Source organism: Bacillus cereus group sp. BceL291 (assembly GCF_051776705.1).
Taxonomy (GTDB): domain Bacteria; phylum Bacillota; class Bacilli; order Bacillales; family Bacillaceae_G; genus Bacillus_A; species Bacillus_A cereus.
The window spans coordinates 57,672-105,748 of sequence record NZ_JBPWAP010000011.1 but is presented as its reverse complement, the minus strand read 5'-3'; the positions used below and the strand labels follow the sequence as shown (position 1 = coordinate 105,748).

Genomic DNA, 48,077 nt, shown 5'->3' with positions numbered 1-48,077 from the left:
ATACTTTATGAAGACGTTTAGCCACTTCCTATCGAATCCAGTGGATTTATTTTCAAAATCCTCTAGCAATATTTTTTGAAAATGTCCCCTTGACTTTTCATAGTTGGTCTTTTATATGTACTTCTATATTTTGCCCCATTATTTCTACAAATTTATGAATGTTAATTCCCCCTAAGCTTGAAATAATTTTTGAAAAGCAAAAACGATACACCAAACACCTATACCGAGTAGGACAGATGTAATAAGTGTAAATGAATTTTTTAAACCAATATAGACAATAAATAATAGTAGTGCTGATGCGGGGAATCCATATAATACCCCTAAAGCAAATTGACTCAATTCTTGTTTATTCCCGCCTTCAAATGAAATCCAAAATAGACTAAGTAAACTTACGAGAGGAAGAGCAGCAATAAAGCCACCTATCGTACTATAATGTTTGGCGACTTCAGTGATAACGCCGATAATAAGTGCCGAAACGATTACTTTAACGAGGAAATGCATATTTTGCCTCCTTCGCTAATAACGAAAATGCTTTTTCAATTAATTGTAGTTCTTCTTTTGATAACTGTGATTCTAATATTTTTATCTTTTCTTTATCTAGTAAAGTATGTTTTTCTAATACTTCAATTCCTTCAATTGTTAATGTAAGGTTTACCACTCTTTCATCTTTTTTATTTCTCTCTTTAACGATGAAACCCTTTTGAATAAGGCGCTTTATATGTTCAGATGCTGTGTTATGAGAAAGGCTAAGCTCAGTAGCGACTTTTCCAATTGTTATATCTTTCTCACGAGAAACGATTTGTAAAATACGAATTGCTTGGTGGGAAAGATTGTCCTCGTATTCGTATCGTAAGTGATAATAAATGCTCTCCCAATGTTGATTAATGTTGTTCATAATAATAAATCCCCTTTTTATATCGTATAGTAAGATATATTCGTTGTTTTAGAAATAAAATCCTTTTATTTGGATAAAAAATGTTGAAAAAGTTTATTTTTATTGAAATATAAGGTAATCTATGTGTAAAGGTATACATTTAGCAAGAGAGAGGATGATAGTTGTGAATACATTCAAATGGATGAGTCATGAACAGATGTATGTAGATGAAATACATGTTGAAAAATGTGGTCCTCTTTCAGTCGGCGTATATGGGGGAAATCAAGAAAGTGATGCATATGAACGAGGAGATGCGGTACTTGCTTGGTGGGACCCTGAATTACAATTTGAATTTGTTATGATTTTTGATACACACCACAAAACAAAAAATATTGATTATATAATAGAAGCGATTTCAGAAAGAAAAGAGAAATTAAAAGAGTTATTTTCCTATCCAATACATTTAGCTTTTCATCATACACATATGTACTTATTAGCGTTATTTACAGATGAGTTATTTATTAAAAAGTGTGATCAAGATGATGAGGAACTCGCTTGCTTAATTTGTTTACGAAAAGGCGAATTTTTATATTGGTTATCAGTTGGTGATTGTTTCGCGTATTTATTCCATTCTGAGAAAACGAAAAATGGAAAAGGACGATTAAATAAACGGAAAAATTACGAATATATTGGCAGGAAAAATATTTTTGCAGCAAATACACCTTGCTTTACGTCAGGTGTAAGAGGATTAGAAAAAGGAATGAATCACATTGTAATGGCAACGGACGGTATTTTAGAGTGTGACAAACGAAGGTTTGATGATGATCAATCTTTAGTAGAAATATTACACGACGGAAATAGCTTGCAGATTGAGCCCGTATTAACAAATGTACTGCAGTGGAAAGGTAGAGACTGTGCCACGATTATTGGATGGTCTATTGATACTGATAATAAACAATGTGCTAATTAATATAAAAGGAGTTCAAGGTTTTTATCCTTGAACTCCTTTTTGTTAAGCAATATGGATGTGATATGTTTTCAACCATTCATTTACTTGTAGCATATACTCCATGGCACTTCTTGCTTCAAAATTGTTAATCACTTTATTACTTTGATCAGCAATTGAAAGTAAGATGGAATGGTTAATAAGTGAGAAAATAGGATTGTTTTTATTGTTACACATATCAAGTGTTAAATTACGGATTGTTTGTAAGTAGTGTGGATCTTGTGAAGTTGGATAAGCGCTTTTTCTTCTATTGCGTACATCGTCAGGTAAAGCTGGTTGTAGTGCTCTACGTAAAATGCCTTTTTCAATATTATCAATACTTTTTATGTTGAAAGGAACATTCCATAAATATTCAACTAATCTATAATCGCAAAACGGTACACGAACTTCAAATCCAACAGCCATACTCATACGATCTTTACGGTCAAGTAAGAAAGGAAGGAATCTTGTTAAAAATAAATAAAACATTTGACGTTGTTTCGCGGATTTTTTACTTTCGCCTTCAAGAGTAGGTACTTCAAGTATCGCTTCTTGGAATCGTGTATCAATATAGTCTTCTAGATTACATTGGTTACTTACTTCATTTAGTAGAAGAGGAGATGTATTTTTCCAATTTGTTAGCCAAGGAAACTTATCTACATATAGTAGTTCTTCTTGATGAAACCAAGGATATCCACCGAATACTTCATCAGCCGATTCGCCGGATAAAGCTACGGTCGCATCTTTTTTCATTTCGCAAAATAGTAAATATAGTGAAGTTTCCATTTCACCAGCACTCGGTAAATCTTTTGCATGAAGGGGAACGAATAAGTGATTTGCTAATTCTTCAGCATTCACAATAATATCATGATGCGCTGTCCCGACATGTTCAGAAACGCGTTTTACCCAAGGAGCGTCTAAACCAGTGCGAGCAAATGTCAGTTCGAAATCTTTTGCGCTATTTACAAAGTCAACAGAATACGTATGAAGTGTTTTATTTTCAGCAGCAAATTCTTTACCCGCAAGTGCAGTAATACCGCTAGAGTCTAATCCGCCTGATAACATACAAACGAGAGGAACATCGGCAATTAATTGTCTTTTTACTGTATCTTGTAAAATAGATAAAATATGCGAAGATGTATCTTCTATAGAGTCTGTATGGAACTTACTTTCTAAATTCCAATACTTAGTAACTACTTTTTTATGACGTGTAAATGTTATAGAATGTCCAGCACGTACTTCTTGAATATGTTTAAAGACGCCACATCCTGGAGTGCGAAATAAGCCTAATCCAAATATTTCATTTATTCCATTCGCATCAATTTCAGCAGGGACAGATGGATGCGCTAATAATGCTTTAATTTCAGAGCCGAAAATAATACTGCCATTTCTTTCTGTAAAAAAGAGTGGTTTTACACCTAAATGATCTCGTGCTAAAAACAATTGTTGCTTCTGATCATCCCATAAGGCAAAAGCGAAAATTCCGTTTAAATGTCGTACGCAGTCTTCTTTCCATTCTAAATAAGCATGTAGTAATACTTCTGTATCTGAATGGGTTTCAAATGCATGCCCACATTTTTGAAGCTGCTCTCTCAGTTCACGGAAATTATAAATTTCTCCATTATAAGTAAGAGCATACGTATAATCACCAGCACGAAATGTCTTAGGCTGTGTCCCGCCTTCTGGATCAATTACAATTAAACGCCGGTGTGCAAAGGCCGCATGAGGTGAAAACCAAAATCCTTCAGCATCCGGACCACGATGCTCAATACTATTTGCCATCTTTTTTAAAATAACATGTTGATTTGAAAGGTCTTCCTTCCAATCTACCCAACCTGTAATTCCACACATACACATCTCATCTCCTAATTTTTAAAATAGATTAATGAAATAAAATGTACACTAAATTAAAGAGTGACTATATAAATAGTGTACTACATGAATTAAATTACAGACTTGAGAAAGTTTTCTTTGAATGCATAGTTATGTGAGAAAATGGCTAAGGGAAAGTATTCCATTACATACAAAAAATAAAAAAGATGAGAGAAAAAATTTTCTCAGACGTTATATAGGGTGTAAAAGCTTTTACAAAACAATAAGGGGAATCGCTACATGAAATCAAATGAGAAAAATTTTATAAAAAGATTACAGCGGCAAAAAGAAGACGCGTTAGAATTCGTTGTCGATACATACTTACCACTCATAAAGGGGATCACGCATAAAGTTCTACTTCCCATTCAAAATGATGGACTCATAGAGGAATGTATAAACGATATATTTCTTTCCATTTGGAATAACGCAAATAAATTCCATGGAGAGCCGAGTGATTTTAAAAAGTGGATTGCAGCGATTGCGAAGTTTAAAGCAATTGATTATTACCGGAAATCGACTAAAACAGTAGAAATCATTTCAGATGAGTTTCATATCAGTACAGAAAAATCAGCAGAAGACGAATTAATCGTTATGGAAGATAGGGAAGAATTATTGAAGCTCATTAATCAATTAGAACCGCTAGATCAAAAGGTGTTCATTATGAAATATTTACTTGGTATGAAGACAGAGGAAATAGGTGACAAGTTAGGATTAACTCGGGCAGCAATTGATAATCGAGTGTACCGGGGGAAAAAGAAACTACAACAAAATGCTACGAATATTAGTTTTGGAGGTAGTGCAATATGAAAGACATTTATGAACTATTAAATGATATTGATATAGATGAAAAAGAACTAGAAGAAATTGAGGCTTCTGAAATTGAAAAGGAAAAAGTAAAACGAAATGTAAAACAATCGATACGTACGAAGAAAAAGATGAAAAGTTGGAAAAAAGGTGTCGCTGCTGCATCAATTTTAGTAGGGTTATCGGTTGCAACTCTTGGTATCGGTTTTCCTACATATGCCGGGGGATTGCCAATTGTAGGTGACATATTCCGATTTTTAGATAATGGTAGAACGGGGTTATATGAAAATTATAAAGAGTTTTCGACTGAATTGAATATGACGAGAGAGAGTAATGGGGTTAAGGTTACAATTAATGATGTAATTTCTGATGGCAGAACATTATCTATAACGTATTCACTGGAAAGTGAGCAGGACTTAGGGGAGGATCCTATCATATTAGGTGGATTGGATATAATGGACGCTCATGGTAGTTCAGGCAGTGGTAAAATGACTAAAGTTACTGAAAAAAAGTATGTAGGTATGGTAACAACGACGCATCATGATAGCAATAAAAAGGACAAAGTAAACTTTAGATGGAATATAGAGAGAATAGAGATGCCAGATAGGAAAAAATCAATACAAGGTAATTGGAATTTCGCGTTAACTGTAAAATCAGTGGATAGTAAAGAGAGAACAATTGGTGGGAGTTCGGAAAAAGAAGGTATAAAAGCAAATATGGAAAAGGTCGCAATATCGCCAGTTTCATTTATTCTTTATTACAATCAAGAGGTTTCTAAGGGCGCGAGGAAAGAATGGGATAGTGTAGATGTTGAATTGACGGTTAAGGATGATTTAGGGAATATTTATTCGGGTGAAGGAAATGGGGGAAGTGGCAACGATCCTTACAATATCCATTGGAGTGCCACCTTCCAAAAACTAAACGAAAATGCAACAAAGCTTATCGTTACACCTCGCGTGCACTTGCGAGTACATACACCTGAAAATCATGGTGGAGTAGAGTATGTGAATGGGAAAGAGAAGAAAATAGAAGTGCCGAAAAAAGAAGCGAAGAGCAAAGATATTGTGTTAGATGATATTGTCATTGATTTAAAGAAATAAAAGAGAGACTGCCTAAAATCATTTAGGCAGTCTTTTTTCGTTAAGAACTAGTGACGAATAGTGCATGCGGATGCTGCGTTTTATACTCATCTTTCCACGGAATGTTTAGTTGTTCCCACGATTCGCCGCTATCATTGGATTGAAAGACGCCATTGTTATTTAACGTGTAAAACGTATGTGGTTCGGCTTCGTTTGTAGCAAACATCGAAATGACTGTACCGATTGCAGATGGTAGTCCTTGTTGTACTTGCTGGAAAGGAGTATCTTTCATTTTTCGATAAATATAAGACTCATAAGGGATACGATGATGAGCGAGATCAGCACTTGGCGCGGCAGAAACGAGAATCGTATCACAATCAGCTGGATCAATAGCCATGCTGTATAAATAATGATGTTCAAGTCCTGCACTACATGAGATCCAGCTGTTTCCATTGTTATAACTCTCAAGATAAGCACGATCAGGTCCGCCCATAAATCCGTCACCACATGATGCATAAAGGCGATTTGGTGCTTCAGGGTGCATAAGTAATTGATGAGCATCGATAGGAGCACCGAATTTTTTATCAATCCATGTATGCCCTTTATCATTACTTTGAATAACAGCACCAGCTTCGATTGAAACGTGTATTGTATTAGGGTTGTTTGGATCAACTGTAATCCAGCGTACGTGATGGGTAAAAGGTCTAGGCGGGAAAGCCCATGTATAAGAAGATAATAATGATTTCATATTTTTAAGTTCAGTCCACGTTTCACCACCATTTTCAGAGCGAAATAAAGCGCTCGGTTCTGTGCCGACATAAACGACCCCATATCCGTTAACTTGTTCATTTGAGCTTATTGTTATGGAAGTGATAGAGGAGTGCAAAATACCATCTTCTTTAGGGAAATCAAAGTAACGATAAGAATCTCCAATTGGTCGCCATGAATCCCCACTATCGTCACTTAACCATAGACCTCGTCCAAATGTTCCGCAATATACACGATTCTTTTGAAATGGATCAACAGCGATACAGGTAGGTTGCATATTTTGTAAGTGATAAGTCGTTTCATAGTTATCATTGTGTTCTTTCACTACAACAAGTTCACGTTCCATACAGAGAAATAAACGTTTCATTTAAGTAACCTCCTTAAAAATTCTTTCATTAGTAAACAATATGAAAATAAAAAAGAAGTAGTCTTGTTTTATTTGAGAAAAAGGGATTGTTTAAAAAATAGCGAAGTGTGTATACAGAGGAAGCGGGCGTTTACAATCAGTCAATTCGGGATAAACACGGGGAGTTTGTTTCATACTAACATACAGATATTGTACTTAAAGGAGTATAAGTATGGGACATTCGCATGGTCATGGTCATTCGAAAAATAAAAAGGCGTTACTAATTGCCTTCCTACTAACAACAAGTTTTATGATTGCAGAAGTTGTTGGTGGATTTGTAACAAATAGCTTAGCACTACTATCTGACGCGGGGCATATGCTAAGTGATGCAGTATCTTTAGCTTTAAGTTTACTTGCGTTTAAACTCGGAGAAAAAACAGCAACAACTGCGAAAACATACGGGTATAAGCGAGTCGAAATGTTAGCAGCATTATGTAACGGTGTCGTTCTTATTGTCATTTCGGTATACATTTTTATTGAAGCAATCCGTCGTTTTAAAGAACCAGTTGAGATTGCTAGTAATGGGATGCTCATTATTGCAGTCCTTGGTCTGCTTATTAATATTTTATCAGCCTGGATATTAATGAGGGGCGGAGATGTGAAAGGTAATTTGAATTTAAGAAGTGCTTTCCTGCACGTACTAGGCGATCTATTGGGTTCCGTCGGAGCGATTATTGCTGCGTTACTTATTAAATTTTTCGGATGGACTGCTACAGATGCGATTGCTAGTATTCTTGTGTCTATTTTAGTCATTATTAGTGGATGGCGTGTAACACGTGATACGGTTCATATATTAATGGAAGGTGCACCACAGCACATAAATGTTGAAGAGATAAAAAGTACGTTATTAAATATTCCGATTGTCAAAGAAGTTCATGATTTGCACATATGGTCTGTCACATCGGATTTTCAAGTATTAACTTGCCACTTGATTATTAAAGGTAATGAAACGCAAAGTGTTTTAAAAGAGGCTACGGATGTATTAAAGGAGAAGTTTCATGTAGAACATGTCACCATTCAAGTAGAAATAGATGGTGAATTTCACCATGATGAGACAACTTGCAAAGTATGAAAGAAAAAGGATAAGAAAAAGTGTCATAACATTTTTCGCACGGCATACATATATATAATGTGGCCACAAATACTTTGCAAGGTAAATATTTCATGAAATTACTTTACTTATAAAGAGTCATCTTTTATAATCAAAAGTGGTAATTGATAGAGAGTATCATTTTCAATGATCGTAGAAAGGAGTTTTTTAAAAGATGAGTAGTCAACTCCGTTTTGCTGTTGAAAATCGTAAGAGGCATTTAATTGATGAGTTAATTGGAGCAGGTGTGTTTAAGATTCGCGACCGACAATTATACGAGCTGTCTTTAGAGGAATTGGAAAAAGAGTACGAAGATATGGAAGATTATGCGAATATTCAGGCGTAGCTATATAGATTAGTAAAAGGAGAGCTGGTTACGATTTTGTGTAACCAGCTCTCTTTTTATTTCGTAGAAATTATTTTTTGTATTTCTTTCATGGGACGGAGCCAGTTTTGGGTCATTATTTGTTCCATTTGTTTTTCGTCCTGCTTCTGTAATGCTTGAATGATAGAGTGATGTTCTTCAATAGATTGACTTGCTGGAACAAAGTTTTGGAAAAACAAATATTCAAGACGTAAAACGTGAAGTTGCATATTTTCTAGAAAGGGTTCAATATATTGGTTTTTAGCAATAGAAGAAATTGTATTGTGGAATTGTATATCTAATTCTAAAGCTTGTTTTGCGTTTTTTTTCTCTATAGATTGCTGAAAATGCTCATTTATTTCAGAAAGTAGTTGAATATCAGCGTTTGTAATGTTTTGAAGAGCTTGCTTTCCTATAATAGAGTGAAGACCAGCCATCGTTTCATAAATGATAGATACGTCGTCTAACTTAATAGGAGCAATTTTCGTTTTTTGCCCTGGTACCATTTCCACTAATCCAGAAAGCTCTAATATTTGAAGTGCTTCTCTTACAGGTGTTCTGCTTACTCCTAGTGCCTCAGCCAATTCCCCATCATTAATTTTTTCATTGGGCTTCAGTACACCTTCAATAATCCAATTTTGTAGTTGATTTAAAACGAGTGATTTTGCTGAAACTCTTCCTGGTTTTTTATAATTTTGAGGGACAGGCATAGTGAATTCAATCCTTTCATTGTATATTTTCCTTTTTTGCATGAACAAGCTTTAATTTTTGTTTCCCTTCATCCGGCTTTTGGCTTAAGATGAGCACCATTACAATGACACAAAAAGCGCCTAATAACTGAAAAGATTGAAATGGCACTTGCAATATAAGTACAGAAGAAATAATAGCTGCGAGTGGTTCTGTGCAACCAAATAATGTTGTTTCTTTCGGAGTCAGGTATCGTATGCTGTCTAAGTATAAATAAAAGGCAATAAGTGTCCCGAAAATGACGACAAATGTGATGAGCGGTAGGGTACTTAGTTTTACATATTTCATAGTTGATAATAAAATGAATTCGTTTGTAGAAATAAAGTGTACAATCGTTACACCAATACCCCCAATAATCATGCCCCATCCAACGATAACGGAGGAAGACCATTTTTCTAACAATTCCTTTGAATATAAACTATAAAAAGCGAGAGATAATCCAGATAAAATCCCCCAAATAATAGCTGGTGTAGAAACAGCCAAGTTATGAACAGACCCGTTTGTTAGTAAGAGAAAAGTGCCTACTAATGAAAGGGTAATTGAAATGAAATCAATTTTTGATGGACGAACGTTCCATTTGAAAAGTAAGTATACAGTGATGAATATAGGAGCTAAATATTGCAATAATGTTGCCACGGCAGCATTTCCTTCTTTAATTGAAGCGAAATACGTATACTGTACAGCAAGCATACCGAATAGACCAAACAAAATCATTTTAATAGCATCAGATTTTTGTTTCCAAATGCTAAATATCTCTTTTTTTCTCGTTCCGAATGAGGAAATAATGAGCAAAATAATTCCAGATATAAGTAAACGGATCGTAACTAACCATTCGGTTGAAACATTGTCATATTGAAAAAGTTGTTGTGCAGCTGTACCAGACAAGCCCCATAAACAAGCACCGATTATGACCATTATAATTCCTTTTAATCGATTTGAATCCATATGATCTAACATTCTCCTTTCTAAAAATACAAATTGAATACAATATGCAATATATCACAGAATGACGTGTTAATAAACTGAAATTTCTAATTTTATTTTTTATGTATAGTAAAATATTGTAGAGGAGGGGGAGTATATGTTAGCTGGATTTTTAGTTTGTTTATTTGTAGGGTTACTTATCATTTTTTTAGGGTATCAAATACATGTGAAAAAGAGGTTGTTTTTGTTAGCAGGATATCAAGAAGAAACGTTTGTTGGAGATAAAAATAAATTAGCGAAGCTTTCAGGAGCATTTTCTTATATAGTTGGAGTTGCTACTATAATATTACCGCTTGGCTTAGAAAAAATAGGTAATGTAGTTGGTATCGTATATGCTATATTAATTGTTTTAGGTACAATTGTATTCATAATTAAAGCAAACTTATTAAATAAGAGTACTATAAAGTAAAAAAGGCTTCATTCTACTGAAGCCTTTTATTAATTGTTATGAAGTATAAGTAAAAGCTGGAATAGGATCAACAAATATATCCCAATCTTGTTTCATTTCTTTCTCTGTTAATAGACAACTATCTAATGATTGTTCAATTAAAGAACGGTTCATATCAATTCCGATAAATACGAGTTCGGTTATTCGATCTCCATATTGTTTATCCCAGTTTTTCAATACTTCTGGTTCTTCTGTAATCATTTGATTTCTTTCAGTTTCAGATAATGCCGCTATCCACTCACCGGCTCCTTGAATTGTAATAGAGGAACCTGCTTGAGATAGAAGCCCTATCATATTATTACGAGATGCCAGCCAGAAGAATCCTTTCGCTCTTACAACATCTAAAGGCCATCTTTCTAGCCAATTCATAAGGCGCTCGGGATGGAAAGGATATTTGCGGCGGTAAACAAAGGAATTGATACCGTATTCTTCCGTTTCCGGTGTATGATGGTCACTATTTAATTCTTGTATCCAGCCGGCCGATTGACTGGCTTCTTCATAATTAAATAGATTTGTGTTTAAAATTTCTTGTAATGGTACTTTGCTAAACGAAGATTCAAGAACTTTTGCATTAGGATTTAATTTTTTTAGTAAATGATGAAGCTCTATCACATCTTCTTTTTCTAGCAAATCTATCTTATTAAGAATAATTACGTTTGCAAATTCAATTTGATCTATTAATAAATCAATAACTTCTCGGGTATCATTCTCATCGATTGCTTGTTTTCGGTCTAATAAACTTTCTCCATCTGCAAAATCATCCCAAAATCTATTTGCATCTACAACTGTAACCATCGTATCGAGGCGACAATTTTTCGTTAAATCAATGTTAAGGACTTCGTCTGTATAAGTAAACGTTTGAGCAACTGGAATAGGCTCACTTATACCAGAAGATTCAATAATAATATAGTCAATATCACCATTTTCCACAAGACGATTCACTTCTATCATTAAATCTTCTCGTAGTGTACAACAAATACAGCCATTTTGAATCTCTACTAGTTTTTCCTCCGTACGTGAAAAACCACCCTTTTTTATAAGAGATGCATCAATGTTTACTTCGCTCATATCATTAACGATAACAGCTACTTTTAAGTTATTCTTATTAGTCAAAATGTGATGTAGTAAGGTAGTTTTTCCAGATCCTAAAAAACCACTTAATACAGTGATAGGTACTTTTTTCATGAAATGATCTCTCCTTTAAATCGTAATGATTACGTTTTATATTAAACGATAGGAAAAGAAAAATCAATAATAAATCATAATGATTACGATTTAAGAATAGAAATAGACTATAAAATTTGTGCTGTAGTATGAAGCATTTGGACAAGCACATGTTTACATGTAAATAAAATGGAGGCGAGAAGCTTGGTCTTTAATAGAGTTTCAAAAGAATTAGTAGGCATAGCTCTTATCGCTATGTTTCTCTTTTTATTATTTTTTGTAGATTTTACAAGTCTAGTAAATTTGCACACAAATATACCGCAGGAATGGCTGAATGTGAATACGGTATTTTTAAGTATCATTTTTGAAGCAATACCTTTTATTTTATTAGGGGTAATTGTTTCTTCATGTATTCAAGTGTTTGTGACGGAAGATATGATTCAAAAAGTAATGCCGAAATCTCCAATTGTTGCAATGATTCCAGCAGTATTTGTGGGAGTTCTTTTTCCAATGTGTGAATGTGTCATTATACCAATTGTAAGAAGGCTCATTCAAAAAGGGCTACCACTTCATGTAGGCATTGTTATTTTATTGAGTGCACCCATTATGAATCCAGTTGTTCTTTTATCTACTGTATATGCGTTTCCAAAAAATGATTACGTTGTATATGCACGCTTTGGGATAACAATTTTAGTTGCTCTATTCATAGGTCTAATTGTGTATTATTGCTATCGCGAAAGAAATGTTTTAAAAGACGTAGAGGTTTCAGTTCAAATAAGCAAAAAAAAGAGTTGGAAAGATGTTATGAATCACACTGTAGATGAGTTTTTTGATACTGGTAAGTATTTATTGATTGGTGCTTTTTTAGCAAGTGTATTTCAAACGTTTTTTGATCGGAATGTACTGGATGCAGTAGCACATAACGAAGTAATTGCTCCCATTATTATGATGGGGTTTGGTTATGTTTTATCAATTTGCTCTGCGGCCGATGCTTTTATAGCTGCGTCTTTTGGACATGTTTTCTCGATAAAGGCACTTCTCGCATTTCTTGTGTTTGGGCCTATGCTTGATATGAAAAATACGTTAATGCTATTTGCGTATTTTCAAAAGAAATTTGTATTCTTTTTGATGGGAATTGTCATTGTATCTGTGTATACCATCGTGCAAATCATAATGTTATAGGAGGTGAGAAAGAATGGAGAAAGAGGAGCAGAAGGCATATCATCACTATATTCGTGGCATTATTTTAATTGGTTTAGCAATGCTCTTATTTAAACTACTTGTAACAGGGAATATTTATAATTTTATCGCTCCAAAAATGATCAAATTTACGTATATAGCTTTTGTAGTAATTTTAATTTTTGGTATTGTACAAGTTTGGGGAGATGGAAGAGAAAAACAGCATGATTATAATTGTTGTAAACATCATACAACATCAAAATCAGGGATAAAAAGTTTCTTTGTATATGTTTTATTTGTTGTTCCGATAGTTAGTGCTTTTCTCTTTGGAAGTGTAACAATTGATGGAAGTTTAGCAGGAAAAAGGGGTATGAATCAAAGTGTACAGGCGAGAAGTCTGGAAAGAAACGAAAAAGAGGGGAAACAGGTTAAGTTTGATGAGCGAGAAGTATTAGTTGATTCAGAAGAAACATCAAATTTAGCAACGACTTATAAAACGGAAGAGCAAGTAGTAAAAAGTATGTTAGGACAGCGTAAACTACAAGTAAAGGATAAGGATTATGTTCAAACAATGAATGTAATTGGTCAAAATGTTAATAGGTTTAAAGGGAAAGAAATTACATTCTTAGGGTTTATATATAAGGATAAAGATGTGACGGGTAATAAAGCAGTAGTGGCTCGATATGGTATAACTTGTTGTATTGCGGATGCATCAGTCTGGGGGATGATTGTTACCGGGCAAAATGTTGAAAAAATTCCAGAAGAAACATGGGTGAAAATAACAGGATTATTAGATGAAACGACATATAAAGGAACAGTCTTTCCACTTGTAAAAGTAAACAAAATCGAAAAAATTAATAAGCCAACTGACCCATATGTATATGATGCTTTACCTCAATAGAAAAGAATAAATTCTTCATATTTTCATGAAATAGAATCATAATCAAGGCGATAAAAAAATAAAGATAAGAGTAATTTGGTTTGTTAAAAATATGTGCAGAAGGAGTTATGCGATGAACTGGGTTACTCATAAACCATCATTTGAATTTGAAACATTTAGTCCTATTATTCGGTCACAATCTGCGTGGAGTGGACATTTAGATTTTGCATATGACTTAGTACGATTTGAAAAACCAGAAACTTTAGTTGAGTTAGGTACACATTTAGGAGCTTCCTTTTTTAGTTTTTGTCAGGGAGTAAAAGATGGAGGGTTATCGACTAAATGCTTTGCAGTAGATACTTGGGCTGGAGATGGGCATACAGGTCCATATGGAGAAGGGGTTTTTCAAATAGTAGAAAAAGTAGTGAGCGATAACTACCTTAATATAGGAAATTTAATTCGATCTACTTTTGATGATGCTGTAGACCGGTTTCAAGATGAAACGATAAATCTTTTGCATATTGATGGCTATCATACGTATGAAGCTGTTTCTCACGATTATAATACATGGCTACCGAAAGTCGCGAAAAACGGTATTGTATTATTTCATGATATTGAAGTTAGAAGTAGTGATTTCGGCGTATATAAGTTTTGGGATGAGGTAAAAGCGAAGTACCCTCATTTTCAATTTGCGCATTCATATGGACTGGGAGTGTTATTTCCGAAGGGTTGTAGTGATAAGTTTGAGGAAATACTTAAAAATAAAGAAGAAATACAAAATATGTATAAATAAAGATAGGGCATACATCATTTTTATGATGTGTGCCCTATTTTTGTGTGGGAAATTATGGTGTGAATTAAAAAGTTAAGATAGTTGTAAAAAGTTTTGTTGCAGCAAATATTAAAAAAGTTAGTATGGGATTTTTCTTTGTAAATAAAGTGAAGCTTTAATACGTTCATATCAATTCGGAATTTTACAGTAGTTAATTTCTTACCTAAGTGCTTTGCACTTACTGAATTTTGAGACGGGGGTCTTATTGGCCGAAAATATCGGGATAAATAAAAATACAACATTTTTTATATTTTTCATTGCGAAAAACGTAATCTACTTTTACAATAGAAAGGGTTGTGAATATATTATACTGGAAAAATAAATCGAAATAATATGAAAATTTTGTTTTGTCTTCGCTAATTGTATATTACATACATGTAAGACGACATACGTCATGTTATCGACTTGTAAGGAGAGAAAAAAATGAAAAGTGTAAGATTACCATCGATGCTAGAAATCATAGTTCTTTTATTACTATTTCTTGCTGTTGTCTTTTCCTTCCAAACGATTTTTGATCTCCCAATTCAATTAGCGCTATTTATTTCATGGTTTTTAGTAATTGCGCTTGGATTAAGATTAGGATTTCGTTATCAAGAATTGCAAGATGCAATTACGAAAGGGATTTCTAACGGATTAGAAGCGATACTGATTTTAGTTGCAGTAGGTGCTTTAATTGGAACATGGATTGCTGGTGGGGTAGTACCAACATTAATCTATTATGGATTAGAATTTATTCACCCTAGCATATTCCTATTAGCAACATTAATTATTTGTTCTATAACTTCTATCGCAACAGGAACGTCTTGGGGAACAGTGGGAACAGCAGGTATTGCTATGATGGCGATTGGTGAAGGACTTGGTTTACCACTTCCGCTTGTTGCTGGTGCAGTTCTTTCAGGAGCTTATTTCGGCGACAAATTATCACCACTTTCTGATAGCACAGTTCTTGCAGCTTCTATGGCGAAAGTAGATGTTATTGCTCACGTTCGAGCTATGCTCGTATTAGATGTTCCAGCTTATATTATTACTAGTATTATGTTTACTGTAGCTGGTTGGATGTATGGCGGCGATAATGTAGATTTGAATCGAGTAGAATTTTTAAAAGAAGCTTTATTAAAGCAATTTGATATTAAAATATGGATGCTTGTTCCGGCGGTCATTGTTATCGTTCTATTAGCGATGAAGAAACCGTCTATGCCAACAATTGCAATGGGAGCTTTAATTGGTGCAATTTGGGCAACTCTTTTCCAAGGGATGAACTTTGGAGAGGCGATTGGAACAGCTTATAACGGATTCTCAATTCAATCTGGTGTTGAGTTTGTTGACAAGTTATTAAACCGTGGTGGAATTAACGGCATGCTTGGCTCAGTAGCCGTTATTATTTTCGGTTTAGGATTTGGTGGATTACTTGAAAAACTAGGTGTTTTAAAAGTAATCGTATCAAAATTTGAGAAGAAATTAAATTCTGCAGGTAATGTAACATTGTCTACATTAATCGTGGCATTCTTAGCTAATATATTTGGTTGTGCGATGTATGTATCACTAATTTTAACACCAAAAATTATGGAAGATAGCTATGATAAATTAAAAATAGACCGTCGTGTATTAGCGCGTAACTCAGAAGTAGGTGGAACGTTAACTTCAGGTATGGTTCCATGGTCTGATAATGGTATTTTTATGGCTGGTATTTTAGGTGTAGCAACGTTCTCATACGTTCCGTTTATGTGGTTAAGCTTCGTATCGTTAATTTTAGCAGTTATTTACGGATATACAGGCAAATTCATCTGGTATGTAGATGATGCAGATAAAGGAAAGCAAGCATCATAAAATAAAAATCACCTTCTACAATATGTAGAAGGTGATTTTTTTATTTTTTAATAGCATTTGCTGAAGTTATTTCATTCTCATATTTAGCAATTTTTTTGTTGTATCTTTTTTAAGTTTTTTTCAGTGTCTTGAATGAGCTGTAAGACATTGGTCTCCTGTTGTTTCATTAATTCTAACCTTTGAAGGATGGTAGATTCTCCTTCCATAGACCAGTCGATAAATTGTTTTATTTTTTGAATTGGCATACCAGTGTTTTTTAAACACAAAATCATCTCTAAATATTTCAGTGCTTCTTCATCAAAAACTCGATCTCCTTTTTCGTTTCTTTGCAGAAAAGGAAACAGTCCTTGTTTATCGTAATAACGTATTTGAGAAATAGTTAAGTGTTGCATTTTGGCGACTTGCCCAATTGTATAATACATATCATTCATCCTTTTATTACCAAGGTATAATGCCATCTTTGTTAAGTATTTTACCATTATAGTTTGTTTCACTTAATGCATATTTAATAATAATTTTAGCACTTTCAGTGGTTGTATGGCCACCGGGGGAATTTCCATTAAGATCCGTAGTTGTAAAACCAGGAGTTACCCCAAATACTTCTGGACCGTTAGTGGCAAATTCTTTACTAAAAGCTAATGTTAAAGCATTAATAGCTGTTTTTGAAGAATTATATCCTAGTGTATTAATTGGATGTGTTTCACCATTAGCAAACATTGTTAGTGAGGCCATGTCAGTTGTTACATTTATTATTTTACTGTTGCTTGAATTCTTTAATAATGGTAAAAAGGCTTGCATCATTTGGAAAGTTCCAAAAAAATTAACTTCAAATCCTTGGCGTAAAGTTTCAATATTTAATTCACTAGGTAGCATATTGAAGTCTAGCGCTATGCCTGCATTATTAATTAATAAATGTAAGTGATCAGTCGTTTCGTAAATTTTCTTTGTTGCTTCTTGAATGGATTGTGAATTTGAAATATCTACTTGAATATAGGAAACGTTTGAAACATTTAAAAATTCTACGGCTTGTTGTCCAAGTTGTTCATTACGAGCACCTAAAAATACGTGATAATCTTTTTCTGCTAATTGACGAACAAGTTCATATCCAATTCCTTTATTCGCACCTGTTATAAAAGCATATTTTTTCATATTGAATTCCTCCAGTAATGTTATAGTAGGTTACAATGGAAAGGATACAGCCTAAACTTAAGTTTAGGTCAAGAGGAATTTTTTAAAATAAATATAGAATATCTATATATAAGAGTGAGAATTCTTATCATTTAAGAGAAAATCTGTTATTATAAGAGATGTAGGTATTATATTTTCAAGGGGATGAAAACATGGAGTACAGAATTGAAAGAGATACATTAGGAGAAATAAAAGTTCCAGCTGATAAATTATGGGCAGCACAAACACAACGTAGTAAAGAAAACTTTCCAATTGGAACAGAGCAAATGCCGCTTGAAATTGTAAAAGCATTTGCAATTTTAAAGAAGAGTGCAGCGCTTAGCAATCAAAAATTAGGAAAGCTATCAGAAGAAAAAGCAGAAGCAATTGTAGAAGCTGCGGATGAAGTGATTGCAGGGAAATGGAATGAACATTTTCCGCTTGTCGTATGGCAAACAGGTAGTGGTACACAGTCAAACATGAATGTGAATGAAGTAATTGCAAATCGTGGGAATCAAATTTTGAAAGAGAAGGGATCTGACGTACATATTCATCCGAATGATGATGTGAACATGTCACAAAGTTCAAATGATACATTTCCAACGGCGCTTCATGTAGCTTGTGTAATCGCAGTAGAAAATCACGTATTACCAGCAATTACGAAATTAAAAGAAACTTTAGCAGAAAAAGTAACTGCATTTGAACATATTATAAAAATTGGTCGTACACATTTACAAGATGCAACGCCGTTAACTTTAGGGCAAGAAATTAGCGGATGGCACCGTATGCTTGAAAAAACAGAGCGTATGATTGCAGAGAGCAATACATATATGAAAGAGTTAGCAATTGGTGGAACTGCGGTTGGAACAGGTATTAATGCTCATCCTAAATTTGGTGAGATGGTATCAGAGGAAATTAGTCAATTTACAGGTAAACAATTTGTTTCTGCACCAAATAAGTTCCATGCATTAACGAGCCATGATGAAGTTGTATATACTCACGGTGCATTAAAAGCATTAGCTGCGGATCTAATGAAGATCGCTAACGATGTACGTTGGCTTGCAAGTGGTCCACGTAGTGGTCTTGGAGAAATTATTATTCCAGCAAATGAACCGGGAAGCTCTATTATGCCAGGTAAAGTAAATCCAACGCAAAGTGAAGCGTTAACGATGGTTGTAGCGCAAGTAATGGGGAATGATGCAACAATCGGATTTGCTGCGAGCCAAGGTAACTTTGAGTTAAATGTATTTAAACCTGTTATTGCTTATAACTTCTTACAATCAGCTCACTTATTAGCGGATGCAATTGTTTCGTTTAATGACAATTGTGCAGTTGGTATTGAAGCAGATGAAGAAGTAATTAATGAAAATGTGAATCGCTCACTAATGCTTGTAACAGCGCTAAACCCACATATCGGATATGAAAATGCAGCGAAAATTGCGAAGCATGCTCATAAAGAAGGATTAACTTTAAAAGAAGCAGCATTGCAATCTGGGCTACTAACAGAAGAGCAATTTGATGAAATTGTAGATCCAAAGAAAATGATTGCTCCAAAAGAGTAATAGAAAAAGCCAGGGTTCTGAGTATAGAATCTTGGCTTTTTGATGTTCATTTTTAAGTTTCATCTACTTGCAATAATGCAAGCTTCAAAATATATTATTTGTTAGCAGGCGTATTCATTACTTTCATCTGTGGGCAGTTCTCTTTTAAGAGTGAAATGAATTTTTCTTCTTCTTGTGGTACGAAAGAGGTCACTGAGTCAAATAAATTATAATTAATTTCTAATTGTTGCCTAGTCCATTTTTTTGAACGAAGTTTTTTGCCAGAGTGCTTAATATGGCGAATGTCTTTAAATGGGATTTCAGTACGAAGTATGAAACCGTGTTTTACAACAAGAGATGATTCCGTTACGTTGTAGTGAGAGAAATAGAATGAAGAAAGATTCACGATATTTAGCAGCATCATGAGAGTGAAAAAAATAGAATTTTCATTTTGAAAGAATAACGAAACGAAAAAAATAATTATAAATAATGTAATGAAAATGACGTGGAATGGATTTTTTTTCGCTTTAAATTTCAAGTTAGTCACCTCGGTATACTTGTTCTTTAACTAAATTAAATCATAACATTGTAATAAAACGTGTGAATATGCAGAATTGCATATTCACACGTTTTATTATTCATGTAAAATTTCTTGATGGGATAAATTCAAAAGAAGTTTTGTAATAGTGGAGTGGCATAAAGTGACTTACAAGAATAGAAAGATAGCGTTAGTCATAATTAGTTGTATGATGATTATGAGTAGTTGTGCTAATAAATTTGTTGAAGATAGAAATCGAAAGCATACATTTGTACAAGCAAGTAAGGTTTTAGTAGAGACTGTAAATAGAATATATAAAAAGTAAAGGATGTTTTCTTATACGAAAACATCTTTTTTGTAGTTAAAATTGAATACTGAAGTTTTGTAATGAGTGAATACCAGTTCCATATTCACTAATCGCATATGCGTTCTGTGCAATTTACTTAACGGTAAACCAAGGGTCTTGAAGAATATTCATGTTCTATTTTACATCCTATAAAATGAATTTGTATAAACATATTCGCTTTTCGTTGTATTAAATCCTTTCGATAGATGTTTTTATAAAAGTTTATAAAATGGGCAAACGAAATGTTGAAATGTTTGTTTGTGTTGTGATAAGATGATGAAGTAATAATAAACGATATAGCGATTTGTTTGGTTTTTAAATAAACATTTTGAAGGAGTGTTTAGTATGAGCGATATTTCAGAGAAGTTTTGGGATGCGTCAATAGAGGAATTAAAGAAAGGGTATGTGTTTGATGAAGAAAAAGAGGGGTACATTTGCTTAGCTTGTGGTGAAACATTTATTAAAGGTGTTATTTATCAAGATAATCAAGTTTTGTATGAAGCAGAGAAGTTCGTCCAATTGCATATTCAAAATGAGCATACGTCTATGTTTGATTATTTGCTAAATATGGATAAGAAATTTACTGGATTAACGGATTTACAAAAGAAAATGGTTCAGTTTTTCTATATGGGACTGAATGATAAAGAAATTGTAAAAGAGATGGATGGCGGAAGTACATCAACAATTCGTAATCATCGATTTACACTGCGAGAGAAAATGAAACAAGCAAAAGTATTTTTAGCGCTAATGGAATTATCAGAAGAAAAATCAAAAGTACAAACGAAATTTGTGCCAATTCATAGAACAGCAACGATGGTAGATGATCGATACAATATTACGGAAGAAGAAAATGATGAAGTATTAAAAGCTCATTTTACAGAAGGGTTAGATGGACCTCTCTCTAAATTTCCGAAGAAACAAAAGCGTAAATTAATTATATTGCGTCATTTAGTGAAGAAGTTTGATAGTAATAAAAAGTATACTGAAAAAGAAGTAAATACAGTGATAGAAAATGTATACCCTGATTTCGTAACGTTAAGAAGATATTTAATCGAATATGGATTTTTAGATCGAACAGCCGATGGAAGTCAATATTGGGTGAAGTTATAATCATATGAAAAGAAAATGAATAGAAGCACAGTATTATAACAACTATACAAAGAGATAGATATTGAAAATAGATTTTTAAGAAAAGGAGAAATGAAATTTGAAACCACCTGCAGATAACAATAAAGAAGGTGCGGAGTCACATGAGTTGGAAAGTGAGAGTAAACCAATTTGGAAATCGATGTCGATGTTTTTAGTACCGTTATTATTAAGTAATGTACTACAATCAGTTGGACAATTATTTGGTATGGTAGTAGTAGGAAGATGGCTTGGAGTTAATGATTTAGCGGCCATATCAGCATTCTTCCCATTATTTTTCTTGCTCGTTTCATTTGTAATTGGTATCGGTTCAGGGAGCTCTATTTTAATTGGTCAGGCGTTTGGTGCTAAAAACGAAGCTCGTTTAAAAGCTATCGTTGGTACGACGCTGACATTTACCTTTATTATTGGAGTTGTGTTGGCGATAATAGGAAGTATTTTTGCGATGGATATTATGCGTCTAATGGGAACGCCAGAAAATATTATTGAAATAAGTGTACATTATGCACGGATTTTATTTATATCGATGCCAGTATTATTTTTATATTTCGCATATACAACATTTATGAGAGGTACAGGAGATTCTAAAACGCCATTTTACTTTTTAATTGTAAGTACAGCACTAAATATGATTTTATTACCAGTTCTTATTTTTGGATGGTTAGGAGCTCCGAAATTAGATGTGTATGGAGCAGCCTATGCATCTGTTATATCTACAGTTATTACGTTTATTGTCATGCTTGTGTATTTAAAGAAGAAAAATCACCCATTACAACTAGATGGAACGGTTAGAAAATACCTTCGAATGGATGGGGAGTTATTAAAGCTATTGCTAAGGCTCGGTATACCGGCAAGTATAAATATGATATTAGTTTCATTATCTGAGATTGCCGTAATCGCATTTGTAAATCGTTACGGTTCGGATGCAACAGCTGCTTACGGCGTTGTGAATCAAGTTGCAAGTTATGTACAAATGCCAGCAGTTAGCCTTGGTATTACAGTTTCTATTTTTGCAGCACAATCAATTGGGGCGAATCAATTTGATCGATTGCAGAAAGTTGTGAAGGCCGGAATTATTATGAACTACGTCATCGGTGGTGCGTTAATATCTCTTATTTATTTATTCTCAAGAGACATTTTATCACTATTTTTAACGAGTCAAACTACAATTGAAATTGCTCATAGCTTAGTTATGATTACGTTATGGAGTTATTTAATTTTCGGTCATGCACAAATTATTAGTGCGACAATGCGAGCGAGCGGTACAGTACTTTGGCCAACTGTTATTGGAGTTGTTTCAATTTGGCTTGTAGAAGTACCCGTAGCATATTATCTTTCTTACCATACAAGTCTTGGAATAGAAGGCATTTGGATCGGGTATCCAGCAGCATTTATTGTCAGCTTACTATTGCAGTATGCATATTATAAGCTTTCATGGCAAAAGAAACGAATTACACGATTAGTTAGTTAAATAGAAAAATGTCCCTAAGTTATTAGACTTAGGGACATTTTTTCGTAAGTGCAGGTTTACAAATAGCTTTTTAAAGTTATATCAAAATGTTGTCTAATGAGTGTTTTATCACTCATATAAAACTCCCACGCTTTTTCCGGTTCACCGATAATCTCAAAGGATTCCTCTGTAATATATAAAGCGCAATTATCCTCCAGTGCAATTCCTTCTATATTCCCTTGATGATTTTGTAAAAAGGAATGGAAGGCGTTCATTCTGTTTAATTGATTATAATGTGGACAAAATCTTTTATTAACAATACCCCATCCGTTACTCTCTATGTAACCAGAACCTTCATAATCTGATCGGATACTAGACGTGAACCAACACATAGCACCAGCGCTATAACCAGCAATAAGTGTTCCTTGTTGCAGAGCCAATAATAATTTTTCATCAAGTCTATGTTCTTTCCATTGCGTAAGCATGTGAATATAGTTTCCGCCACCTAGATAAATTAAATCGGCTGAATGAATCATCTCCTCTATTTCATACTTAGAAGGTGAATCTGTTGTAATGCGTAAAATTTGTACTTCACAATGTAATTGTTTTTCAAACGTGTCTAAAAATAATTTTATATAGCTTTCATCATCATGACTAGCCGTTGGAATAAACAATACTTTTGGATACTGTTTATTTGTTAATTCTATAAGGCGTTCATTAATAGGCAAGTGATTTGAATCTTGTAAATCACCGCCACCAATGACAGCTAATTTCATAGTAAAGCACCACCTAATCATTTTTGTTATATAAAAATTCGATAGAAGAGAGTTACATTCCTTCCGTAATGTAATCAATAATTAGAAAATATAGCTTAAGTATATCGGAATAGTAAAGAAACTACTGACTATATATACCAATGCATTAGAAACCATTCATTGATATATAATATTTCATACTAATGTTTCAAAATATGGAAAAAATATGTTTAAATAGATATAATGACGCATTCATTCATATTGAATTCATACTTATATTTTAAAAGGGTATCGGAAATAATAGCGATTTTCTAAAACAGTTTTTACTTTTAATAGGAAGTTTTATTACAATATGGTAAAATTATTTCAATATATTTATTTAATATGAAATACAAAGAAGGAGCGTGAAAAAAGTGGATTTTCGATTTGAATTTACAACGAAGCTGAAAGAATACTTAGACGATGAGAAGGATGAAAAAATAATAAAAGATGGACATAGAGATGTAATTTTTCACTATTTATATGCGTTAGAGACTGAAATTGGCGTTGTTAAAAATCCTAATTTTACTTTTTTTGCATCAGGAAGACGTTCACATATAGTGTTAGAAAACGTTGAATTTAAAACAGAAGTGAATGTGAAAAGTAATATAATCGAAATTGTAAAAATAGTGGATAATGTAGTTATTCCGTTAGATACTATCGTAGCGAAAGATCGGGAATTATTTGCCCTTGGGCGTAATGAGAAGTTTAGTGTACAAATATTAGAGCAGTATCTCTTTGATACATTTGGAGATAAGTTAGGCTTATAATGAATAGAATGATGTACGTATTTATAGGTAGTGAATTTTAGTTTATATTACTCGCGTTTGACCTCTCATTTAATTTGTACTACAATTCGTAGTGTGAAAGGAGTCATACGATGTTTACGCAAAACTATAGGTTAAATGAGCAAGGATTAAATCATTTCTTTGGACCGCTTGAAGCGAAAATTATGGAGATTATTTGGTCTACTGAAGGTATTACTATTAAAGAAGTGCAGCAGAGATTAAGTGAAGAATCGCCTGTGAATTTTAATACTGTTATGACAGTTATGAACAGGTTAGTAGGGAAATTACACCTAGAAAAACAGACTGTGAAAAGAAGTGGCATATATCGTGCTATACAAACGAAAGAAGAATTCTTATCCAATCAAACGAAGAAAATGACACAGGAATTAGTGGGGGAATTTGGAGATTTAGTTGTAACTCATATGATAGATGAGCTAGAGCAGGCTGATCCGAATTTAATAAAAAAATTAGAAGACAAATTGAATCAGTTAAAAAAAGAGGATCGATGAAATGAAATGGCAAATGCGTAAAATCGTATTGTTAGCGCTCATTGTTAGTACCCTCTTTTTCAGCTTGTTATTGTATTATGTTACATATCCATTTCTCTTTCAACACAAGGCATTCTTCCTTTCAAAGTTTTGCTTGTTTCAGTTAGAAAAACATATGAAAGAACTATCAATGGTTCGTATTATAGTAGCGGGGTTATTATTAATTACTGTATTGATTGTGTGTAAAAGAATTTGGCGGCAATTTTTCTATAGTAAAAAAGTACAAAAAGTACTTATCCCATTTATTAGAAAAGGGAAACAAATATATATACTGCCGACTGCGGAAGTTGCAGCGTTTACAATTGGATTATTCCATCCGAAAGTTGTCATGTCGGAAGGTTTGCTTCAGACGTTTTCAGATGAAGAGATTGATGCGATTATTTTCCATGAAGAATATCATCAAAATAATTGGGATCCGCTAAAATTATTTTGTTTTACGTTATTAGCAGAAGGAATGATGTACATCCCGATATTAAAAGAATTGTTACAACGATATCATACGTATCAAGAGTTAGCAGCAGATAAATATGCGATGCAAAAAATGGAATCTTCATTTGAGTTAGGTAGCGCGTTATTAAAATTAATTAAAATAAAGACAATGGAGAATCGATGTGTTACAGCTTCATTTGCAAAAACAGCAATAAATTTACGAATCGAGCAAGTGTTAAATGAAAAGGTTGCTAAGCTTACTATTCCGTTACATACGAACTCGGTATATGTAACAATAGGGTTATTCTGTGTGTCGATTGTACTTATTGTTGGAGAGTGCATATAGCCTCTTTTTTTTAGGGTAAACACTACTCATTGTAGTGTTTTAGGGGGAATAAAATGAATGCAGCAGATTTAACAATTTGGCTTGTGGCTGGGGCGGGAGTATTGTCATTTATATCACCGTGCTCTTTACCGCTATATCCATCTTATTTATCTTATATTACAGGTGTGTCTATTCAAGATTTAAAAGAAAATCGTGGGATTATGCAAAAATCAGCGATTATACATACAGTATTTTTTATGATCGGATTTTCGGTTATATTTTACGCGTTAGGTTTATCGGTAAGCTGGATTGGAATAACATTTTCATCTAACCAAAAATTGATTCAACAAATTGGTGGGATTTTTATTGTTTTAATGGGGCTATTTATGACGGGCTTGTTTCAGCCTAAGTGGCTTATGGCAGAGAAAAAGGTGCAGTATAGAAGTAAATCGACTGGATATATTCGCTCGATTTTAGTCGGTATGACATATGCAGCGGGTTGGACGCCATGTGTTGGACCGATATTTTCAGCTGTACTCATGCTTGGCGCGACGAATCCTGAAGGGGCACTTCTTTATATTACAGCGTATACTCTTGGGTTTGCGATTCCATTTTTCGTGATGGCATTCTTTATTGGGAAGGTAAAATGGATTGTTACATATGCCAATGTCATGATGAAAATTGGCGGTGGAATGATGATTGTAACAGGTATTTTATTGTATACAAATCAAATGACGAAAATTACAGCATTCTTTATTCGTCTATTCGGTGGATTTACAGGTTTTTAAAAATGAGGAGGAAGAAAAGTGAAGAAACTAATTGCTATTATACTAGTAGGTGCTCTCGCTTGGGCGGGGGTTAACTTTTATAATTCAAAGAAAGAAGAAAAGGAAAGAAAAGCAAAGCAAGCAGAGTTACAAGAGAAAGAAGTATTACCACAAGTAGGTTTTAAAGCACCTGGCATCACATTAAAAGGATTAGACGGAAAGTTGCAGTCGTTAAATGATGCCAAGGGAAAACCATATATTATTAATTTTTGGGCATCATGGTGTGGGCCGTGTGAAATGGAGGCACCTGACTTAGTTCATATGTATGATAAATATAAAAAGGATGTTGAAATTTTTGCGGTGAATGCAACTGTTAGTGACCCAGTACAAGAAGCAAGCGCATTTGCTAATCGCTATGGATTTGAGTTTCCGGTTCTACTAGATATGGACGGAGTAGCTGGACTAGATTATAAAGTATTCTCTTTACCGACGACATTTTTTGTTAATAAGGATGGAATTATAGTAGATCATGTACGAGGTGTATTACCACCAGATCAATTAGAAAAGAAATTTAAGAAATTGATTGAGAATTAAGAGCGGATTTTTCTATGGGGAAAATTAGAGTCACTAACAATATAGAATTTAAGAACGAGGTAGTAGATTTATATTTAAAAGAAGGTATGAGATATAGTAATTGAGTCTTTTTTGTTTGACATGTTTACGTTTTTTTATAACAAACGTTCTGTAATTGCATACTTGGCCTATATGTAGGTGTACCTATAAAATGGTGATTATTAACAATATATTGTTAATATCCGAACATCAAAGAGTTAAGTGAAACACTAAACTCACTATTGCGAAACTAGCAACATCATTAAGTTGGCTATCACAAGAGTTACAAGAATTAATGGAGAGTTCAAAATTCAATATAATCAATAAGGATTATATTGATTCATTTGTAAAATCTTTTTTAATTGGAATGTATTAATGTAAATCACACGCTTACTTAAATAAATATAAATTTTGCATATTTAATTGGAAATAGAGCATGATATTACCAATTAAATGGAGGTGTATTAGAAATGCAAATTCGAGAAAATAATAATTCAAACGAGATTTTGGTAGCGGCGGCAGCAAGTGCAATTGAGCAAATGAAGTATGAAATTGCTCAGGAGTTTGGCGTTACACTTGGACCAGATTCAACTTCACGAGCAAATGGTTCAGTAGGTGGAGAGATTACGAAACGTTTAGTTCGTATGGCGCAAGAGAGGTTATCTGGTCAATATAAAATTCACTAAAGTTAAAGGTATATCCCATTGAAGGGATATACCTTTTTAATTTGTTTTTAAAGAGGATCGTTAAATTTTTTATTGTTGGTTAAGTTTAGAAACTGCGAATTTAGCTGTGAAATTCATTTTCTTCATGTAAGAAGAATTTACTCCTGCTTGAAATTGAACAGAAATATTACTGTCTTATTGTGCTTTGAATACGCGACCATATGGTGAATTAGCATTGTATGTGCCAATTACTTGATTATCTGCATCAAAGACTGTATAAAAAATTGGGAACCCGGAATTTTGTACAAAGACCGTAAGTTCTTCCCCTTTATTAAGATTAAATGATTCTTTTTGGGAAACTTCATAGGAACTCATAGAGTAGTATTTTGTAACTTCTTGAGTTTCTAAATTTGTAGTTGCTGCACTTGTTTTTGATGCCTCTACTCCTGGTAAATTCATATCTGATAGTACTACAATTCCTAGTGCCCCTGCTAAAATAGCTTTTTTCACAATGTTAGTGCCTCCTTTAATATATTTTGAGATTTGAAAAGGAAATAAAAATACCACTTCTTGAAACCAACATAGTTACAATGAGAATGATTTTCGATATGGTTTGATATGTAATTCTGCATACATAAGATGGCGATATAAGATAATCTATTTGAAATTTTGAATATTCTTAGAAGAAGAGGAGGACAAATTTTTAAAACTATGAATGGACTTGTAGCTGTTTTTTTACATACGTTGGTTTTATAGTGAATATTTCGTTGAGTTTATTTTTGTATGGAGGGGGTATTACAGTTGATTGATTACTATCAAATCTTTTTAATTACTATGACAGGTATTACTTTATTTTTTTATATACAACATGTAGGAAAATTAACGAAAAGAAACAAATAGACATTCTTTGTTGTAGTGTTTTTCTTTTTGAATTATTTATTTCTTAAATTGGTATAGATAAATATAGGTGGGGATACGTTTTTATTTTAAAATATAAAAAAGGAAGGTGTAATCCTTCTTTTCATGATCCAGTATATCTATGTGAAGATTTAATGATATTGTTAAAGTATATATTATAAGATGTGAAGTGAACCTATTATTTAATTTACTAATGTTATTGGCGCTATGTAAATTGTATCAACAGAACCGTCAGCATTTGTAACTTCAACTTTATAGCGGAATGTGCCTGCAGCCCAAATATCTTCTCCATTGTCTGAGAAAGTGACTAATTCTTAAGTTGTACCAGCTGGTAACATAGAGTTCCAATTAAACCAAGTTTCATAATAGCCCCAGCCAGTTGCATATTGTTTTTCGATAGAAACTTTGTAATAAACTTATGTTTTTAGGATTTGAAGAATATTCTTAATATGGATTTTAAAGAAAATACATATTTTTTACTAGATGTGAGAAAAAGGAATTGAGGATATCCTTTAAAACAAGATATATTCTGGTCAAAAAATTAGAGGGCATCAATTCATTAAAGCAGTAAAAAACGTTTTTATGAATTGGTGTCCTTTTTGTTTTAAAAAGAGAATATATTTTCTCAACAGGACAAATGGTAATCAGCTATAAGTATTAATTATAAGGATAAAAGGAAAAGAGAAATTAATAATAAAGGAGAATGCGAAATGATAACATTAATATCTGAAAGAAATCTAGCTGAAATCCATGAAGACGATGTAGATGTATTAAAAGTAATGGCACATCCTGTCCGATTACAAATTGTAAATGAATTAATGCACCATAAAGTATGTAATGTTACACAGTTAACGGAAATATTAAGACTCCCCCAATCCACTGTTTCACAACATTTATCAAAATTGAGGAGAACCGTACTCCGTTCAGAAAGAAGAGGGTTAGAGATGCATTATTATATAGATAATGCTAAGGCACGTCAGATTGTTGAAATTTTAGGTTTATATGTATAACTAATTGTTTGATAATATCATACCGTAGAAGCTACCTAACAATAATTAAATTTAAAAGATTGTTTTATCTTGCCACACACAATTTAACACGATACATAGGTGTAAACTTACAAAGAAGGGTTTTAAATAGAAATTAGATATAACAATGGATAATGGTAAGGGTATTAAAGAAACTATAGAATTAATGAAATAAAAAATAATAAATAATAAATAGTTGTTGTAAAGGCTTATTCTGATAATAAAAGGAATTAGATACATTAAATTCAACTATGAGTTTTTTTACTAAAAATATGTAAGTGAAGATTATAAGCAACATAATCCTTTCGTAGCTGAAGGAGATACAGTTGCTCTTCATGTACATTCTCGTACTAACTCTCAAGATAAGGGAGTTGCTATAGTGGATATTTTTCGTATAAAGGATGGAAAGATTGTCGAACACTGGGATGTAATTCAAGAGATTCCAAATGAAGCAGCTAATGATAATACGATGTTTTAGGTAGAAAATCTATTTATAGATTGTTAAAATGTTTTTTCAAAATAAGTAAGATTGCGTTAGTAAAAATATCCTTAGAGTAATTCTTTCTTACTAACGCAATTTTAAACTTTTTAAGTCCGTAATTATACTTGAAATCACCGCGATACCTAATACTATCCTCTATAGTTTATAGGAATAGTATCTCCCTGACTAAAGTTTTCAAGAAAGGATTTTTAAATGTTTTTTAATTCATTGCATGATGGCAGGAATTTAAAGTGGCCTTTATCAATTCGTTATAACCTTTCTTAAAGTGAATAAATCCTCTTTTTATTTTCTCATTTCCTCCATTTTAGATATGTCTTTTTAGGATTTCAAATCTTACCTTTTCATCAAATTTATCTGCAATGTATATTACAGTTCCGGCAAGATATTTTAGTCCATAAGCTACGGGTGTCATCCAAAGTTTATTTAGAAAAGAAAGATCTTTAATTCGGTGCTTACTTGAAAAGAAAATCATATTGTTCACTCCATTTCTAAAGGTAATCGATACTTTAATAGTCGTCTTATTTATTGTTTTAGTTGCGTAAACAAGGTAAGGTACAAAATGTACTTTGCTATTTTGAGCAATTTCTTAGTTTGGAAATTTGTATAGAGATAGAAATAATAGGAATATTAAATAAACCCTACTAAAGTTTAGTAGGGTTAAGTAGATAAAGACGTGGAATGGATAATTTAGGAAATAAACGACATAAACTGTGCTTCTTAATTTTTTTGTGTAAGACTTTTAACAAATAACGTTAAATAGTATGAGGAAGAACCAACTAAAATAGCAAATGGTATTAGAATAATATCAATACCATTTACAATTACATAACCAAAAAATCCAGTCCAAAAGCCATTACAAAAAGAACAGTCTAAAAAAATTTCAAACAATTCATGAATACTGCGTAATCTTTCACGTGTGTACTGAAATTTTATTTCAAATAAAAATGCGCGTACCCCTAAGGATATAAATAGCAACAGGCTTATACTTATATCTAAATTCATTTTCTCACCTCCAATTCCTATTTAAAAGTCGTAATAAGTTGTTAGAAAGTTGAGGGTTACAAAATAATTAATATTTAACCGGGATATTTATTAAATCATATGAAGGATAGTTACTTCAGTAAAAGCCAATTTAATAAAATGAATTAAAGTATATTTTTTTCTATAGATATGGCCCAATGAATAAAATCTAATCTATTAACCTTAACTTTTCTGGCTCTATAGACCATATGATGGAGTCCCTCTAAATCAACTAAAATATAGCGTTGAGGGTTAATATCCTGATTAAAGGTAATTACAGCACTGTATTTAGATCGATTGTCCATATTTTCGATTAAGCTATAAGGATTTTTTATTCCAATCGCATTTTTTCCTATATCGTATCCAACAAATAAGAATTGATTACTTGTAGTAAGAACGACCCTTATCTGTTTATCATTGTATAAAAATGAAAAATATTTTTTTATATCAGTAGCATTTAAATTTCTATCTTTATGTAAATTCAAGATATCACCTCACTGTAGTTATCGAAATTTAAGTAACTATAGTTGCAAGTGAATTGTAAAGAGACTTATTAGTTTAAAGGTTGTTGCTGAATCACAATGTATAAATTGCAGCATTTAATTTAAAGGTAAAAGCTGAATCCATCATATTAAAGCTAAATAATATTATTAATAAATTATTATCTATTATTTAATAATGATTATTTGTTATAAAAATAGATTCAATACTATCTCATTTTAGAAACTAAAAATATTTAAAACCATTATTTTTATATTGAATTCCATCAATTTCAAAGTGGATTTAATTATTTAGTGTAATTTATACACAAATTCAGAGAAATAAATCGTTTACATGTTTTATGTTAAATGACAAATACTTCTTTAATAGAATTGCTAATTTGTTAATTGAAGAATAAATAAGAAAATCTTTGATCATGTCAATTCAAAAGTTAAGAATGTACGTGAGAGCTTAATAGAAGCTAAGGGTAAAAAATTAATTTTGTTAAGAGTAATTATGGGGTGAGATAGAGTTTGACTAAATTTATTCTAAGTGATGTTAAATTTTCATTGTGATTTTCTTATATTGTTACTGCAAATACTTACAAGAGGGTGTGATGAGTTGTTCTTTCCACGTATCACTGATGTTTATGCTTGCATACATAAGACATTGAGAGAAGATAGTGTAATACGTAAATGTATGGGTCTTAATAATATTACAGTAGATATGGAAAATGAAATGCACATACAAAAGCGTATGTCTCCTAAAGAGGCACTAAATAACCAAATTCCTTTAATTGCATTTTACAAGTCATTTGTTCAAAAGGAACGAAACAATAATATTCATGTGATAACATTTGACTTCGATATCTACACAAATGATGATGTGGAATTGGCATTAGACCTTGCAGATAGAATAAATCAATTATTCGATAATCAATCTCTGCAGTTATTTAAAGGAGTATTTTTCAAGGGTCAGTATGTAGGATCTGCAGAGGTTGCAAGTGAAATAGAACACTCTTATAAGTATTTCACTAGATTTGAATTTATTTTTGAAATTGAGGGGTGTAGTTAATGTCACAATTTGACAAGTTTAACAGTAAGAATAAGAAAATGATTATTAAAGGTGCAGGTAAATTTATGGCTAAAATTCCAGGGTGTGATGAATTAATTACACTAGGTCATATGGCGAATATGCGTCTTGATGTGCAGTTGGATATGGTTGATATTGAAGGGGGAGACTCTTCAGCACCTATTGATACACTACTACGTAAAAAGGTAATTGATATTACTGCAGAGGATGCAAAATTTGATTTAAACATGGTACGTCTTGTGTTAGGGGCAAAACTTCGAGAAGGAGTTAGCGGCTTAGCCTATGAATTGAAAAATGAAACAGTAACAATTGCTGGCGATACTGAACCTGTTTCTATTAAATTATCTAGTCTAGTATTAACAGGTAGCGGAGCACCTAAAGTACAGATTTTCAACCAAGTTGCAGGTTCATTTGTACCAGAATCAGCAATTACAGTAAATGGATCAGCTGTAACACTAAAAGGTGGTGCGGTTGAAGGTGATACTGTAGTAGTTTATTATCCTGTGGCATCATCATCTATCGATCCTGATGGTTTCGTATGGGTATTAGAAGAACGTCATGATGTTAAAGGTGGACTAGTGACTCTTAAGAATCCTCTATTTGGTGGATCTTTAGGTTCAGCTTCTTCTAAGACAGAGCATGTATCTGTAAGATTAGTAAAAGAGAATAAATTACTTAAAAAAGTAACAACTAATCCTGCAAAAGGTGAGTATACAATTGATCCTTCTACAGGGGAGATTAAGTTTAATGATTATCTTGAAGGAGAGCAAATTTATGTGAACTACAAGCGCCCAGAGGTTGTAGATGTAATGGCAATTGGTTCTCGTGATTTCCCTCTTACAGTATCTGTTGTTCATGATGGACATTTTGAACAAATGGATGGTAGCATTCAAGGTTACCAAGTTGAACTATATTCTTGCCGAGTGAAATCTAACTTTACATTAGACACAGCACGACAAACAGCAGCGACTCATAGTATTACACTTACAGTTATTGATGGGGAACGTACAGACAGTCGTTTAGGTTCTATTAAGCGTTATCAAATTGAAAAAAGTGGCGATGTTTGTTAATTAGAGAAGAGGATACTTATGTATCCTCTTTTTTATTAATTTATTTTTAAACATTTTAGATAAGGTGAGAATGGATTATAAAAATATCTATCACTTAAACCTTTTTTCGTAAGGTTGTTACATTTAACACATAAATTCTTATATTAGTTACGAGGTCGTTTAGGTGATCCCCTTCCTTGCGTCCTCTTTAAATTTAATAAGGGGTAATAGAGTAATATAGGGGGAGATTAAATGAGTGAACGTAATTTAGCAATTCCAAGTAGAGAAGAAGCTATCGAGGAACCTACTCTTGTAGAGGAAGCAGAGGAGAAGGTTGAAAAGCAAGAACCTAATAAACAAGAGGAAATAAAGTTAACTAAGCAGGAATCAGAGTTTATTGAAAAAGTATTCTTCGAAGAGGATGAAAAGGTAACATTACGTGATGGAAAAACCTATGCTATCCCTCCTTTAGGATTAAAAGATGCTAAAAACCTAATGAAAAAGTTGAATACAATTGATACAGGTGTCATTATTGCTAATTTAATTGCAGATGAAACAGGTAATGATAGTTATGATGAACTATTAGAGGTCCTATTGATGGGCTTTAAACCGTATTATAAAGAAATTTCAGCTCATTATTTAGGGGATTATATTGATATTGTAACAGCTAAAGAAATTATAGATATTATGATTGGACTTAATGGCTTAAAAAAGTCTTTATAGACTCTGAGGAAGAAGAAAAAGAATATGACGAAAATGCCTACGTTGATTGGGCAGAGATTTTCTTTAACTTAGGTCACTATCTGGGGATGAAAAAACAGGATATATGGGATTTGACATTACCTCAGTTAAACTATTACTTAAAGAAATGCCATAAGCATATAGAGTTTACAGTTAAGGTACATTCAATGTCCTTCACTGGGTTATTTGGGGGCGGTTCAGCTCAAGCTGCCGAACAGAATAATCTAAAACATAGTGATGGAAAAGAAGTAATTGACGGATATGAGGTTGCAAATGCTGATGACATGGAGTGGTTAGCAGGTATTCTCTAATAAATAATCCTGCCCTTCCTTTTTATTTGAGGATAGGGCGGGATTTTATTATGTAAAAGGAAGGTGAAATAAGTGACAGTCAATAATCAAAATATTGGTGCTACTATTGCACTAGAGTTTGATAAGTCAATAAAAAATATGAAAGAGTTTGGAGTACAGTTGGAACAGCTAGATCATCGTTTTGGTAGTATAGAAAAACGTATAGATGCTATGAAAAACTCTTTATCTTCGTTATCGGCTCAGACATCTAAGGCAGCGGGAAGCAACCTTAGAGCAAAACTTGAGCAAGAATTAAATAATATCGTCCAGGCAAATGGTATTACTTTATCTTCAGTTGGGACAGCACCTTTAAGTATTAAACAAGAAACCGTTCAACAATTGATGTCTAAAGTAGATAAAGAGTTAAATAAAACAATTGTAAAGATGATCAAAAATATAAACATTAATATGGATTCTGCTATGAATAATAGCGTAGTACCAGTTGGAAAAGATGAATTTAATAAAATTAATAAAGAAATCTCTAAGTTAATTAGTAATCAAATTAAACAATTAGTAAATTCCATTCGCGAAAATGGGGGGAATTTAGTAAGTGCAGATAACTTGAGTGGACTTAAATTAGATATTTCTAAAGGAACGGTTAAGCAAATTTTAGTAAGTATTAAAAATCAATTAAAACCTATTTTACTGAACCCTGAGGTTGCTATTGAAGGACAGACATTAACAATTTCATCGAAAGATTTATCTGAATTAACGAAAAAAGTAAGAGGGAAAATAAAAGATTCTATAAAATTTGATTTCGAGGGTGTTATTAGCGAAGAGAATAGCATTGATAGCGAAATTATAAAAACAGCTAAACGTATTGATAGTTTAATAGAAAATTATATAAAAGGCATACGAGGAGGGCTGCAAAAGATTGATCTCAAATCTGTAGAAGTACCTATGAAAAATATATCTAAACAACTTCAAAGGTATATTGCAAATGATTTAGGTGTTTCTCCAGCCGAGTTAGCTCATACTTTTCATTCTGTGGATCGAGGATCTCTAAGAGGATATGCTTTAAAAAGGCAGTTTGAAGGTATGGAAAATACAATTAATAAAAAGTTAACTGCAGGAACAAATAAAATAATGACGTCAATGAAACAATCAGTAAGAGCTGTGGACTTTGAACCTCATTCTAATATTACGCAATATTTAACTAGTGAAATTAACAAGCTGAATAAGCAAATTATTAAAAAAATCAAGGAGTCCGTTGATAAGCAGTTTGCACATATAAGAAATGAAATTCTAGAAATTAATACTAACCCTCAAAAGGCGAATAGTAATAGACAGTTAAGCTTTAATGCAGGAAATAGTGCTAATCCTTTAAATAACTCAAGTGGATCAAGTCATAGTAATACAAATAATAGCGATTCTAGTACAAGTAAATCCACAAAACAAGACAATCCTTTTGATGGGTTTGGAATGGCTGGAGCGGTTACCAAAAAACTTAGGAGCCTTGCTTCGGGCTCAATGCTAGATCCGATGGCTGCAATATCTAAAGCAATGGAAACCTTTAAAATTGCTCAGTTAGAACAGTTAAAGATTACACAAAACTTCTCTTTGAAACCAGAATATAAAAACAAAAATGGAAATACAGATTGGCTAAAATTAGATAATGATACTGGAAATCTAATGAATAATGTACGTGATTTATCCACTCTTTACGGTATTGATTATGAAAGAATGTCTAAGGTAGCTGGTATAGCATCAAATGTAACAGGAGATCAACAATCTGCACGACAATTTGTTGATCAAGCTTCTAAGGTTTATCGCTTAGATAACAAATCAGACTTAGTTGAAACAATTGCTCCAGGATTACAGACAATTATGGCACAGTTTAAATTATCTGTCTGGGAGTTGGATGGAGTAGTTAACTCTTTTGCTGTTGCTACGAGTCAAACTAAAGCGAACAGTGAAGATATTATGAAGGCTATGTCAAAATCGGGTACAGCACTCCATTCAGTGGGAGTGAATGCAGAAGATGCAGTGACTTTAAATGCATTAGCTATTCAAACTTCAGGAGAAACAGGGGAGAATGCAGGTGCAGCCTTAAAAACGATTGCAGAGCGTATTACTTTACCATCTGTTTCTAAACAATTAGAAAATTATGGTGTAAAGGTATTTGAAAAAAATGAGAGTGGTATGAAAGTACGTCGAAATTTCATTGATATCCTATCAGACACTGCGAAAGCAAGCAAAAATAAATATATTGGAGAAGATAAAGTAAAATCCATTCTGTATGGAGAAGGTGGGGCAAACCAGCCACCAAAACTGATGTCCTTTTTAGAGACCATGCATAAAGCGGGGATAAATAACAGTAAAGATTTATCGTATTGGAAGATTAAGCAAGAAATTAATGAATTTAAAAAAGATCCTGCACGCCTTCAAGAAATGATTGCGGTAACGATGAAATCACCTTCAGTGACAATGGAAAGAGCTGGGGTATCTGTTAATAATGCATTAGTGTCAGTATTAGATGCGCTAAATCCGGAGATTCAAACTTTAGCAAAAATTATTACAAACTTAGCACAGGGAATGGAGAAACATGCAGGGCTATTTGCACAGTTAATTACGATTTTAGGTAATGCCTTGGTAGGTTTTGGTGCTATTCATGGAGTAAAACGATTAGGTCAATTGGGTAATTATGAAGAGCATTACAAGAAAGCCACCATGGAAAATAAATTCTTTGGTGGTACATCTTTAACAAATCGTAAAGTGGACGGAGCGGTAGGTTTTTTAAATGATCATGTTTTGGGGGAGAGCCAAGATTTACGCAATCAAGTAAATAACAAAAAATTCTACCGTGCGGCTATGAAAAATGATACGTTAAAAAGTTATTTTGAAGAATTAGCGAATTTAAAAGAGGATAGAAAGAATGAAATAAAAGAATATGTAAAAGATCATGGTGGAAAAGCTGAAAATATGGCCGATTTTCTTAGCATCATGGATGAATCTAAAGGCTATTATAAGGGTGAAAAGAAAGAATTAACAGCTGATGAATTACATACTCGTTCAGCCTATAATGCTCGCAATCTTACCCAAAGTAAATTATTAACAGACGTTTTTACCACAAATTTCTCAGAGCATTTAGTAAATACCTTATCAAATAGGACTAACTTTGACAGTATGAATGAGAATCAAAAATCAACGGCTGGTCGTTTGGCTCAAATGGATGATCAAAAACGTATTGGATTTGAGACCTATCTAGATCAAAACTATCAAAGCGTAGGTAAATCAATAAATAATATGGATGGACTTAATAAGGCACTCGATGAATATGAGGCTAGTAACCGAAAGGCTACTATACAAACAAGACAAAGTACCACTGCGTACAGGGATTTATCAAGCGCCGTAAAAAAGGTAACTGATGAAGCTGAAGGAACATCTAAGAATAGAATGAAAGGGTTTCTCGATCTTATCGATACTATTCCTCAGCGTGCAAGAGGTGCTGGTGGAGCAATAATGGGACTTGGGAAAAATATTTTAAGTTTTGCAAAACAATTGGGAGCTTCATTAATGATTGGCGACTTGTTAACAACTTATTCTAATCAAAGTATGTTATCTGAAAAACAATTAAAATTACAAGAAATGGAAAATAAGACGACTGGATCTGCAGATGCATATTTAGAAAGCATTAATACAAAGCCTACAGGGGGGTTATTGGGGGGTATTCCCTTCCTGATTGATAGTACGAAAATAGGTTATGGAAGTTTAAAGCAAATTATCTTTGGAGAAAGTGCTGCTGTAGGGTTGGGAGATAGAGAGAATTTCCGAACGAATTTTAAAGCTTGGATGGAAAAAGAATATGGTACTCGAGACCTTGATAAAGCTGTTACGGTCGAGAATAAAAAACGTGAAAAAGAAGCAAAAGATAAAGGTTATAATGGAATATATGAAAAAATAGATAAAAAAGGATTGACTAGAAAGTATCTTGATGAATCAGGTGAGTATGCAAAAGTACAGAAAGCACAAAAAGAAGAATTCATTGAAAAGTATAAAAATGATGCTATATCAGAATCAGAAGAAAACATGCGTAGGGCGGCAGCTGAAAAAGCACGTAAAGCATGGGAAAATAAAATGATAGCAGATGGTCAATATGACTATTTTGCTTTTGAAGATATAAAAAATAGAATTCAGGATGGACAGAAATCCGTTAGCAGCAAAAATGAGTTAAAGTTAAATGATTTTCTTCAAAATGGTGGTAAAACAGATTCGTTAAATTATATGCAACTTCGTATACAGGGTATTAAACAAGAGCGCGAAGCATATAAAAATGAAATGGAAGAGCTTCATAAATTTATCCGAGAACGAGAGAAAGAATTGGAGCAATTGGATAAGTCGGGAAAACGTTATACCACTGATCCTGAAACTGGTGAAAAAATTGAAACTCTCGGATATCAAAAGGTTAAAGAATCTGTGGAAAGTAACAAGGATAAAGAAGATAAATTAAGAAAAGAATTTGAATTAGAAGATAAGAAAAAACAAATTGAAGCACAACGTATTAAAACAGAATTTTATGTTAACGACACTCAGAAAGGGTTTTCTAGAGCTCAGGCTAAGAAACAGTATAAGGATACATTAAATGCTATTAGCATGAACACAGAGAGTCCTACTTATATTGATTCACAGATTGTTTCAAGCCAATCAATGATTGGAGAAATGAAAAGTAAACTGGCAAATCTGCAATCCCAACAGTTAGCAGATCCAGATGGTCAGTTACAAGATACTATTCAAGGATTGAGTCAACAAATCGCAAGTGCTGAATTAGAAGTTAAAAATTTAAGGATACAAAGGCTTACAGCTTGGAGACATGATTTCGGTAATAATATGGATGATTTGGAAATTAAGTACATGCAGGAACGTGTGAACTTTGGACCAAGTATAGGAGATGATAGTTTCTTAGCACGTGACCTAAGAGTAAGAGAATTACAAGATCGTAAATCACTTATAGATAAGACCTTAGCGGTAAGAATTGCAGAGCGAAATAGTGGTAAGTTTGAAGAAGGTTCATCTGAATACGAACAAATCATGAAAGATATTCGAGAATTGACAAAGCAATCTTTACAAGCACAGATTGGTATCCACCAAGAGTTAAGAGCACAAATGGGTGGAACGTTTAATCTTCCTGAAGGCGTACAGGTTATGTCTCAGTATGATTATCTAACAAGTAAAGGTACACATTCAAACTTTAGTGTTCAATCAGGAGATATGTATGTCAATATTACTTTACCTAATGTAACTGGACAAACTTCTAGTCAACAGTTAGCGAATCTTGGAATGAATTTAGGAAAAGGGTTAGCACAAGGTAGAACAACACCACTACGAAATCAGTTAAATTCAGCCCCTTGGGGATATCCAACATTCTAATTACAAAACCCCATCTAATTATTAGGTGGGGTTTCTTATAATACTAAGGGGTGATTAAATGGCACAACAAAAACCAAGTAAATCAAATGATGATGTATTTAAACGTAAATTATTTTATGATAACGGGATTCGTTTTGTACAAGTAAGGGGGCGTATGACTGGCGATTATAAGCCACCAACGCCAGTATTAAAATCCCATATAAACGAAAATATTCAATCTTCTGCAGGATTGGTAGGGAAAGGGACTTCTCATTATTCTACTACCATTCAATTTTTATTTGCGAGCAAAGAGGAATTTGCAGATTGGCTGCAGTTTATTGGTGCAGAACACAAATACTATGATGAAAAAGGCACGATTTATTTAGGGATTGTTAATGGTGATTTAGATATTAAAACAGCAGAATTTGAGACGAAATATATCATTACTGTAAACCTTATGTTAATTCGAAAACAAGATTTCGAATATCGTCATCAATATCCTTTTATAGATATTGAAAATCATTGGGCGCAAACGTATATAGATGAAATGCAAAAAAGGGGCCTTATCACTACTTATGCTAGTGATGGAACACCTGTACAATATTTTCAACCTGAAGTTTGGATTACAAGGGCTCAAACGGCATCCTATATGACAAGGACTTTTAAATACATCGAAAAGATATTGAGGGGGTATTAAAAATGCCAAAGCGATGGTTAGATGTGGGTCCAAAGGATTGGTTTTATCGTGCAGTATTAGAAACAGATAGTATGTTTATTGATGCAAAAAAAGAAGAAACCTTATTTAGTGGAAAAACCTATAACCAATTTATTGGTGGCAAGTCACGTCAGGTTCATAATTTTACTTCAACAGAGGGACAAACCAAGTTTGAAGTAAGCGGATATAAACCTGATTCTAGGGAAATGGTGTTTGTTTATATTGATGGGGTGCCTACACTCCCATCTAAACTTGAGGATAATTTTATACATATTGGTTATCCGTTAACCAATGGAAGAGAAGTTAGTATTCTTTTATCTGGGGTAGTGGAAATACATGAAGGAGATCATACTCTTGAAAACTGTCAGATTTATCCTTTGATGAGCGGATGCTCTTTGGCTTATCCGGCAAAAAAGTTAGAAAAAGCAAATAATTACGTATTTGATATCACTTACTCTTTAAATGAAATAGCAGTTTGCATGAACAAGAAGTTAAAGAGAATACATGTAGATGTAAATGAAGACGAATCCATACAAGATGCACTTACAAGAACGTTAGGATTTAAACGAGACTGTTTTACTATAATTAATGGATATCTTTATGTATCTTATAATTTAAATCAGTTTCCTATTTATGTGAATTACAATTATCAAAAGGGTGCTCAAATCAAAAATAGGCAGGGAGAAAAAGTTGTCCCTATGTCAAGTTGCGCACTCTATAATGATAGATTCTTTCCTGATATAACGATTTATAGAGGAGAGTTTTTTACTTTGTTACAACGTTTAAGAATGAATATTTATAATCGATATACAGATAGAGGATATGTGAATAATACAATTAAGCAAACGGAGAGATACATTAAAGATAAAGATAAAATTGTAGGAAAATGGTATGCCGAATCAGTCTTAAATATATTAGATGAAAAATTTAATGATGGTTGTTATGTATTTCCACTTTACGCAGATGATTCCTTTCAACCTGAGGTATGTGTAACTAGAGCTGAAGCAATTGTATATTTACATAGATTTACAGAATGGGCACTAGAAAGATTTAGATAGGGGGGATAAGGTATGCCGAACGTATTTGATCATAGAACTCCTGCGCCTCAGTTGTTAAATGACGTAATGAGAAAAGTTAATGCTTTAGGTCATGAACCTAGGGTTATTATTGAATTTGACAAAATGGCCTATGTACCAGGAATGAAAAATAAGTTTGAAGTTTGGGACAGAATTCGAGAAGCATCTATTGTGCATCAGGCAGCAGAGGCAACTTTAACAACACCAGTAGCAGGTGCTGAGCCAAGTTCTGTTACAAAAGGTGGAGAATCAGGGGATAGATTTGAGTATATCAAATGTGCCTTAAATAAATGGGTAAAACATTATAAGTGTCCCAATGTTGCTTATTTCTTTCTATTAGCTGTAGCAAAGCATGAAACAGGATTTGGAACGTTGGGACAAGGGAAACCTGAAAAAGGAAGTTATATAGTAGGATATGGTTGCCCGGGTTCATGCGATCCTCAATATAAAGGGATAGATACCCAAGCCAAGTATGCTGCAAAACGTTTTTCCGAAGCAATGAGGAGCAGATACGCAAAAATTTCCAATGGATATATGGATGCTAGTGATGTTGATTATTTCCATGAAGGTGGAGATAAAGGATATAAAAAGTGGAAATGGTCAGCAGATGGACCTAATTGGAAAAAACTTGTAAAAAGCTATTTTGATAGAATTATTGGTGAATCTAGTCAAAAAAAATGGCATTGTAAAGAATCTGGTTCTATTATTAATAAAAATCTGTTTCCAAAGCATTCTACAAATCTAAATGTTTCCAAGAAGGAAGAAGACTGTGGTTGTGAGAAAGCTGAGATTTATACAATTGAGGAACAAAGGAAAGAAGTTCATAATGCAAGCTCTAGTGCGTTATCCGGTGCTACTTTTCCTGTTGAAGGAATTTCATTTGGAAATGGTGCGAAAGTATCTTCACACCATATGAAACATAAGGGCGGGAGTGCACGTTCAGGGCATAAGGGTACTGATATTATACATACATCCCAAGGTAAAATTAATGGTATGTGGGTAGTAGCGGCTTGGGCTGGACATGTACATAAGGCTTATAAAAGTACATCTTATGGTAATTGTGTAATGATTCAACATGATAATGGATATATGACAGTTTATGCCCACATGCAAAATAATTCTTTACAGGTTCGAAAAGGTGATTTAGTTACTCCAGGAACACGTTTAGGGAAAGTCGGAAATACAGGTCAATCTTATGGCGCCCATTTACACTTTGAAATTTGGAAAGGTGAATGGATTTATGGTGGAAATAATCATATTGATCCATATCCTGTTTTAACAGGTGCTCAAAAATTAGGAGTAGCACCAAGCGGTAAAGATAATAATGGAGGCGGTAATACGGGCGGAAATGATAATAGTACAGGAAATGGAAGTGTTGTTAGTCAACCACCACCCCAAATGACCATTACCCAAAATATTAAGTTTAATAAGTGCTTTGATAAGGATGCAAATCTGGATGGGAATTGGCATGGACAAGAGAACATAACCCATTTTACAGCTTGGTCAACAGGTGAAAAGTATTTAGGTTTTAATGAGAATATTGCCAAAGGAGCAGTTGAAGATTTTGGATATAAACATAACTTCTCTTCAGATGGATTTTATGAATATGCTTTCTATGCAGATCTTAAAGAAGGAGATTCCGTAACGGTTACATATGACGGAATGATTGTAAAACGATATACAAAAGAGAACAATACAACACAACCTACATATGAACCTCCAGTTTATGCAAAATGGGTTGCAAGTGATATACAAGGGACCAATTCACATATATTAGATTTCTCCTTAAATAATGTAAGTGGTGAGGCTGTATTTGGACTAAAATGCTTTAAGCTAGTGGAAATTGAAACTCAATACGGTGCACAATATGTTGATGAAAGAATTAAGGCTCGTAAACGTGATGTATGGGTTGATACAGGGGCATTTGTATACGATAAAACCTTTACAGTAGACCAAGATGTATTACAGTGGGAGATAAATAGCCATTTTGACGCCAGAGTCGCAACTGCAAGAATTACTTTAGACAATAAACATGGTATTTATTCTCCTACATATGAACGAGCCAATGTCTTCCCTGATAATTTAAGAGAAGCAGAGATGTCATATTATGAGAATGGTGCAATCAGGCATGTGTTAAGTGAAGCTACCCCAGTACGTATTTATGCAGGCTATGGTGAAAACCTAGTAAGAGTTTTTACAGGACGTATAAGGGGAGAGATTGAGCAAAATTCTGATGAAAAAACAATTACTATTAATTGTGTAGATATGTACGATATGTTAGAAGAACATGTTTTTGATAGGGTTCTAACTTTTCCTCGTAGAGACGAGATACATGGTGATGAAAAACAACCAGTAACCATGTGGGTTAAATCATCTATTATTCATAATATCGTAAATGAGGCAGGAATGATTGGATGGAGAATCCATGAAGATGATTTGAGATATGCTGATGCGATTATTGAAGAAACGTATTATATTGATATCGATAGAGGTGGGAAAAAGACAGTTGTCTGGGATACTAAAAGTCAACAATATGTCGAAAAAGATATAGCAACTGTAAAAGATGCACAAGGTTATAAAAATCCTTATGTACAGGCGATAGATTTTTTAGAAGGTACAAGAGCATCTGATGCGGTTCATGAAGTGATTGGAGATATTATGTATCGCTCTTACTGTGATCGTTATGGAACATTTAGATTGGAAAATATCCGTAAAATTAATGCAAGTGAGGCAAAATGGTCATTTATAGATGGTGAGAATTTATATTCTCTTTCTACTTCTATTGACCATTCTCGTATACGTAATCATCTTATTATTGTTGGTAATGGTGGGCAAATTGAGCATTTTGTAGATAAAGATCTTCTTATATCTACAAAGGGTAATATGAGAACGGCTAAGATTGTTGCTGATTGGATTGATGAGCGATTTGGTTCAAATGCAAGAGGAACCAAAGAGGATATCTCGAACAAATTATTTTTTGATATGAAAAGACAAGCCCGTACTTTTAATGCCGTTGTTAAAGGAAATCCAATGATAGAGTTATTAGATGGTTGTTATGTTTATGATAGTAATACTTCTAATGCAGGGTATTATGTCATAAAAGGGAACCGACTTGTTGGAAATAAGGAAGGTATGTTAAATTTCCTAGAATTTACTTGGCATGACAAAGAGAATTATTATAGCTAAAAAAACAAGGAGATTCCTACAGAACGTTAGGAATCTCCTTGTTTTTTCTTATAATGCTATGGAAAGCGAGGTGGGAAAATGGCGCAAAAGAGCCATATGAACGTAAATGATGTATATCCAATACTTGATATGATCAATAGAAAAGTTAATCAAGGAAAGGGAACAAGACACCATTTTACTAGGCCGCTATTCAATAATGATAACGACAATGGTGTAACAACATTGAATTCTTCTCAATGGCAAGTAGAGTCATTTGAAGTCATAAGGGAAACAGAAAATTTAATAGCTAATCATGTAATTAAAGAGATCCGAATTATTTATCGAAATGGTGCATTAGATAAAATTTCTTTAGTCCGTGGGCTCAATCCATCTGTATCTGATGAAATTCAAGATTATGAGTACATCAACAATATTATGATTACAGAAGTTTCTATAAAAACAGAGTGGTTTGGTAAATCCCAAGAAGTTGTTGCAAAGATTATAAGGGAAAATGATTACGGTAATTTTAAAAAGGTTAAACTCATGTATTTTGACTCGGAATGGGGCTGGAGTGAGGACGAAATCGAAGAAGATTCTATGCCGTCTAAATATGAAAATCCATCTGATTTTTATAACGGTAAATATAGTAATTATGAAGAAGTGATAGTAGAGGATTATGTAGACTATGCAGAAATAGGATATGCATCTAATGAAGAAATTGAAATCTCTCCAGATGGTTGGTCTGATGGATATAATCCATCGTCTCCTGTAGATGTTAATGTGGAACTCGGACCAAAGATAACAGATGAAATTTAGAGAGGAGGTCCTACATGAGTTTTGGAGCAAATGTAGTAGTTGGAGGGGAAATAGATAGAGTAGGTAGATTGGGTGGTGGACGTTTAGATTATCCATTTATGCCTACCAAAACAGTTCCTTATATAAAGGGGAAAATTTTAGAGGTACTAGGTACTTTAGGGCACTTTGATATTCAATTTATTCCTGATTTTGATATTGAGCTGGTCTCCGTAGCTGTAGGAGCATCTAGATATCATTCCTTTGATAATTGGAGTTTGTTTATTGGAGATGATCATAAAAATAACTACGTATTTGATGAAATTTATACGAAGGATTTACCAGAAGGTGCTTATTTAATGGCTGTGAAAACAGTAAAAGCAGGTACCCCAATTACATTCCGCTTTGATAATAAAGGTGGGCAATCGAAATATGTTTGGATAAACTTTCAATGTTTAAGGGATAATCCCAACAAATAAGAGAGGTGGATATAAATGCCTTGGGTAGAGGAAACATTAAGACACGATAATTTTTTAGATGATATGTTTGATAAAGTATTTAGAAGATTTAAAGATAAATCAGGTAATTACTGGTGGCAGAATTTTAACAATCAAGTTCCAAAAGTAGATCTATATAAAATTACTTTTGAAAAAGGGTTATTTGTAAAAGGAGAAAAGGGATATCTACCCCCTTTTGAATCTCGAGAAGGTATGTTATGCATCACTCGGCATATGATTATGCGTAGGTGGGATAATGAGTATTTAGCATTCGCACAGTCAACAGGGGCTGTGAAAATTAACACTAAAGATATTCCTAGAGAAAAAGAAGGTTTCTTAGAATGGATTTCTAATTTTTATAGAAAATCTGTAGACTATACAACTGTTTATTCATACACACTAGACACGTATGCTGGATATACGCATTATGTATCACCTAGTGGTGAACTTGCTCCAGTTACTATCATGAGTGAAAATCATGGTTTGGATATATTTAGGGATAGCATGGATATAGAGTACTACGGTGAAGATGAATACTATGAAAGTATGAAACAATCACCAATTATTACCATGCAATTAAAAGGAGATACAGGTGATCTAGTTGCCTCCATAGGGAAGTTGAATTATCGAACTAATACGAATTGGTGGGGGGACTCTTTAATTCAGCTAAAAGGTGTATTTGATGAGACAAGTGCATTTTTTACATTAAAAGTAGATTCAGCTCCTAGCTGGGAAAATAATATGGTGACTTTAATTCCCTTTTTCTTTGGAAATCTAGTATCTAAAAATACATCTTCGAAAAATGAAACACCAATCGCTATGCTTGGAGGTAGGCAAGTAGGAGAATTTTTTGATTTCGATAGTATAGAGACTAAAACTGAAATTTTACAACCTATCACAAGAAATTATGTAAACCATCCGTCAAACGGAGTAGATTCCGTTATGATCAAAAAAACAAAATATGGAGCACGTTATCAAGAACATTTTTTACGTTGGAACGTGCCACCTAATCTAATGCCACCTACTCGTGAAGAATTAAGACTTGTCAAAAATGCACAAGGAACCGAGAAAGAGGAAGAATATGCTCGTAAGTACCCAAGGGCATGGAATTATTTAAGATATGGTTACTATCAATACGATTTTCATGCATCTAGGTATAGTAATAAGATTCATACATCTCGCGCAACAGTCATGCATCCTGAAGATGGTGTATTAGGGTATATTCCTAATATCGTACTTCTGCCCGTTATTAATGTTTCTGAAGGTGAGAAATTAGTGTTCCCTTATTGGTGTGAAGAATGTAATGAATCTCAATATCAACCTGAGGTACCTAAAGAATCTACTAAATTAGAGTGGGGAATTGCTAAGAGTACAAGCAAACTGAATAATCTTCATGTAAATTTAGGAGATTCAACCAATAATTCTAATTCCAATTCTGATATAGGTAATAAATTTTCTTATTATTGCGATGGGTCAGTAAAGGCACCAGCAGTAGATGATACTTATTGGAATCCCTCTGTTATTACGCAAGATTATTTGGCTAACAGCACAGATGGTATTGGAAAGGAATTAAGCAAATCGTTCTGGGAGGGGCGAAATGATTGGTTAGATTATTTACAGGAGCCTCAAAGTCAGTATCATTTGGATAACTCTAAAATAAAAATTGAAGATTTTCATAAATTTTTATGGAAAACCTTAAAAGATATTAAAGATGAAGGTTATAGTTTACAAGATAAATGGCTAGATTTTAACGAGTGGGGAAAGGCAAATTTACCTTGTTTAAATGAATTGCAAAAAGCCTCAGTATTTATGTCGGCTAAACTCAATAAACCTGTCTTATTTTTCCCAGGTTCAGAGGGGTTTTTAAAGGGCGATATTTTAGATAAA

At 33.3% G+C, this 48,077-nt stretch carries 44 protein-coding genes and 4 pseudogenes (1 of these 48 only partly in view); 33 read left to right on the top strand and 15 right to left on the bottom strand.

Annotation, left to right across the window (positions count from 1 at the left end; all coding sequences use genetic code 11):
* Positions 1-109 precede the first annotated feature (109 nt).
* The 3 genes and pseudogenes from ACS2CR_RS10530 to ACS2CR_RS10520 form a co-directional block, all read right to left on the bottom strand.
* A pseudogene (locus tag ACS2CR_RS10530) lies at positions 110-211 on the bottom strand (alpha/beta hydrolase); the annotation flags it as partial.
* Positions 172-501 carry a DUF3147 family protein gene (locus ACS2CR_RS10525; protein ID WP_053514195.1) on the bottom strand — a complete coding sequence of 110 codons (330 nt, stop codon included), beginning with the start codon at positions 499-501 and terminating at the stop codon, positions 172-174. The pseudogene ACS2CR_RS10530 and the gene ACS2CR_RS10525, both read right to left, overlap by 40 nt.
* Positions 485-895, bottom strand: coding sequence for a MarR family winged helix-turn-helix transcriptional regulator (locus ACS2CR_RS10520; RefSeq protein WP_001059784.1), 411 nt, complete (start codon positions 893-895; stop codon positions 485-487). Before ACS2CR_RS10520 ends, ACS2CR_RS10525 begins: the two co-directional genes overlap by 17 nt.
* 121 nt (positions 896-1,016) lie before the next feature.
* On the opposite strand from ACS2CR_RS10520, the gene ACS2CR_RS10515 reads away from it, so the two are divergent.
* A complete protein-coding gene (locus tag ACS2CR_RS10515) occupies positions 1,017-1,844 on the top strand; it encodes a protein phosphatase 2C domain-containing protein (protein WP_001999549.1) in 828 nt (275 codons plus the stop codon).
* A 42-nt stretch (positions 1,845-1,886) separates the two neighbouring features.
* Here ACS2CR_RS10515 and asnB read toward each other — a convergent pair whose 3' ends face one another.
* On the bottom strand, positions 1,887-3,710 hold the full coding sequence (gene asnB, locus ACS2CR_RS10510; protein WP_000333936.1) for an asparagine synthase (glutamine-hydrolyzing): 1,824 nt from the start codon (positions 3,708-3,710) through the stop codon (positions 1,887-1,889).
* Positions 3,711-3,971: 261 nt separating this feature from the next.
* Between asnB and ACS2CR_RS10505 the strand changes: the two genes are divergently transcribed.
* Positions 3,972-4,538, top strand: a complete 567-nt coding sequence (locus tag ACS2CR_RS10505) for a sigma-70 family RNA polymerase sigma factor (RefSeq protein ID WP_000840007.1) — start codon at positions 3,972-3,974, stop codon at positions 4,536-4,538.
* Positions 4,535-5,635, top strand: coding sequence for a DUF4179 domain-containing protein (locus ACS2CR_RS10500; RefSeq protein WP_000653130.1), 1,101 nt, complete (start codon positions 4,535-4,537; stop codon positions 5,633-5,635). Before ACS2CR_RS10505 ends, ACS2CR_RS10500 begins: the two co-directional genes overlap by 4 nt.
* Positions 5,636-5,675: 40 nt before the next feature.
* On the opposite strand, the gene ACS2CR_RS10495 is transcribed toward ACS2CR_RS10500, so the two are convergent.
* A complete protein-coding gene (locus tag ACS2CR_RS10495; protein WP_098569940.1) occupies positions 5,676-6,749 on the bottom strand; it encodes a glycosyl hydrolase in 1,074 nt (357 codons plus the stop codon).
* Between the two features lie 211 nt (positions 6,750-6,960).
* Between ACS2CR_RS10495 and ACS2CR_RS10490 the strand changes: the two genes are divergently transcribed.
* Positions 6,961-7,860 carry a cation diffusion facilitator family transporter gene (locus ACS2CR_RS10490; RefSeq protein WP_053514193.1) on the top strand — a complete coding sequence of 300 codons (900 nt, stop codon included), beginning with the start codon at positions 6,961-6,963 and terminating at the stop codon, positions 7,858-7,860.
* Positions 7,861-8,053: 193 nt separating this feature from the next.
* A complete protein-coding gene (gene fbpA, locus ACS2CR_RS10485; RefSeq protein WP_000098302.1) occupies positions 8,054-8,224 on the top strand; it encodes a Fur-regulated basic protein FbpA in 171 nt (56 codons plus the stop codon).
* A 56-nt stretch (positions 8,225-8,280) separates the two neighbouring features.
* Here fbpA and ACS2CR_RS10480 read toward each other — a convergent pair whose 3' ends face one another.
* Both ACS2CR_RS10480 and ACS2CR_RS10475 read right to left on the bottom strand, forming a co-directional pair.
* The gene (locus tag ACS2CR_RS10480; protein ID WP_001987091.1) at positions 8,281-8,952 is read right to left on the bottom strand and encodes a GntR family transcriptional regulator; all 672 of its coding nucleotides are present in this window, start codon (positions 8,950-8,952) and stop codon (positions 8,281-8,283) included.
* Positions 8,953-8,968: 16 nt separating this feature from the next.
* Positions 8,969-9,934 carry a DMT family transporter gene (locus ACS2CR_RS10475; protein WP_000378087.1) on the bottom strand — a complete coding sequence of 322 codons (966 nt, stop codon included), beginning with the start codon at positions 9,932-9,934 and terminating at the stop codon, positions 8,969-8,971.
* Between the two features lie 136 nt (positions 9,935-10,070).
* On the opposite strand from ACS2CR_RS10475, the gene ACS2CR_RS10470 reads away from it, so the two are divergent.
* Positions 10,071-10,382 (top strand): DUF3784 domain-containing protein, encoded by a 312-nt coding sequence (locus ACS2CR_RS10470; protein WP_000879376.1) that lies wholly within the window; start codon positions 10,071-10,073, stop codon positions 10,380-10,382.
* A gap of 36 nt (positions 10,383-10,418) precedes the next feature.
* On the opposite strand, the gene ACS2CR_RS10465 is transcribed toward ACS2CR_RS10470, so the two are convergent.
* A complete protein-coding gene (locus ACS2CR_RS10465) occupies positions 10,419-11,606 on the bottom strand; it encodes a GTP-binding protein (protein ID WP_016109718.1) in 1,188 nt (395 codons plus the stop codon).
* A gap of 168 nt (positions 11,607-11,774) precedes the next feature.
* On the opposite strand from ACS2CR_RS10465, the gene ACS2CR_RS10460 reads away from it, so the two are divergent.
* The 4 genes from ACS2CR_RS10460 to nhaC all read left to right on the top strand — a co-directional run bounded on the left by ACS2CR_RS10460 (position 11,775) and on the right by nhaC (position 16,303).
* Positions 11,775-12,767 carry a permease gene (locus ACS2CR_RS10460; protein ID WP_170924145.1) on the top strand — a complete coding sequence of 331 codons (993 nt, stop codon included), beginning with the start codon at positions 11,775-11,777 and terminating at the stop codon, positions 12,765-12,767.
* A 13-nt stretch (positions 12,768-12,780) separates the two neighbouring features.
* The gene (locus tag ACS2CR_RS10455; protein ID WP_053514191.1) at positions 12,781-13,665 is read left to right on the top strand and encodes a TIGR03943 family putative permease subunit; all 885 of its coding nucleotides are present in this window, start codon (positions 12,781-12,783) and stop codon (positions 13,663-13,665) included.
* Between the two features lie 112 nt (positions 13,666-13,777).
* The gene (locus ACS2CR_RS10450; RefSeq protein WP_001104673.1) at positions 13,778-14,437 is read left to right on the top strand and encodes a class I SAM-dependent methyltransferase; all 660 of its coding nucleotides are present in this window, start codon (positions 13,778-13,780) and stop codon (positions 14,435-14,437) included.
* A 462-nt stretch (positions 14,438-14,899) separates the two neighbouring features.
* Positions 14,900-16,303, top strand: coding sequence for a Na+/H+ antiporter NhaC (nhaC, locus tag ACS2CR_RS10445; protein WP_000843992.1), 1,404 nt, complete (start codon positions 14,900-14,902; stop codon positions 16,301-16,303).
* A gap of 40 nt (positions 16,304-16,343) precedes the next feature.
* Here the strand turns inward: nhaC and ACS2CR_RS10440 are convergent.
* Both ACS2CR_RS10440 and ACS2CR_RS10435 read right to left on the bottom strand, forming a co-directional pair.
* A pseudogene (locus ACS2CR_RS10440) lies at positions 16,344-16,725 on the bottom strand (MerR family transcriptional regulator).
* A 16-nt stretch (positions 16,726-16,741) separates the two neighbouring features.
* Positions 16,742-17,452, bottom strand: a complete 711-nt coding sequence (locus ACS2CR_RS10435) for an SDR family NAD(P)-dependent oxidoreductase (protein ID WP_053514190.1) — start codon at positions 17,450-17,452, stop codon at positions 16,742-16,744.
* Positions 17,453-17,643: 191 nt separating this feature from the next.
* Here ACS2CR_RS10435 and fumC point away from each other — a divergent pair, with 191 nt between their 5' ends.
* Positions 17,644-19,032, top strand: coding sequence for a class II fumarate hydratase (gene fumC / locus ACS2CR_RS10430; RefSeq protein ID WP_000456608.1), 1,389 nt, complete (start codon positions 17,644-17,646; stop codon positions 19,030-19,032).
* Positions 19,033-19,126: 94 nt separating this feature from the next.
* Here the strand turns inward: fumC and ACS2CR_RS10425 are convergent, their stop codons facing one another.
* A complete protein-coding gene (locus ACS2CR_RS10425; RefSeq protein ID WP_000669071.1) occupies positions 19,127-19,549 on the bottom strand; it encodes a PH domain-containing protein in 423 nt (140 codons plus the stop codon).
* 163 nt (positions 19,550-19,712) lie between these two features.
* Between ACS2CR_RS10425 and ACS2CR_RS10420 the strand changes: the two genes are divergently transcribed.
* The 3 genes from ACS2CR_RS10420 to ACS2CR_RS10410 all read left to right on the top strand — a co-directional run bounded on the left by ACS2CR_RS10420 (position 19,713) and on the right by ACS2CR_RS10410 (position 22,512).
* Complete coding sequence (locus ACS2CR_RS10420) at positions 19,713-19,874, top strand: hypothetical protein (protein WP_000221432.1); 162 nt, start codon at positions 19,713-19,715, stop codon at positions 19,872-19,874.
* 366 nt (positions 19,875-20,240) lie between these two features.
* On the top strand, positions 20,241-21,005 hold the full coding sequence (locus ACS2CR_RS10415) for a DUF2087 domain-containing protein (protein WP_001280278.1): 765 nt from the start codon (positions 20,241-20,243) through the stop codon (positions 21,003-21,005).
* Positions 21,006-21,102: 97 nt separating this feature from the next.
* Complete coding sequence (locus tag ACS2CR_RS10410; protein ID WP_153602483.1) at positions 21,103-22,512, top strand: MATE family efflux transporter; 1,410 nt, start codon at positions 21,103-21,105, stop codon at positions 22,510-22,512.
* 56 nt (positions 22,513-22,568) lie between these two features.
* Here ACS2CR_RS10410 and ACS2CR_RS10405 read toward each other — a convergent pair whose 3' ends face one another.
* Positions 22,569-23,267: a peptidase E gene (locus tag ACS2CR_RS10405; protein WP_000762121.1), complete on the bottom strand. Its 699-nt coding sequence runs from the start codon at positions 23,265-23,267 to the stop codon at positions 22,569-22,571.
* 392 nt (positions 23,268-23,659) lie between these two features.
* On the opposite strand from ACS2CR_RS10405, the gene ACS2CR_RS10400 reads away from it, so the two are divergent.
* The 6 genes from ACS2CR_RS10400 to ACS2CR_RS10375 all read left to right on the top strand — a co-directional run bounded on the left by ACS2CR_RS10400 (position 23,660) and on the right by ACS2CR_RS10375 (position 27,440).
* Positions 23,660-24,055, top strand: coding sequence for a DUF3942 family protein (locus ACS2CR_RS10400; RefSeq protein WP_016109724.1), 396 nt, complete (start codon positions 23,660-23,662; stop codon positions 24,053-24,055).
* A gap of 110 nt (positions 24,056-24,165) precedes the next feature.
* On the top strand, positions 24,166-24,582 hold the full coding sequence (locus ACS2CR_RS10395) for a BlaI/MecI/CopY family transcriptional regulator (protein ID WP_016109725.1): 417 nt from the start codon (positions 24,166-24,168) through the stop codon (positions 24,580-24,582).
* 1 nt (position 24,583) lies between these two features.
* Positions 24,584-25,396, top strand: coding sequence for a M56 family metallopeptidase (locus ACS2CR_RS10390; RefSeq protein WP_016109726.1), 813 nt, complete (start codon positions 24,584-24,586; stop codon positions 25,394-25,396).
* Between the two features lie 53 nt (positions 25,397-25,449).
* Positions 25,450-26,163 carry a cytochrome c-type biogenesis protein CcdA gene (gene ccdA / locus ACS2CR_RS10385; RefSeq protein WP_050821757.1) on the top strand — a complete coding sequence of 238 codons (714 nt, stop codon included), beginning with the start codon at positions 25,450-25,452 and terminating at the stop codon, positions 26,161-26,163.
* A gap of 18 nt (positions 26,164-26,181) precedes the next feature.
* Complete coding sequence (locus tag ACS2CR_RS10380; protein WP_000733173.1) at positions 26,182-26,736, top strand: TlpA family protein disulfide reductase; 555 nt, start codon at positions 26,182-26,184, stop codon at positions 26,734-26,736.
* A gap of 488 nt (positions 26,737-27,224) precedes the next feature.
* On the top strand, positions 27,225-27,440 hold the full coding sequence (locus ACS2CR_RS10375) for an alpha/beta-type small acid-soluble spore protein (RefSeq protein ID WP_001167053.1): 216 nt from the start codon (positions 27,225-27,227) through the stop codon (positions 27,438-27,440).
* Between the two features lie 69 nt (positions 27,441-27,509).
* Here the strand turns inward: ACS2CR_RS10375 and ACS2CR_RS10370 are convergent.
* Positions 27,510-27,929: pseudogene (locus ACS2CR_RS10370) on the bottom strand (hypothetical protein).
* 1,118 nt (positions 27,930-29,047) lie between these two features.
* On the opposite strand from ACS2CR_RS10370, the gene ACS2CR_RS10365 reads away from it, so the two are divergent.
* Together ACS2CR_RS10365 and ACS2CR_RS10360 are read left to right on the top strand one after the other, a co-directional pair.
* The gene (locus ACS2CR_RS10365; RefSeq protein ID WP_000631354.1) at positions 29,048-29,347 is read left to right on the top strand and encodes an ArsR/SmtB family transcription factor; all 300 of its coding nucleotides are present in this window, start codon (positions 29,048-29,050) and stop codon (positions 29,345-29,347) included.
* Between the two features lie 286 nt (positions 29,348-29,633).
* Positions 29,634-29,843 (top strand): annotated as a pseudogene (locus ACS2CR_RS10360) (nuclear transport factor 2 family protein); the annotation flags it as partial.
* Positions 29,844-30,584: 741 nt separating this feature from the next.
* On the opposite strand, the gene ACS2CR_RS10355 reads toward ACS2CR_RS10360, so the two are convergent.
* Positions 30,585-30,869, bottom strand: coding sequence for a hypothetical protein (locus tag ACS2CR_RS10355; protein WP_044584300.1), 285 nt, complete (start codon positions 30,867-30,869; stop codon positions 30,585-30,587).
* 143 nt (positions 30,870-31,012) lie between these two features.
* Positions 31,013-31,372: a hypothetical protein gene (locus ACS2CR_RS10350; RefSeq protein ID WP_044584301.1), complete on the bottom strand. Its 360-nt coding sequence runs from the start codon at positions 31,370-31,372 to the stop codon at positions 31,013-31,015.
* A 616-nt stretch (positions 31,373-31,988) separates the two neighbouring features.
* On the opposite strand from ACS2CR_RS10350, the gene ACS2CR_RS10345 reads away from it, so the two are divergent.
* The 11 genes from ACS2CR_RS10345 to ACS2CR_RS10295 all read left to right on the top strand — a co-directional run.
* Complete coding sequence (locus tag ACS2CR_RS10345) at positions 31,989-32,441, top strand: hypothetical protein (RefSeq protein WP_000465972.1); 453 nt, start codon at positions 31,989-31,991, stop codon at positions 32,439-32,441.
* Entirely contained in the window at positions 32,441-33,529 is a 1,089-nt protein-coding gene (locus ACS2CR_RS10340) for a hypothetical protein (protein ID WP_053514188.1), read from the top strand. Before ACS2CR_RS10345 ends, ACS2CR_RS10340 begins: the two co-directional genes overlap by 1 nt.
* Positions 33,530-33,760: 231 nt before the next feature.
* A complete protein-coding gene (locus tag ACS2CR_RS10335) occupies positions 33,761-34,231 on the top strand; it encodes a hypothetical protein (protein WP_000004089.1) in 471 nt (156 codons plus the stop codon).
* Positions 34,232-34,341: 110 nt separating this feature from the next.
* Entirely contained in the window at positions 34,342-34,560 is a 219-nt protein-coding gene (locus tag ACS2CR_RS10330) for a hypothetical protein (RefSeq protein WP_226799801.1), read from the top strand.
* A gap of 72 nt (positions 34,561-34,632) precedes the next feature.
* Complete coding sequence (locus ACS2CR_RS10325; RefSeq protein WP_309567988.1) at positions 34,633-39,966, top strand: phage tail tape measure protein; 5,334 nt, start codon at positions 34,633-34,635, stop codon at positions 39,964-39,966.
* 58 nt (positions 39,967-40,024) lie between these two features.
* Positions 40,025-40,642, top strand: coding sequence for an S-layer homology domain-containing protein (locus ACS2CR_RS10320; RefSeq protein ID WP_000068593.1), 618 nt, complete (start codon positions 40,025-40,027; stop codon positions 40,640-40,642).
* A gap of 2 nt (positions 40,643-40,644) precedes the next feature.
* Positions 40,645-41,718 carry a hypothetical protein gene (locus ACS2CR_RS10315; RefSeq protein ID WP_053514186.1) on the top strand — a complete coding sequence of 358 codons (1,074 nt, stop codon included), beginning with the start codon at positions 40,645-40,647 and terminating at the stop codon, positions 41,716-41,718.
* Between the two features lie 12 nt (positions 41,719-41,730).
* Positions 41,731-44,922, top strand: coding sequence for a M23 family metallopeptidase (locus ACS2CR_RS10310; protein WP_153602484.1), 3,192 nt, complete (start codon positions 41,731-41,733; stop codon positions 44,920-44,922).
* A 78-nt stretch (positions 44,923-45,000) separates the two neighbouring features.
* Complete coding sequence (locus tag ACS2CR_RS10305; RefSeq protein ID WP_153602485.1) at positions 45,001-45,717, top strand: hypothetical protein; 717 nt, start codon at positions 45,001-45,003, stop codon at positions 45,715-45,717.
* Between the two features lie 14 nt (positions 45,718-45,731).
* Complete coding sequence (locus ACS2CR_RS10300) at positions 45,732-46,172, top strand: hypothetical protein (RefSeq protein ID WP_000007798.1); 441 nt, start codon at positions 45,732-45,734, stop codon at positions 46,170-46,172.
* A gap of 15 nt (positions 46,173-46,187) precedes the next feature.
* Positions 46,188-48,077, top strand: partial view of a hypothetical protein gene (locus tag ACS2CR_RS10295; RefSeq protein WP_053514183.1) — the 5' portion only. 696 nt of this gene lie beyond the right edge of the window; only the first 1,890 of its 2,586 coding nucleotides appear in the window; its start codon is at positions 46,188-46,190; the stop codon falls past the right edge of the window.

Bases quoted from the DNA above. Each gene is read 5' to 3' on its own strand.
- ACS2CR_RS10525 (WP_053514195.1), bottom strand. From the start codon at position 501: ATGCATTTCCTCGTTAAAGTAATCGTTTCGGCACTTATTATCGGCGTT.
- ACS2CR_RS10520 (WP_001059784.1), bottom strand. From the start codon at position 895: ATGAACAACATTAATCAACATTGGGAGAGCATTTATTATCACTTACGA.
- ACS2CR_RS10515 (WP_001999549.1), top strand. From the start codon at position 1,017: ATGTGTAAAGGTATACATTTAGCAAGAGAGAGGATGATAGTTGTGAAT.
- asnB (WP_000333936.1), bottom strand. From the start codon at position 3,710: ATGTGTGGAATTACAGGTTGGGTAGATTGGAAGGAAGACCTTTCAAAT.
- ACS2CR_RS10505 (WP_000840007.1), top strand. From the start codon at position 3,972: ATGAAATCAAATGAGAAAAATTTTATAAAAAGATTACAGCGGCAAAAA.
- ACS2CR_RS10500 (WP_000653130.1), top strand. From the start codon at position 4,535: ATGAAAGACATTTATGAACTATTAAATGATATTGATATAGATGAAAAA.
- ACS2CR_RS10495 (WP_098569940.1), bottom strand. From the start codon at position 6,749: ATGAAACGTTTATTTCTCTGTATGGAACGTGAACTTGTTGTAGTGAAA.
- ACS2CR_RS10490 (WP_053514193.1), top strand. From the start codon at position 6,961: ATGGGACATTCGCATGGTCATGGTCATTCGAAAAATAAAAAGGCGTTA.
- fbpA (WP_000098302.1), top strand. From the start codon at position 8,054: ATGAGTAGTCAACTCCGTTTTGCTGTTGAAAATCGTAAGAGGCATTTA.
- ACS2CR_RS10480 (WP_001987091.1), bottom strand. From the start codon at position 8,952: ATGCCTGTCCCTCAAAATTATAAAAAACCAGGAAGAGTTTCAGCAAAA.
- ACS2CR_RS10475 (WP_000378087.1), bottom strand. From the start codon at position 9,934: ATGGATTCAAATCGATTAAAAGGAATTATAATGGTCATAATCGGTGCT.
- ACS2CR_RS10470 (WP_000879376.1), top strand. From the start codon at position 10,071: ATGTTAGCTGGATTTTTAGTTTGTTTATTTGTAGGGTTACTTATCATT.
- ACS2CR_RS10465 (WP_016109718.1), bottom strand. From the start codon at position 11,606: ATGAAAAAAGTACCTATCACTGTATTAAGTGGTTTTTTAGGATCTGGA.
- ACS2CR_RS10460 (WP_170924145.1), top strand. From the start codon at position 11,775: ATGGAGGCGAGAAGCTTGGTCTTTAATAGAGTTTCAAAAGAATTAGTA.
- ACS2CR_RS10455 (WP_053514191.1), top strand. From the start codon at position 12,781: ATGGAGAAAGAGGAGCAGAAGGCATATCATCACTATATTCGTGGCATT.
- ACS2CR_RS10450 (WP_001104673.1), top strand. From the start codon at position 13,778: ATGAACTGGGTTACTCATAAACCATCATTTGAATTTGAAACATTTAGT.
- nhaC (WP_000843992.1), top strand. From the start codon at position 14,900: ATGAAAAGTGTAAGATTACCATCGATGCTAGAAATCATAGTTCTTTTA.
- ACS2CR_RS10435 (WP_053514190.1), bottom strand. From the start codon at position 17,452: ATGAAAAAATATGCTTTTATAACAGGTGCGAATAAAGGAATTGGATAT.
- fumC (WP_000456608.1), top strand. From the start codon at position 17,644: ATGGAGTACAGAATTGAAAGAGATACATTAGGAGAAATAAAAGTTCCA.
- ACS2CR_RS10415 (WP_001280278.1), top strand. From the start codon at position 20,241: ATGAGCGATATTTCAGAGAAGTTTTGGGATGCGTCAATAGAGGAATTA.
- ACS2CR_RS10405 (WP_000762121.1), bottom strand. From the start codon at position 23,267: ATGAAATTAGCTGTCATTGGTGGCGGTGATTTACAAGATTCAAATCAC.
- ACS2CR_RS10395 (WP_016109725.1), top strand. From the start codon at position 24,166: ATGTTTACGCAAAACTATAGGTTAAATGAGCAAGGATTAAATCATTTC.
- ACS2CR_RS10390 (WP_016109726.1), top strand. From the start codon at position 24,584: ATGAAATGGCAAATGCGTAAAATCGTATTGTTAGCGCTCATTGTTAGT.
- ccdA (WP_050821757.1), top strand. From the start codon at position 25,450: ATGAATGCAGCAGATTTAACAATTTGGCTTGTGGCTGGGGCGGGAGTA.
- ACS2CR_RS10375 (WP_001167053.1), top strand. From the start codon at position 27,225: ATGCAAATTCGAGAAAATAATAATTCAAACGAGATTTTGGTAGCGGCG.
- ACS2CR_RS10365 (WP_000631354.1), top strand. From the start codon at position 29,048: ATGATAACATTAATATCTGAAAGAAATCTAGCTGAAATCCATGAAGAC.
- ACS2CR_RS10355 (WP_044584300.1), bottom strand. From the start codon at position 30,869: ATGAATTTAGATATAAGTATAAGCCTGTTGCTATTTATATCCTTAGGG.
- ACS2CR_RS10340 (WP_053514188.1), top strand. From the start codon at position 32,441: ATGTCACAATTTGACAAGTTTAACAGTAAGAATAAGAAAATGATTATT.
- ACS2CR_RS10335 (WP_000004089.1), top strand. From the start codon at position 33,761: ATGAGTGAACGTAATTTAGCAATTCCAAGTAGAGAAGAAGCTATCGAG.
- ACS2CR_RS10320 (WP_000068593.1), top strand. From the start codon at position 40,025: ATGGCACAACAAAAACCAAGTAAATCAAATGATGATGTATTTAAACGT.
- ACS2CR_RS10315 (WP_053514186.1), top strand. From the start codon at position 40,645: ATGCCAAAGCGATGGTTAGATGTGGGTCCAAAGGATTGGTTTTATCGT.
- ACS2CR_RS10310 (WP_153602484.1), top strand. From the start codon at position 41,731: ATGCCGAACGTATTTGATCATAGAACTCCTGCGCCTCAGTTGTTAAAT.
- ACS2CR_RS10305 (WP_153602485.1), top strand. From the start codon at position 45,001: ATGGCGCAAAAGAGCCATATGAACGTAAATGATGTATATCCAATACTT.
- ACS2CR_RS10300 (WP_000007798.1), top strand. From the start codon at position 45,732: ATGAGTTTTGGAGCAAATGTAGTAGTTGGAGGGGAAATAGATAGAGTA.